This is a genomic window from Rhodopila sp. (assembly GCF_965277165.1).
GTDB lineage: Bacteria > Pseudomonadota > Alphaproteobacteria > Acetobacterales > Acetobacteraceae > Rhodopila.
This window is the reverse complement of record NZ_CBDICE010000006.1, coordinates 1,637,213-1,694,020: the sequence shown is the minus strand read 5'-3', so window position 1 is coordinate 1,694,020 and position 56,808 is coordinate 1,637,213. Positions and strand designations below refer to the sequence as shown.

Below are 56,808 nucleotides of genomic sequence, written 5' to 3'. Positions count from 1 at the left end.
GTCTGAACCGGTCGCGCCGACACCTTGCCGCCGACCCAGCCCAGCCTGATCCCGGTCTCCATCGTCACCGGCTTCCTGGGCAGCGGCAAGACCACCCTGATCAGCCGCATCCTGCGCAATCCAGCGTTCCGGCGAACCGCCGTCATCGTCAACGAATTCGGCGAGGTCGGACTGGACCACGACCTGATCGCCACCAGCGACGACTCGGTAGTGACCCTGACCACCGGCTGTCTGTGCTGCGCCGTGCAGACCGATCTCGCGCGCACCCTGATCGACCTGTCGGACCGTCGCGCCGCCGGATCGGCTAACTACGATCGCGTCCTGATCGAGACCTCGGGCCTGTCCGACCCGGTGCCGATCCTGCAGGCAATGATAACCGACCAAAACCTCGCAGCGCGCCACCTCGCCCCTGCGGTGGTGACCCTGGTCGACAGCGTGTTCGGCGAGACCACACTGCGCGAACACCAGGAGGCGCGCCACCAAATCGCCCTCGCCGACCGCCTGCTGATCAGCAAGACCGATCAACAAACGCCGGCCGAGGCCTTGCTCGCCCGACTGGCCAGACTGAACCCGAACGCGCCGCGCGCGACGACAGCGCAGGCCGATCCCGCCCTGGTGTTCGCCGCCCCCTCCATCGCCGCCCCCTCCATCGCCACCCCCTCGATCGCCACTCTGGCCGACCGCCTTGCCAACATCCCGCGCCCGAGCGGACACAACGGTATAGAAACGATTACGCTGACCCGGGACCAGCCGCTGCCGGGCCTGGCGCTGACCCTGCTGCTGCAGGCGGTGGCGGAACATTGTGGCCCGCGATTGCTGCGCCTGAAGGGCCTGGTGGCAATCGAGGAAATGCCCGGCCGCCCCACCGTTATCCACGGCGTCCGCCACGTGGTCGGCGCGACGGCGTTCCTCGACCGCTGGCCCAGCGACGACCTGCGAACCCGCATGGTATTCATCGCCAAGGGCGTGCCCCGCCATTTCGTCACGCGATTGTTGGAGGCGATCGAGGAAGAGGTGCGCGACGCCATGACCGACGCACCATCACGGTTCAGTTAACCCGACGCGGCGGAAAGCGGACGTCCCCGCCCAAACCGGCGGTTCCGCCGCTGATGCCCCGGACAAATGGCCGGCTCGCAGCCGTGGCGTCCACTACCAGTTTCCCGCCGCGGTCGAATCATGAACGTCACACCCGCACCGGGTTAATTTTCCATGTTGCACCGCAGCTTGCGTCTGGGTAGGACCTTTGGTTGATGCGCTTTATCGCCTACCTGATGCTCGTCCTTCTGGTGTCGGTGGCCCCGCCCGCCCACGCCCAGATGCCCAGCGGTCCGCCATCGGTCGGCGTGGCGCGCGCCAAGCAGACCGCGATCACCGAGACGTCGGAATTCGTCGGCCGCATCCAGGCCATCAACCGGGTCGCGCTGACCGCCCGGGTCACCGCCTTCATCGACCAGCGGTTGTTCACCGAAGGCGCCGAGGTCAATAAGGGCGACCTGCTCTACCGCCTGGAACGCGCCCCGTTCGAAGCCACTGTGCAGCAACAGGAAGCCGCCGTCGCCGACGCCAGCGCGCGACTGTCGAACGCCAACATCCAGCTGACCCGGGCACAATCGCTGCTCAACACACCGGCCGGACAACGCTCCAACGTCGATGACGCGGTGGCCAATCAGCGATCTCTGGCGGCGCAGGTGCTGTCGGCGCAGGCGCAGTTGAAAGCGGCGCAGATCAACCTCGGCTATACCGAGATCCGCGCCCCCGTCGCTGGCAAGATCAGTCGCACCAGCATCACTGTCGGCAATGTGGTCTCGCCCAGCAGCGGGCCGCTGGCCACCATCGTCAGTCAGGACCCGATGTATGTGCTGTTCCCGGTAGCGTCGCGCACCCTGACGGAACTGGAAAAGCGCTACGCCGACAAGGGCGGCATGAACGCTGTGGTGGTCAAGCTGCGGCTGCCCGACGGCTCGATCTACAGCCACGAAGGCAAGATCGATTACGTCGAGCCCTCAGTCTCGGCCACCACCGACACCATCCTGATGCGCGCCCAGATCGCCAATCCGCCGCGCCGGCCCGTCGAGGCCGGCCAGGAGGTGGAGCGGCCGCTGGTCGATGGCGCCTTCGTCACCGTTCTGGTGGAGGGCGTTCAACCGGTCATGGCGCTGGGCATCCCACGCAAGGCGGTGCTGTCGGATCAGCAGGGCGAATACGTCTATGTCGTCGGTGCCGACGACAAGGTCGAGCAGCGCCGAGTCCAGTTGGGTCAGTCGACGCCTGAAACCGCGGTGATCGCGGACGGCCTGAAGCCCGGCGAGATGGTCGTGGCCGAGGGAATCCAGCGGGTCCGTCCCGGCATCAAGGTCAGCCCCGGGCCAGCCAGCCCGCCGCCGGCCGAGGCTGCCGGCAAGTCCTGACATGACCCCCAACTTGATCCTGACACCATGATCCCCGCACCATGATCCCTGGACCATGATATCGGCGGTCTTCATCGAACGGCCAAGGCTGGCGATCGTTATCGCCATCCTGCTGACGCTGGCCGGCGTGCTATCGCTGATGCGGATCCCGGTATCGCAATTCCCCGATATCGTGCCGCCGCAGGTGACGGTAACCGCCACCTTCACCGGCGCCTCCGCCGCCGTGGTGGAAGCCACCGTGGCGCAGCCGCTGGAGGCAGCGGTCGTCGGCGTCGACAAGATGATCTACATGAAGTCCAACAGCGCGAACGACGGCACCTATTCGCTGACCGTCAGCTTCGAGCTGGGGACCAACCCCGACATCGACACCGTCAACGTCAACAACCGCGTGCAGCAGGCCTTGGCCCGCCTGCCGCCCGAGGTGCAGCGCGTCGGCCTGACGGTGCGCAAGCGCTCCTCGGCGATCCTGGAGTTCCTGCAGTTCTACAGCGAGGGCGGCAAGCAGGATCCGCTGTTCATCAGCAACTACGTCACCATCAACGTGCTCGATCGGCTGACCCGGGTGCCCGGTGTCGGCGATGCCACGCTGTTCGGCAAGCTCGACTACTCGATGCGCATCTGGTTCGACACCAACCGGTTGACCGCGTTGAACCTGGCACCGTCCGACATCATCGCGGTGATCCAGTCGCAGAACGTGCAGGCCGCGGTCGGCCGCATCGGTGCCCGCCCGACCAGCGACAAGACCCAGTTCCAGTTGAACGTGCAGACGCAAGGCCGGCTGACCACGCCCGAGCAGTTCGGCAACATCGTCATCCGCGCCAATCCCGACGGATCGGTGCTGCGCATCAAGGACGTCGCCCGAACCGAGCTGGGCGCGGCCAACAGCGACACGCTCAGCCGGCTGAACGGCAACCCGGCGATCTCGATCGGTCTGTACTTGGCACCAGGCGCCAACGCGGTGCAGACCTCGGCCCGCGTCAGCGCGGCGCTGAACGAGTTGTCCACCCGCTACCCCGCGGGGCTCAAGTCGCGAGTGTTCTACGACAGCAGTTCGTTCGTCTCCGACACCATCCATGAAGTGGTCAAGACGCTGGCGATCGCCTTCGTCCTGGTGGTCGCTGTGGTCTACATCTTCCTGGGCAGCCTGCGCGCCACCATCATCCCGATGGTGGCCATCCCGGTCAGCCTTATCGGCACCTTTGCCGTGCTGCTGGCGTTCGGATTTTCCGCCAATACGATCTCCTTGCTGGCGATGGTGCTGGGCATCGGCGTGGTGGTCGACGACGCCATCGTGGTGGTGGAAAACGTCGAACGCGTCATGGACGAGGAGCCCGACTTGTCGCCCAAGCAGGCGACCAGGAAGGCGATGACCCAGATCACCGGCCCGGTGATCGCGATCTCGTTGGTGCTGCTTTCGGTGTTCGTCCCAATCGCCTTCATTCCCGGCCTGTCTGGCACCTTGTTCCGCCAGTTCGCAGTGACCATCAGCGTCTCGATGTTGCTGTCGGCGACCATGGCGCTGACCCTGTCGCCGGCAATGTGCGCGCTGTTCCTGCGTCATGGGCCACGCCCGCGCGGGCCGATCGGCTGGATGCTGACCGGCATCGACTACGTTCGCGACGGCTACTCCGCCGTGGTGGCGCGGCTGTTGCGCCTGGCGATCCTGTCGTTGGTGGCGATCGCCGCCGCCGCCGTCGGAATCTTCCTGATGGGCCGCATAACGCCGGCCGGCTTCCTGCCCGAGGAAGACCAGGGCGCGATCTTCACCGTGGTGCAGCTTCCCGACGGCGCCTCGGTCGAGCGCACCAAGAACGTCGTCCGGCAGGTCGAGAAGCTGATCAGGCCGATGCCCCAGGTCGATGCGGTGCTCTCGATCGTCGGCTTCTCCTTGCTCGATGGCGGCAACCAGCCGAACGCGGCGTTCCTGGTGGTGCGGCTGAAGCCGTTCGACCAGCGGACCGGCGTTGCCGACGGCGCCAAGGCGGTGATCGGCAAGATCTTCGGCGCGGCACAGCAGATCCGTTCCGCCACCGTGTTCCCGTTCAACCTGCCGCCGATCATCGGCCTGTCGACCAGCGGTGGATTCGAGTACCAGTTGGAAAACCTCGAAGGCCGACCGCCCGAGGACATGGCCAGCGTGATGCATGGCATGGTCGCCGCCGCCAACCAGGACCCGCGGCTGACCCGGGTGTTCTCCACCTTCACCGCGTCAAACCCATCGATCTGGCTCGATATCGACCGCGAGAAGGCCCAAGCGCTCGGACTGTCGGTGGCCGACGTGTTCAACGCGCTGCAGACCACGCTGGGCGGCTATTACGTCAACGACTTCAACCTGTTCGGCCGAACCTGGCAGGTCAATATCGAGGGTGAGGCGCGCGATCGCAGCGATCCATCCGAGATCTACAAGATCTACGTCCGCAACAACCGCGGCGAGATGGTGCCGCTGCGCTCGGTCGCCAACATCCGCATCCAGCTCGGGCCCCAGGTCATCAGCCGCTATAACAACTACCGCAGTGTGACTATCAATGGCGGGCCCAAACCAGGCGTATCGTCGGGCGAGGCGCTGCAGGCGATGGCGCAGATTTCGCGCGCCACGCTGCCGCCGGGCTACAGCTTCGAATGGACCGGCACCGCCTACCAGGAAAAACAAGCGGCCGGGCAGACCGGATACATCCTCGCTTTGGCCGTGCTGTTCGCCTACCTGTTCCTGGTGGCGCTGTACGAAAGCTGGATGATCCCGATCCCGGTGCTGCTGTCGGTCACCGTCGGCGTGCTGGGCGCCTTCTTCGGCCTGAAGATCGCCGGACTGTCGCTCGATCTGTACGCCCAGATCGGCATGGTGGTGCTGATCGCGCTGGCGGCGAAGAACGGCATCCTGATCGTCGAGTTCGCCAAGGAACAGCGCGAAGCCGGATTGCCGATCCGCGACGCCGCCGCGCTTGGCGCGCGAATGCGAATCCGGGCCGTGCTGATGACCTCGATCGCCTTCATCTGCGGGCTGATCCCGCTGGTCTGGGCGCAGGGCGCCGCGATGCTGAGCCGGCGCGCCGTCGGCACCGCGGTGTTTGCCGGGATGATCGTGGCCAGTTCGATCGGCGTGTTCCTGATCCCGATGCTGTATGTGGTGTTCCAGACCATGCGAGAGACGGTGAAGCGCCGCTTTGCTCCTTCGTCGCGGCACCGCCACATCGAAGGTCAATAGCGATTAGTCCGGACCTGCGGTGTCGCGCACGTTCATCCCTTCCGATGGCTGATTGTGCGTGCGCCGGCGCGCCCGGCGTCAAGTCCAAGCCGCCTGCGGCGGTCAGCCGCGAAGCTGGCTTCCACCGACGCCGGCCTTGAGGTCGGTCCTCGGCCGAAGCACAACCGAGTGCGCCATCGGGTTGCCTGATCGTCGAACACTGTTCGTCAGGTCCCGACGTTTGCCCTCAACCCCGGCCGCACCAGCGAAGCGGGGCAAGGTATCGGATGTCTCGCTGGATTTAGTCTGATACCAGCGGCCCGAAGACTTGACTCATTAGTTGGCGACGGGAAGCTGGTATCCAATTGACTTCGCAGCCGCCACGGCAACCCACGCCGCGAATGCCAGTCAGCCCGTCGGGCCGCTGGCATGAGCGTCGCGCTTCAAGCGCACTTTGGCATAAGATTCTACGACACCGCACCGGGGCGATGATCCGACCCAACAGTCCACGCCGCGCTCCGCGCCATCCTGACCAGCCCCGCCAAGGCGACCAGAGCACAAAGCGTCACCGCATTGACCAAAAACACCTGCCACACCACCCTGGCACTGAACGCCCCGCCGCTTCCGGGAAGCACATAGCCGGCCAGGTACAGACCGAACTCGAACACGGTGAACGCCGCCACGAACGGCAAACTGATCGTCAGCGGAGCGGCCCGTTGCGCCGACAGCGCCCTGGACGCGCCCGCCGCCAAGCCGCAGCAGCCACCGATCGCCAGCCCCCAGGCCACGCTGTCCCAGGTCCACGGGTAGCCCAGGACCAAATAGCCGATTGCCTGGTTGGCCAGCCAAACCACACCAACCACCGCCGCCGCGTCGCGCCCATCGAGCTTCAGCGCGGCCAGCGCGGCCAGCGCGGCGAACGGCGTGACGCAGGCGAACAACGGACTGAGAAAGGTGCCGCAGGCAACGATCAGACCGATCCAGACCACCCGGTCGGCCAGATCGGGTGCACCGTCGCTGTCAGGCAAACGTCTGTTCGCTCTCTCTGGTGGCCGAACATAATCCGGTCCGCTCACCATGTTATCAATCCCGCCGTCAGTCATTCGTTCCACCAGTTATTGGTTACACCGATCCTTAATCTCGCCAATCCGGTCTCTCGCCAGTCCCCGCTCTTGCCGTACTCTGTCTCCGCGGTCATCGATCCCGCCAGCCATCGGTTTGGCCGTTCACTGGTTCCGCCAAGCCGGTTTGCGCTTTTCCGCGAACGCCTTCGGTCCTTCTACATAGTCATCGCTCTCCATGTTTTCCCGCTGCGCCGGATAGATTGTGCGCATCGCCTGTTGCAGGGTTGGTTCGTCCATGCCGTGATAGGCCGCCTGCTTCGAGGCCCGCACCGCCTTGGGCGAGCATTCCAGGATCATCGCTGCCCAACGCCTGGCGGCCTCCAGCGCCTGGCCTTCCGCCACCACCTCCGTCACGAAGCCAAGTTCGAAGCCTTCTCGCGCCGGCACCCGACGCCCGGTCAGGATCATGCCCATCGCCTGCTTCAACGGGATCGAGCGCGGCAGCCGATGCACCCCACCTGCCCCGGCGATCAATCCGACCCGCGGTTCGGGCAGCGCGAACACCGCGTTCTCGGCCGCGACGATTAGGTCGCAGGCCAGCGCGGTCTCGAACCCGCCGCCCATGGCGACCCCGTTCACCGCAGCGATCAGCGGCTTATCCAGGTCGAAACGGTTGCAGATTCCGGCAAAGCCGCGCGGCCCGTTCGGACGCCGCTTGCCGCCGGCCTGCACCTTGAGGTCGTTTCCCGCCGAGAACGCCCGCCCCCCAGCCCCGGTGACGATGCCGACCCACAAATCGTCGCGTTCGGCGAACTCGTCCCAAATCGCCGCCAGCTCGTCGTTGGCGTCGGCGTGCAGCGCGTTCAGCACCTCCGGCCGGTTCAGCGTGACGACGCGCAGGCGGCCTTCATCCTGCACCGAACAATATTGATACGCCATCAGCCGACCACCTCGTTGCGCTTCAGTTCGGCGATCCGCGCCGGATCGAGGCGCAACCACTCCGCCAGCACCTGCTCGCCGTGCTCGCCCAGCAGCGGCGCCGGCTTGACTTCGGGCGGCCGGCCGCCGAAGCGAACGGGCCATCCGCTCATGACATAGTCGCCGATTTCGGGATGCTGCATCGTCTGGCGGATGCCGCGCTGCGCGAAAGACGGGTCGTCGGCCAGTTCGCGGGTGTCCAGCACAGCGCCCGCCGGGATCGTGGCACTGCCGACCAGGTGCATCGCGGTGTGCTTGTCGTGTCGAAGCGTCCATTCCGATACGATCAGATCGACCTCGGCGCGATGTTCGGTGCGCGCCGCCGGGCTGGAGAAGCGAGCATCACCGATCAGGTCCTCACGGCCCATGACCTTCAGCAGCCGGGTCCAGTGTTCGGGGTTGGCCGCGCTGGTGTAGATATAGACGTAGTCGTTCGGCCCCCCGCCGCTGCACGGATAGACCCCGATCGGCGGATTGCCGCCACCCACGGTCTTCGAGCCGGCACGCGGCGCGGCGCGGCCGTCGGTCCGCTCCATATAGGCGAAGGCGTTGCGGATGTAGTGCAGGATGGCGTCCTGCATGGCGACCTGCAGATGCTCCCCCTGCCCGGTCCGCAGCCGGCGCACGTAGGCGCCCAGGATCGAGGCCGCCATCAACATGCCGGTGCCGGTATCGCCGATCGTCGCCCCCGGCTTGCAGGGCGGGCCGCCCTCTTCGCCGGTGATCGACATCAGCCCGCCGCAGGCCTGCGCGATCATGTCGAACGCAAGGTTGTTCTGGAACCGGCTGCCGGCGCCGAAGCCTTTCACCTGGCAGTAGATGATTGCCGGATTGATGTCCCGGATCACGTCATAGCCGAGCCCCAGGCGCTCGATCGCGCCGGGCGCGAAATTCTCGATCATGACGTCGGCGGTGGCGGCCATTTGCTTGACCAGGTCGAGTCCGTGCGGGTGCTTCAGATTGACCGCGACCGAACGCTTGTTGGCGTTGTACTGCAGGAAGTAGAACGCATCATGGGCGCCCCTGCCGCCGGACGACCGACCCGGATCGCCGACTTTCGGGTTCTCGATCTTGACCACGTCGGCCCCCATCCAGGCCAGCGCCTCGGTGCAGGACGGCCCGGCCTCGAACTGGGTCAGGTCCAGGATCTTCAGCCCTGATAGGCAGTTTTCTCCGCTCATGGCCGCTATTCCTCCAGTGTTTCCGCCACGCTACGCCCTTGCCGCGACCGGCGTCGAGAGCGGCAGCCGGTCCCCCCCGCCCGGGTGCGGGGCATTTGTCAAAGACGCTTGCCTTCCGGCCCGCGAGAAGCCAGCCTTCAGGTCATGGTGGATCCGGTGAGCCTGAACAACTATCGCGACGACACGCTGTGGGCCGTGGTCGCCTCGATCGGCCGAAAAACCCGCGTCGCCGAGGTGTTTTCCAGCCGCCTTGCGGCGCTCGCCGACAAGGCCTGGCGCGAACAGCAGGTCGATGCCTACGCCAACTTCCTGCGCAACAGCCGCCAGCCGACGCCGCTCTATCACGTCAGGCCGATCCGACGGTCGGATCTGCCACGATCGTGGCAGCCGTTGCCGGCACTGGGGTTCTTGCACGGCAAGTTGCTTTAGCAGGCTGGGGGAAGTCGGCGGAAATCGAATTTCACGCCTGCATGCCCCTGCCTCTCGCTTCTATGATCGCGTGCTGGCGGTGACCGCCTGAGCGAACTATCCCGGGTCCGATTCGGCCGAGAACGACAACACAACGCACGGGCGGACGCGATCGTGTCGTGCCGCGCGACAGCCAGCAGATGGCAGCCTGGCGCGTGACCCGCCCGCGACCGATCGGGGGGCGGTTATGGGTAGGTGATGTCGACGACTTCCAGGAACTCGGGCCCGCGCGGCGTACGCACGGACACCTCGTCGCCGCGCCGGGCCCGCAACAGAGCTAGCGCGACCGGCGAGCCGATGCTGATTTTGCCCGCGGCCATGTCGGCCTCGTCGATGCCGACGATGGTTACCGTGACTTGCTCGTCACGCTGGTTGGCGTAGGTCACGGTGGCGCCGAAGAATATCCGGTCGCGCCGGGTCTGCTGCGCCGGGTCGACCACCTCGGCATGGGCGATACGATTGATCAGAAAACGCAGGCGGCGGTCAATCTCGCGCAGCCGGCGCTTGCCTTCCTTGTAGTCGGCGTTCTCGCTGCGGTCGCCGTTGCCGGCGGCCCAGGCAACGATCTCCACCACACGGTGCCGGTCGGCGCGGGTCGCCGCCAGCTCCGCTTGCAGCCGCTGGTGACCCAACGGCGTCATGTGGAATATTCCACCGGGTAGTTGCGGTGGCGGCGCGTCATCGGGTTCATCGTCCATGCGACGGCAATCAACCGACAAACCGGGTGTCGATCAATCCTTGCGATGACCGACATCCGGCCGCATCAAGCGCCAACAGGCCTTGCATCGGACCAGCGGGTCTAATATCGCGGCGCCATGTCTGATCCCGCCGTCTCGGCTGAAGCCGAAATCCGCCGCCTGCTCGACATCATGGCCGCGTTACGCGATCCCGCGACGGGCTGCCCGTGGGACAGGACGCAAAGCTTCGAGACCATCGCGCCTTATACCATCGAGGAAGCCTATGAGGTCGCCGATGCGATCGCGCAGCGCGATTTCTCCGCGCTGCCCGACGAGCTTGGAGACCTGCTGTTCCAGGTCGTCTATCACGCTCGGATTGCCGAGGAGGCTGGGCTTTTCGGGTTCGCCGAGGTCGCGAAATCTATCAGTGACAAGATGATACGGCGCCATCCTCATGTGTTTGGCGAAGCCGCCGCGCGCGATGCCTCGGCACAGACAGCGGCCTGGGAGGTGCAGAAATCCGCCGAACGGGCGGCGCGGCGGCAATCGGGCACTCTGGCCGGCGTGCCGACCGCCCTGCCCGCCTTGACCCGAGCGCTGAAGCTGACCGCCCGGGCAGCCAGGGTTGGTTTCGATTGGCCCGACGCCGACCAAGTTCTGGCGAAACTTGACGAGGAAATTCAGGAGCTTCGCGACGAACTTTCAGACGCCGACCCAGCTCGCTTGAGCGATGAAGTGGGCGATCTGTTGTTCGTTCTGGCCAATCTGGCGCGCAAGCTCGATCTGGATCCGGAAACTTGCCTGCGTCTGGCGAACGAGAAATTCTACCGCAGGTTCAACGCCATGGAGCGTGTTTTTGAAGCCGAGGCAAAGAACCTGTCCGAGTTGTCGCTGGCGGAAATGGAGACGGGGTGGCAGACGGTAAAGGCGGCGGAGCGGCGGTGACGCCGCCCTATCTGGCCAGGTGAACGGCTGCCGCTATTATCCCCGGGTCAGCACGATGTCGAACGTCACCTGCTGCGACCCCGGCTCCTTGCCGGCGGCCGGCGACGGGTCGGTGATCAGCAGGTCCTTGCGGCTGGCGCTGTTCAGCCAACTATCGGTTTCGTTGTAGCGGTCACCCCTGAAATACATCTGAGTGACGAGTTGCTCGTATTTCGCGGTCACCGAGAAGTGGATGTGCGCCGGTCGCCACCGCCCCGGAGCCGCCGGATAGGCGGAGGGCCGGATGGTCTTGAACGTGTAACGTCCCTGCCCGTCGGTGCTGGTCACGGCAAAACCGTTGAAATTTTCGTCCAGCGCAGCCTCGGTGTTTTCGTCGTTCGGGTGCGGATAGCGTCCGGCGGCGTTGGCTTGCCAGATCTCCACCTTGGCGCCGGCCACCGGCTGGCCATTGTCCGCCAGGACCCGTCCCGAAAGATACAGAATGGTGCCCTTGGCCTGGCCGCCACCGGTCAGGTCACCGCTGTCGGTCGGCGTCAGCATGAACGGATAGAACGGCCCAAGAATCTGCGGAGGTGTGCGCGGCAGTTTGGCGGTCGTTTGGCTGGTTGCGACATCGGCCATGGTGTTTACTCCCTGAATATGGCCGATCAGCGCCCATACCGGTCGCTGTCCGGCGGTATCGGCGATATGGTGGCGCCATGCTGAGTGATGTGCAACGGCGTTTTATCGACCGCGGCCGGGTGGCGCACCTGGCGACGGCGGATCGTGCCGGCGCGCCGCATTTGGTGCCGGTGTGTTTCTGCCTGAGCGAGCTGTCGCTTTACATCACGATAGACGAGAAACCGAAACGTGGCGACATCAAGCCGAAGCGCATCCGCAACATCGAAGAAAACCCGGCGGTGGCGGTGACGGTGGACGTCTGGGACGAGGACTGGTCCCGGCTGGGCTGGATCATGCTGCGGGGGCCGGCCGAGATCCTGGCCGCGGGCGAAGAGCACGACCAGGCACAACAGCAGTTGCGCCGGCGCTACCCACAATACCGTGCGATGAAGCTTGGCCCGCTTCCGGTCATCGCGGTCCGCACCCGCCGCGTGCTGTCATGGGGCGCGCTCGGCTAGGGTATTATGGTGTCTGGTTGACCCGATAATACCCCGCTAGTCATTGTTTTAGCGAGCGATTCACGCTTTTGGTGATGCCACCAAAAGCGATCGCGCGCTAGGTCCGCGTGGGCGCCGTCCGGCGCTCGGCCCAGTTTTGCGCCGCCCGGCGCTCGGCCCAGCTTTGCGCCGCCCGGCGCTTGGCCCGGCGTTGGGTCGGGGCTCAGCGTGCGGCGGCCAGGACCCGGTCGACGAAGCCCTGCGCACTGCCCAGGTAGTTGGCCGGATCGATCAGTTTCTCGATCGCGGCGCGGTCGAGGCGGCCCGACACCGCCGGGTCTCGCGCCAGCGCATCGGCGAGCGGTAGTTTCTCGGCCAAGGCGATATCGCAGGCCCGTTTGACGATGTGATGCGCCTCGCCGCGACCGAGCACGGGGGCCAGGCCCATCATCACCGCCTCCGAAACGATCAGGCCGTGGGTCAGGTCGAGGTTGGCCCGCATCTGCGCCGCATCGACCACCATGCCCTCGGCGATCGCCCTGGTGTGCAGCAGCGCGCCGTGGGTGAGGACGAAGGCTTGCGGCAACGCCAGCGCCTCGGCCTGCCAGGGGCCGGTGGCGCGTTCATGGTCCTGCGCCATGGCACCCTGCATGACCGGGACCAGGGCCTGGACCATGCGGGCTGCGGCCAGGATGTATTCCGAGGCGATCGGATTGCGCTTCTGCGGCATGGTGGAGGACTGGCCGCGTCCGGCGACATAAGGTTCGGCGACTTCGCCCACCTCGGTCTGCGCCAGCAGGATGATATCGGTGGCGATCTTTGCCAACGAGCCGGTAACCAGGCCGAGGAAGCTGACGGTTTCCGCCGGCGCGTCGCGGCAGACGTGCCAGGGGGCGAGCGGGGCCGCCAGATCGAGTTCCTCGGCCAGCGCCTGCATCACGGCGATGCCCTGGTCCCCGAGCGAGGCCAGGGTCCCGGCGGCGCCGGCGAATTCGACCTGCTGGACGCGAATCCTGAGTTGTCGCAGCCGATCCAGATGGGTCAGGAACGGCATCGCCCAGACCGCGCATTTCAGGCCGAAGGTGACCGGAAGCCCCTGTTGCAGGTGGGTGCGCCCGGCCATCACGGTATTACGGTGTGTGTCGGCCTGGGCGATCAGCGCAGTCAGGATCGCGCCCAGGTCGGCTTCGATCAGGTCCAGGCCTTCGCGGACCTGAAGCACGGTGGCGGTGTCCATGATGTCCTGCGTGGTGGCACCCCAATGCGTCCAGGCCCCCGCCTCTCCGGCCGCCTTGGACAGTCCGGCGACCAGGCCGACGACCGGATAGCCGACGTTGCGGGCGCTGGCGGCGAGGTCCTCGGTGCGGAGGTTTTCGATGCTTGCCGCGGCGACGATCGCCTGGGCCGCGGCCTCGGGGATGATGCCGAGACGGCCTTGAACCCGGGCAAGTGCGGCCTCGACATCGAGCATGCGCTGGAAATAGCGCGACTCGTCGAACACCGCTCGCATCGCGTCGCTGCCGTAGAGCGTGCCCAGGATGGGGCTGTCGGCGGGGTTGACGGCCATGACGGCTGCTCCTGGTTACAAGGCAGCGGTTTAGCCAGAGAGCGTCGCCGGATGCAACGGGCCGGCAGCCCTGGCTTCCCTGTGCGCCGGACTCCACGCAGCAGAAGAGGTCAGAATGAAAAATTCATCGGCAGGACCGGGCCATTCGCTTGGCCGGGTTGCCCCGTTGCAGCCACGTCATGACCCGTCTTCCAGCAATTCGTCGAGTGTCGCCGAGCAGACCTCCGGCACCGCCAGAGAGACTGGCAGGGGAGGTTGTCCGTCGATCGTCTCAGGCAGCGCCCGCAGTGCCTGGCGATAGATCCGGTTCAGATCGAGGCGTTGCCGCATCGACGGCGCGAAGCCGTTTGCCGCCTGGGCGCGGAATACGCGTGCTTGGGAGCGTTAGTGCGCCACGTCACGCGACACCGTCCAGATTTCGGCCTTCGGCATATGGAGCAATGCGCGCAGCAGGAGGGACCCGACGGCGTGGTGTTTTTCCTTTCCGACGCTCTCGATTTCCTCGATGATGTTTCCCCGATCCACTTGGTCGTTGCTTCGCGTGCCGGCGGCAACTCTTCGGAGCGGGTCAGCCAGGCGTTCGGACCAGACCAATATGTCGGTGTCATCCTCGGTCATCGTAGACTCCGATTTGCCGCCAGCATCGCCGTTCCGCGCGGCGTCAGTTCGATCCGGATCGGTCGGTCGGCGCTGCGGGTCACCAGGCCCGCATCGATCGCGTCCTCCCATACCGTCAGCCGGGGACACGATGTGCGCCAGGCCTCCATCACATCAGCATAGTCGCGCGGTCGCGCCGCCAGCCAGGCCAGAAAATCCCGCGTCAGCGGAAGAAGCACATCGGACATGGCGGCCTCGCTTTCGACGACCAGGGGAAGAAGATGCCTGTCCGGCGCATCGGTTGTCCACTACACCTGGATTGCCGGGGCGCGCCGCAACGCCCAGAAGGCGATTCCGCCGGCGATGTAGAATACGATCGACAGGCTGAACGCGACCCGATAGCTGCCCGTGGTGTCGAACACGTAACCGGCCAGCCAGGACCCTCCGGCCGCGCCCAGGCCGGTGCCGATGGTGATCACGCCAAGGATCGCGCCCAGATTCGGGCCGGGAAACAAATCCGCCGTCTTGGCAGTGATCGCCGGGCCTCTTGCGCCCCAGGTCAACCCGAAGAAGCAGGCGTGCAACCAAAGCAGCAAATGCTGATCGGGCGAGGTGATGAGCAGGCCGAAAATCACCCCCAGGATCGATACACCGTAGGTGACCACCGCCGATACCTCGCGCCCGACATAGTCGGACAGCGTGCCGGTCACGATCACCCCCGGCAGCGACAGGAACGCGCCCGTCCCCAGCACTTCGGCGGCGTAGAGCTGGTTGAACCCGACATTCACCGCGAACGCCAGTTGATGCAGCGCGACCAGGAAACTGCCCAGGCCGGTGAACAGATAGACCGAGAACAGCAGCCAGAAGTGCGGCGTCCGCACCGCCTGGCGGACGGTCCAGCCGTCGGCGTCTGTAGCGCCCTGGCGACGCCCGACCCGCCCCACGCCACGAAACAGCGAGGCCAGCGGCAGCACCAGGACGGCCATGAACACGCCCTGCCACAGATAGGCGCCGCGCCAGCCGAGGTCCGAGATCATCAGCGTCGCGGCCGGCGCCGAGAACGCCCTGGCAAAGCCGTTGGCCGACTGGACGACGGACACCGCCATGCCTCGGTTGCGCACGAAGTACCGCGACAGCAGCGGCACGAACACCACCAGACCGAGGCAGTTGGCACCCAGCGTCATGACCACGCCGTACAGCACGACGATGTGCCAGAGTTGGGTCGCCCAGGAATTGGCCAGCAGTCCCGCGGTCAGCAGCGAGCCGCCGATCAGGATCAGGCGTCCCGGTCCCAGACGGTCGACCAGCCATCCCACCAGCGGTGAACTGATCCCGCTGACGATCTGCGACACCGCATAGGCGATCGAGACCTCGGCTCTGGACCATCCGAAGGCCTGGATGAAGGTCACCAGGAACACGGTATAGGCGTACATGAAGCCGGCGCCGATGGAAAAAGTGCCGAAGGCGGCGGCCAGCAACAGCCAGAGGCGGGCGTTGGAGAACGGTTTCAGATCCGACATCGGACAACCATGTCTGCCTCGGCCCCGGTTGCCCAGCCCCGCGCGGGCGCGACAAGTGTGTGGTGACAGTTTGCATCGCAGGTCCGCGATGCGGTCGGTGTCGCCTGGTCTTCGCCTGTCGTGGTGCCGTTGCCCTGCCGATGGAGACCTGGGGTTGGCCGGTTGGGATGTAGTTGCCCGACCGGGCGCGGCGATGGCACGCTGTCGCCGCCACGGAAACGGAGCACCAGGATGCCGAACCTGATACACAGCCACTCGCGGTGGGGACCAACCGACCAGATCGGCGCCGGCAATCTGCTGACCGCGGAAAAGCGGCTGGCGGCGCTTGCCTCGGTGCGGCGGGGCCAGGTGTGGGACCTGAGCCACGACATCTTCATGGGCGCGCCGTTCATGGCGCCGAACCAGACCCCGTTCCTGATGTCGATTTTCGGATCCTGGCGCGACACCATCAAGCGCCGTCGCCGGATGGGCGCGACCAACGACGCCGGGACCAATCTGGAACGCATCGAGATGACCGCCCATGTCGGCACCCATATCGATGCGCTTGGGCATTTTTCCAACGGAGAGATGCTGTACAACGGCAACCCGGCGGCCGAGGTGGTGACGGATTGGGGTCTGGACCGTTTGGGCATCGAACATGCGCCGCCGATGATTACGCGAGCGGTGCTGTTCGACGTCGCCGGCGGGTCGCATCTCGGCCCGGGACAAACTGTCTCGCCCGATGACCTGAAGCGCGCCGCCGACCACGGCGGGTTCGCGGTCGAGCCTGGCGATATCGCGCTGATCCGCACTGGCTGGGGGCGATACTTCGGCGTCGACAACGCTCGATACCTGGAAGGTGAACCGGGCTTGGACGTGCCGGCGGCGAAATGGCTGATCGATCAGGGCATCGTGGCGATCGGTGCCGACAACATGGCGGTCGAGGTGCTGCCGAACCCGGATAAGACACTGCTGATGCCGGTGCACCAGTTCGCCCTTGCGGAGTGCGGCGTGTACCTGATCGAGAACCTGGCGCTGGAGGAACTGGCGGCGGCGCGGATCCACGCCGCCTGCTTCATCCTGCTGGCGACCAAGATCCGCGGTGCGACGGGTGCGCCGGTGCGTCCGGTGGTGATCGTGTAAGAAATGATTTGCCACGCCGCGCCGGTGATCGCCACGCCGGTGATCGCTCGGGCAATGCTCGTTCAGCGCACAGGCCCTGGCGGAAGGCGAGCGCATCCGCCCGCACCGACAACGGCGCTGAAAGGAACGCGATGCTGACCATCTGGGGGCGCACCAGTTCGTTCAACGTCCAGAAAGTTCTGTGGCTGACCGGCGAACTCGGGCTCGCGCACCGGCACATACCGGCGGGAGGCGACTTCGGCCTGCTGGACACGCCCGAGTTCCTGGCGATGAACCCGCACGGACGCGTGCCCGTGATCAAGGACGACGAGGCCGTGGTGTGGGAGAGCCACGCCATCCTGCGCTATCTGGCGGCGACCTACGGCCGGGACCGGTTCTGGGCCGATGGTCCGGCGCGGCGTGCCGAAGCCGAGCGCTGGATGGATTGGTCACAGACCAGCCTGCAGCCCGACTTCCTCAACGGCGTGTTCTGGGGTTTCTACCGCACGCCCAAGCCGCTGCGGGACATGCGCGCCGTGGCGGCCAAGATCGCCGATTGCGGCCAGCACATGCGGCTGCTTGACCGGGTGCTCTCGGACCAGCCGTTCCTGGGCGGCGAGGCGCCGAACCTGGCCGATATCCCGGCCGGCACGGTGCTGTATCGCTACTTCGGCTTGGACATCGACCGGCCCGATGTGGCGAATGTGGCGGCATGGTACGCCCGCCTGCGGAAGCGCCCGGCGTATCGCGAGCACGTCATGGTCCCGTTCCAGGAGCTTGAGGGCAGGCTGGAGTACTGAAGTCGGCATCGCGGCTGACGCGGTGTCGGGCCGGGGCGCCACAGTCGGAAAGCCCCCGGTTCATGACGGTCGGCCCTTGGCGCGCCGCGCGGACCCGGCTAGCGTCCGGCGGTCCGGGCAATGCCCGGCAAGCAAAAAGTCTTGGCGGTGATGGTACGGCCGAGTCCGGGAAGGGGTAAACGATGACGTCGAAGTCTATGAAAGGATGGCTGCCGGTTCTTGCCGGCGGTCTGTTGCTGACCGTCTCGGTGGCGCATGCGGCCAGTCCGGCTCGCGGGGTGACCAACAGTGAAATCGTTATCGGACAGGCCTCTGACCTGTCGGGTGTCACCGCCGTCCAGGGGGTCAACAACACCGACGCCATCCGCATGGCTTTCGACGAAGCCAATGCCGCCGGCGGCGTCAACGGCCGCAAGATCAAGTTCATTGCCGAGGATATGCAATACACCGTACCGCGCGCGGTTCAGGCGATGAACAAGCTGCTGAACAACGACGACATCTTCCTGGCGATCGGCGACGGCGGCACGCCGATGAACGACGCCAACATGCCGGCGCAGTTCGCCAAGGACGTGCCGAACATGTTTCCGCTGACCGCCGCGCGGTCGATGTATGAGCCCTACAACCGGCTGAAATTCGCGCAATTCGCTTCGTACTACGATGAAATGCGGTCGGCGGTGAAGTATTTCGCGCAAACAAAGGGACGCAAGAAGTTCTGCGTGTCGTATCAGGATTCCGACTTCGGCAAGGACGTGCTCGCCGGCGTGGTCGCCGAGACCAAGGCGCTGGGCATGCAGGTCGTCGCCACCACGGCGCATCGCCCGACCGACACCGATTTCAACGGCGCGATGGAAAAGCTGCACGATGCCGGCTGTGACGCGATCATGATGGGCACCATCGTGCGCGACACCAACATCATCATCCAGACGGTGCGCAAGATGGGCTGGAATGTCGATCTGGTTGGCCAGTTCGCGTCCTATGACACCGCGATCGCGTCACTGCCCGGCGGCGCCACCGAGGGCTTCTACTGCATGACCCCTGCCCTGTACGCCTATCCGGACGACCCGCGTCCGGCGGTGCAGGAGTTCGCCAAGAAATACAAGGCGCGCTACGGCCGCGAGCCGAACTTCCACGGCGAAGTCGGATACACCGCCGCTCACCTGGTTCTGCTCGGACTGCAGAACGCCGGCAAAGACCTGACGGTCGACGGTTTCATCAAGGGCATGGAGAGCATCCACGACTACACGGATATCTTCGGCTCGAAGTTTTCGTTCGGGCCAGATCAGCATCATGGATCGACCCGCTCGTTCCTGACCGTGGTGAAGAACGGCCGCTGGGTGCCGGTCGAACAGGAGGCGCTGGCCTATTGATCCAGATCCGGCTCGCTGGGCCGAAGGTCCAAAGCGGCTGGATCAATCAAGCAGGCGGGTCCGCACCGCCGTCATGATGGCGGTGTGGACGTCTGCGATATTCGCTGACGCGTCCACCAGCACGCAGCGCTTCGGTTCGGCGGCGGCGATTTCGCGAAACCCTTGGCGGACCCGGGCATGAAACGCCGCATCCAGGCGTTCGTAACGGTCGGAGCCACCGCCTCGCCGGCGGATCCTTTGGCTGGCGACCGGTTCGCCGAGGTCCAGCACGATGGTCAGGTCCGGCGCCACCTCTGAGCGGTCGATCAGCAGGGTAATGAGGTCGCGCTCCGCTCCCTGGCCATAGCCCTGATAGGCCAGGGTGGAGTCGTGGAACCGGTCGCAGACCACCCACTTGCCGGCACGCAGCGCGGGCAGGATGGTATTTGCCAGATGTTCGGCCCGTGCGGCGAAATGCAGCAGCGTTTCGGCCCGCGGCACCCAATCGATCGACCCGTCCAGCAGGATGCCGCGCAGCAGTTCGGCTCCCGGCGCGCCGCCCGGTTCCCGGGTGCGGATGACCTGCATCCCCAGCGCGATCAGCGCGTCCGCCAACAAGGCGGATTGGGTCGTCTTGCCGGCACCCTCGCCGCCCTCAAGCGTGATGAAACGGCCTGCTGTCATGCGCCGACCAGGCTGTGCGCGCTCAAGTGCCGGTCACATATTTCGACAGCACCGCCATGGCGCGACCCGGCAGTCCCAGCCGAGGCACATCGTCCGCCGCCAGCAGCGGAACATCGAGATGCGGCACGCCGTCGCCGGTCAGGGTCAGTTGGCCGACCGTGTCGCCCTTGCCGACCGGGGCAGTCAGCGGCGCATCATAGCTGAGCTTGACGGAGGCCTTCTTGCGCCAGTTGCGCGGCATCGTAACGGTCAGGTCGCGACCCGCCACCACTGGTACGGCTGGCTGAGTACCGAGCCAGACCGGGACGTGTTCGATGACGTCGCCGGCACTGAACAGCATGACATCCTCGAAATTGAAAAACCCCCAGTCCATCAGACGCTCGGATTCCTCGGCGCGTTGATGCATCGATTCCAGGCCGTTCAGCACCAGGATCAGGCGGCGGCCGTTGCGCTTCGAACTGGCGACGAGGCCGTAACCGCCGGCTTCGGTATGGCCGGTCTTCAAGCCGTCCGCGGTGCCTTTCTGCACCATCGGATTGCGGTTGCCCTGCTCGATACCGTCATAGCGGAAGGTTTTCTCGGCATCGTAATGGTAGTATTCCGGGAAGTCGCGGATGATATGACCGGCGAGGGTGGCGATGTCACGGCAGCTCATGTGCTGTTCGGGGTCGGGCCAGCCGGTGCAGTTCTTGTAGAACGTATGCGTCAGCCCGAGTTGCTTGGCCTTGGCGTTCATCTGTTCGACGAATTGTTCCTCCGATCCGCCGATCGCTTCGGCCAGCACGATGGCGGCGTCGTTGCCGGATTGCACGATGACGCCGCGGATCAGGTCCTCCACCTTCACCGATCCGCCGACCGGGACGAACATTTTCGACCCTTGCATGCGCCAGGCTTTTTCGCTCACCGGCAACTCGTCGTCGAGCTTCAATCGACCTTGTTTCAGCCGCTCGTAGACCAGGTAGATGGTCATCAGCTTAGTCATCGAGGATGGCGGCATTTCCTCGTCCGCCTGCTTTTCCAGCAAGCTTGCACCGGTGTTGTAGTCCTGCATATAGGCCCATCGCGCGGTGGTATCGACCGGGCCCAGAGGCGTGTCGGCCGGACTGCCGGCGGCCGGCGCGGGATCGGCCTTGGCTCTGCGGCCGGCATGCCCGGGCGACCGTTTCGGTTGCGCCAGAACCGGTCCCGCTCCGATCAACAGGGCGGATGCCAGCAAGCCAAGACGACGGGTCAGCATCTCGACGGTACCTCCTAATCCACCACGATCCTGGCATCCGGAATGCCGGATGCCAGCGCTTGATCCAATACCGCGTCGGCACGCCCGATGTCGGGCAAGGGGCCGACATCCACCCGGAACCGGCGTGTGCGACCATCCAGCACCGAGACGATCCGAGCGCCGGCGGCGGCCATCTTGGCACGCTGCACCGCTGCGTAGTGATATTCGTCGAAGCTATCCAGCCGTACCATCAACCTCCCCGGCCGCGCCGCCGTCTGGCCGACGGTTTCGGGCAGCCGCAGTGGCGGCGCGGGGGTCTGAAACTCCGCCGCGGCAACCACCTGGGTTGCGGGCAATGCCTGCCGGTCGCTCTGGCGTACGCCGGGCGGGGGTGCCAGTTCGGCGACCTCGAACCCGCCGCGCGGGGCCGCGGTCAGCGCCAGCCTGGGGGCGCCGGGCAGTGCGTCTACCGCCGCATGGCTTTCGGTGGGCAGCACACGCAGGCGCACGCGGGTGAGACCGTTCATCGGCATTTCGAGCAGTTGGGCGGTGCGTCGGGTAATTTCGACCAGGCGGTGCGGGTCACCCGAGCCGCGGTCGTTCAGCCGGATGGTCACCTCGCGGCCGTTTTCCAGATTGGTCAGGCGCGCAATGGCCGGGAGCTGGATCGTGGGGTGGGCCGCCGCCAGCGCGGTCTGGTCGAACACCTCTCCGTCGCTGGTCAGCCGAGCGGGCCCGTCCTTCAGCACACTGGCCAGACCGGTTTCGTCAAGATCGAACGCTTCGTCCGGATAGTACCAATGATGTTGGGCCTGATATGGCTTCCCAAGCACATAGTGAGGGTCCGGATGCAACGCCGGGGGCATGCTACAGCATGACCCGGCCAGGGTTAAGGCAAGCGCGGCCACCGCGCACAGGCTCTGTGGAATAAATCGTGGCGGCCCCATCCGGTCGCTGACGGGGCCCGACGTCACGTCAACACCTGATCGCCGATCAGGCCGACAGCGATGGCGTAGAAGTCGGATGGATTGTAGCGTCGGATCGCTGTGAAATTGCCGAACACGGCGAATACCTCGCCACCCGGGCCATCCGGTGCGATCAGCCCGGCCGGGGTGTCCGACGTCGCCACCCAGCGTCCGCCGACCGGTCGGACGCCGGCCCGCGCCCATTCCGCCAACGGGCGCCTGGCATCCCGTCCGGGCGCGTCCAGGCCCGGCGGCACGCTAACCGCCTGGCCCCAGCTCTGCCCCGGACGCCAGCCCGATTGTGCCAGATAGTTGGCGATCGAGGCCAGTACATCGGGCCGGCTGGTCCAGATGTCGCGCCTGCCGTTGCCCTCGAAATCGACCGCGTAGCGCAGATAGCTGGTCGGCATGAACTGCGGCTGACCCATCGCGCCGGCATAGGATCCGGTCATTCCGTTGGGTGCGACATCGCCGTGGTCGAGGATTTTCAGCGCCGCCATCAATTCACCGCGGAAGAAGCTGGCGCGCCTGCCCTGCCAGGCCAGCGTGGCCAGCGCCTCGACCACCCGGAAATCGCCGGTGCCGGTGCCGAAACTGGATTCAAGGCCCCAAATGCCGGCAATAGGGGCGGCATTGACGCCGTAGCGCTGTTCCACGCGCTGGAACAGCATTCGGTTCGCGGCGACCGCCTGGCGGCCGGCGATAATGCGCTTTTGGGTAATAACCAAGCCGCGATAGCGCGCCCAGGTCAGCGTGAACTCGGGCTGATGTTGGTCGCGATCCAGCACTTTCTGGTTCGGCGCGACACCGGCGAAGGCGCTGTCCAGCGTGGCCGGCCGGATGCCCGCCCGGCTTGCCTCGGCCCTTACGCTGTTGAGAAAGCCGCGGAAACCATCGACGGGGTTTGCCAGGGCGGGTGCCGACGTTAGCGCGGGAACAGCGCTCGCCAGCAGAAATCGGCGGGTCGGCATGGGGCGGGTCGGCATGGGGCGGTTCCTGCCATGCCGACCCGCGCCGGAGCAATCGGATTCAGCGGATCATCGGCAGTTCAAGATAGGTATGGTGTGCCGGTGGCGAGGTCTGGGTCCACTCCAGAGTGGTGGCACCCTCGCCCCAGTAGTTGTCGGCGACGTGTTCCTTGGACGTGAACGTGCGGAAACAGACATAGAGGAACACGACCGTTGCCAGCCCGCTGATAAAGGCACCGATCGAGGACACGAAATTCCAGCCGGCGAACGCCGCCGGATAGTCGGGGTAACGCCGCGGCATGCCGGCCAGTCCGAGGAAGTGCTGCGGGAAGAAGGTCAGGTTGACGCCGATGAAGGTGAGCCAGAAATGCACCTTGCCCCAGAATTCCGGATACTGGTGGCCGGAGATCTTGCCGATCCAGAAGTAGAAGCCGGCGAAGATGCCGAACACCGCGCCCAGCGACAGCACGTAGTGGAAGTGGGCGACGACGTAATAGGTGTTGTGCAGCACCTCATCGATGCCGGCGTTAGCCAGTACCACGCCGGTCACGCCGCCGATGGTGAACACGAAGATGAAGCCGATCGCCCACAGCATCGGGGTCTTCAGCTCGATGGAACCGCCCCACATCGTTGCGATCCACGAGAACACCTTGATGCCGGTCGGCACCGCGATGATCAACGTGGCGGCCATGAAATAGGCACGTGTATCGACATCGATGCCGGAGACGAACATGTGGTGCGCCCAGACCACAAAGCCGACCACGCCGATGGCGATCATCGCGTAAACCATGCCGAGATAGCCGAAGATCGGTTTCCGGCTGAACGTCGAGACCACGTGGCTGACGATCCCGAACGCCGGCAGGATCATGATGTAGACCTCGGGGTGGCCGAAGAACCAGAACAGGTGCTGGAACAGTACCGGGTCGCCGCCGCCGGTGGGGTCGAAGAACGCGGTGCCGAAATTGCGGTCGCAGATCAGCATGGTGATGGCGCCGGCCAGCACCGGGATCGCCAGCACCAGCAGGAAGGCGGTGACCAGTTCGCTCCAGATGAACAGCGGCATCTTGTGCAGCGTCATGCCGGGGGCGCGCATGTTGAAGATGGTGACGATAAAGTTCATCGCCCCCAGCAGCGACGAAATGCCGGCGAGGTGCAGCGCGAACAACGTGCAGTCCATGCCGATGCCGGTCTCGTAGGTAGACAACGACAACGGTGGATACAGCGTCCAGCCGGTGCCGGATTCGCCCAAGAACAGGCCGATCATGATCAGCACGAACGCCGGCGGCAACAGCCAGAAGCTGATGTTGTTCAGCCGCGGAAACGCCATGTCCGGGGCACCGATCATCAGCGGAATGAACCAGTTGCCGAAGCCACCGATCAGCGCCGGCATGACCGTGAAGAAGATCATGATCAGTCCGTGCGCGGTGACGATGGTGTTCCATTCCTGGCCGGAAGTGACGATGTCGTTGTGCGGATGAATCAACTGTGCACGCATGATCATCGACAGGATGCCGCCGACCAGGCCGGCGGTGACCGCGAACATCAGGTAAAGCGAGCCGATGTCCTTGTGGTTGGTACTGAACAGCCAGCGCTCTGCGAAGCCCGGGGTGTGGCCGTGATGATCGTCGTGCTCGTGGTCGTGGGTAGTAGCTGACACGCGTTGTTCTCCGGCGGGCGTTCTTAGGGGAAACAGCCTAGTCGCGACCAAGGGTTCATACAGTCCGGATTCACCGCTGCCCGCATCTTTCCGCTGGTTTTAGGCATTGCCGGCGCAGCCAGAACGTTCTTAGCCGCCATGTTGTGGCGCGGGATGGATCGAGATGCAACAGCACAATTCGCGCCGGCGGTGCCGGAGCGGCGAGCCGGGTTGATCGGGTCGCGCTCGGCGAGCGATCGCGGCGGCGCCATCGGTGCGGCGCCATGGGAGTGGTCATAATGCCGCCACCTGAGCCCGAGCGGCCGAGCGGCAAGTCATCGCGTGCAGAGGGCTTTGTGAGCAGCGGATTGACCGCGCCCAGCGGTGTCCGGCAGACTCCACATCGGCCGGCCGCGGACCGGCGCCATGAATAGGCCACGCACGATGAAATTCGGCTTCTGCATCATGTCCGATATCGACGAGATCGGATTCTTCAGTTTCATCGAAAACCTGAACTACGATTCGGCCTGGGTCGCCGACAGCCAGATGATGTACTCCGACGTCTATGCGGTCTGCACCCTGGCGGCGCAGACGACCAAGCGGCTGCGCATCGGGCCCGGCACCGCGATCTGCGGCACCCGCATCCCGCCGGTGCACGTGGCGGCGATGGCGACGCTGAACCGGATGGCCCCCGGGCGGGTGTTCCTGGGCATCGGCACCGGCAACACCGCAATGCGGACGATGGGCCAGAAGCCGATGAAAATCGCCGCCTTCGCGGACTATCTGCGGGTGCTGACCGGCCTGCTCGATGGCAAGGTCATGGACTACGCCTTCGAGGGCCGGTCACGGCCGGTGAAAATGCTGCGCCACGACACCCGGTTCATCAACCTGCAGCCGAAAATTCCGGTCTATGTCTCGGGTTTTGGTCCGCGCGCGATGGCTTTGGCCGGCGAGTATGGGGATGGCCTGGTGTTCGCGATCCCGCCGCGCGGCGTAGCGGTCCAGGATGCGCTGGGCCATGTCCGCCAGGGCGCCGCGAGGACTGGTCGCGATATCGGGGGGTTCCGCAATGCCACCCTGACCAACGTGGCGCTGCTGCTGCCGGGGGAGGCACCGGACTCCGACCGGTTGAAGCGCTCGATCGGGCCGAACGTGATGGCGAGCGTGTATTACTTCTACGACATGGTTCAAGAGACCGGAATCGAGCCGCCGGATTTCCTGCGTCGCATCTGGAAGCCATATTGCGCCCTGGTCGAGCAGACCCCGCCCGAACATCGGCATTTCCGCACCCACGAGTTTCATTACACCGATCTGCATCCAGGCGAGGCGGAATTGATCGATGAGCAACTGATCAGGGATACCTGCCTGGTGGGAACCCCCGATGAACTGATTGAACAGATCCGCGCGCTGGAGCGCGACGGTTTGCAGGAGATGGTGTTTGCCGTTGGCAACGAAACGAAATGGCGGCTGGCCGAGGCATTCGCGCGAACGGTGATGGCGCGGCTATAGCGCCCACGTTACAGCTCCGTCATGTCAGGTCGGGTCCACTGTGGTGCCATGAGGCTGGATTTGGCGAGCCTCCACGGGCGACAATTGACGGGTGGCTGGCGCATCCGTATAAGCCGCCGCTCCCGCGGGTCGCCTGAACAGGCGCACCCGTTGGCGGGCATGAAAGGGCCACACTGGCGGGAGTTCCCCCAGCCGGCGCGGCCACAGGTTCTCGGAGAGCAGTCGTGAAGCGCACCTATCAACCGTCCAAGCTGGTCCGCAAGCGTCGGCATGGATTTCGCGCCCGGATGGAGACGGTGGGCGGTCGCAAGGTGCTGGCAAACCGCCGCGCCAAGGGCCGCAAGAAACTGTCCGCCTGACGCGCGAAGTGCTGGTGTGCTGCCATGCCAGCCCAGCATCCGCCACCAACTGGGGCAAAGCCTGGCCGGTTGAAGCGACGCCCCGAGTTCTTGCGGGTGGCGGCGTCGGGCAACAAGGCCGCTATCGGCGGAGTGGTGTTGCAAGTGCGAACCCGGCAGGATACCGACCCGGCCCGGCTGGGCTTCACCGTCAGCAAGAAGGTCGGCAACGCAGTGGTCCGCAATCGCACTCGGCGGCGCCTGAAGGAGGCCGCCCGCCTGTTGCTCGCCGTACGCCCGGTCGCGGGTGTCGACCTGGTGCTGATCGGGCGCGCCAGCACGCGCCACCGTAGTTTCGCCACCCTGCAGGCTGATATTAGACGCGCCCTGGATCGGACCGGAGCATGACACAGCCGGCCAAGGCCGCCGCGCTGCGGGCAGGTGCGGCCGCTGTCGCGATTGGGATGGTTCGGACCTATCAATGGACGCTGCGCCCGGTGATCGGATCGCACTGCCGGTTCTGGCCGAGTTGCAGCGAATATGCCGTGGAGGCATTGCGCATGCACGGCGCGGCGCGCGGAACGGCACTGGCGGCACGGCGTATCCTGCGCTGCAACCCCTGGCATGAAGGGGGCATCGATCCGGTGCCCGGGGTTGACCCGACCGTGGGCCGTTGCCAAACGGCGGTTGGCCAGAACGGGCGCGGCCCAGACGGGCTTTGCCGGAAGGGGCTTTAATGGACCAGAGACGGCTGTTCCTGGCGATCGCGGTATCGCTGGCGATTTTGCTGGGTTTCCAGATGCTGATCGCGCCGCATCTGCGCAAGCCGCTGCCCCAGCGAATCGCCCAGACCACCCAGACCACGGAGCCGACGGCGACTCCGGCCCAAGGCGCCCCCGGCGCGGTCGTGCCGCCTGCCCCGGCCGCCGAACCGAGCAACGTGCCCCGGGTCAAGATCGATGCGCCGCGGGTGCAGGGTTCGCTCAATCTGCTGGGCGCCAAGCTGGACGATCTGGTGCTGAAGGACTACCGCGAGACGATCAGTCCGGACTCGCCTCTGGTGCGGCTGCTGGAACCGCGGTCGCAGAACCATCCGTACTACATCCAGTACGGCTGGACGGGCGGCCCTGGCGCGAACATCAAGCTGCCCGGCGACACCACCGTCTGGGCCGCGTCGTCGGGGATGCTGGCACCAGGAAGGCCGGTCACCTTGTCGTGGGACAACGGCGCCGGGCTGACCTTCCAGATCGTTCTATCGATTGACGACAACTACATGTTCACGGTTGACCAGACCGTGAAGAACGCCACCGGACAGCCGGTGAAGCTGTTTCCCTGGTCGCGTATCCGCCGCGACTACAAGCCCGAGGTGGCCGGCTATTATGTTCTGTTTGAAGGCTTGCTCGGCGAGGTGGGCGGAACCTTGCAGGAAACCTCCTACGACAAGACCAAGTCCGAGGGCGAAAAGAACCACGACATCGCTTACGACTCCACCACCAACGGCGGTTGGGCCGGCATTACCGACAAATACTGGCTGACATCGCTGGTTCCCGACCAGCTCGTGCCATCGAAAGTCAATTTCCGCTACATCGGGGACCACGGCAACCATTATCAGGTCGATTACATCTCGACCGACCCGTTGACCGCGCCGGCCAACGGCGACGTCACGACGGTGAGCCACGTGTTCGCCGGCGCCAAGGTGTTCTCGATCCTGCACGACTACGAAGTCGGCCTTCACATTCCGCGTTTCGACTATGCGGTCGATTGGGGATGGTTCTGGTTCCTGACCCGCCCGATCTTCATCGCGATCGACTGGCTGAACAGCCTGATCGGCAATTTCGGCGTGGCCATCATGGTGTTCACCGTGTTCGTCAAGGCGCTTTTCTTTCCGCTGGCGAACTATTCCTACCGCTCGATGAGCAAGATGAAACTGTTGGCGCCGAAGATGACAGCTCTGCGCGAGCGGTTGAAGGATGATCCGCAAAAGATGCAGCAGGAGATGATGGGCCTGTATCGGGCGGAGAAGGTCAATCCGGCGTCCGGCTGTCTGCCGATGGTGGTGCAAATCCCGGTGTTCTTCTCGCTGTATAAAGTGATCTTCGTCACCATCGAGATGCGCCAGGCGCCGTTCTTCGGCTGGATCCACGACCTGTCGCAGATCGATCCGACCAACGTTTTCAACCTGTTTGGTCTGCTACCGTTCAACCCGGCCGCCTACGTGCCTCTGCTGCATATCGGCGCCTGGCCGCTGATCATGGGCTGCACCATGTTTGCCCAACAGAAGATGAACCCGCCGCCGCCGGATCCGATGCAGGCCAGGCTGTTTCAGTTCATGCCGATCATTTTCACCTTCATGATGGCGAAGTTCCCAGCCGGCCTGATCATCTACTGGAGCTGGAACAACACGCTGTCGGTGGCCCAGCAATGGCTGATCCAGCGCCGCACCCGGCTGGCCAAGCCATCGCTGGCCCGAACTTGATCGACCAGCAGACGCTCCAGCAGGCCGAAGCGGCGGCGCTGGAAACCGGGCGCTTGCTGTTCGCGGCCGAGTGCCGGTTCTTCTTCGGCGCCCAGAAGCTGGATCAGTTGCCACCGCCGTCGGGCACCGAGATCGCTTTCGCCGGCCGCTCGAATGTCGGCAAATCCTCGCTGCTGAACGCGCTGACCGGACGCAATTCGCTAGCCAGGACCTCGTCGGAACCGGGGCGCACGCGGCAGCTCAATTTCTTCGACTTGGGCGGCAGGCTGACCTTGGTCGATATGCCGGGGTACGGCTACGCGCGGGCCTCCAGGGACGTCAAGGCCGACTGGCAGGGCATGATGTTCGACTATCTGCGCGGCCGGCCGACGCTGCGCCGGGTGATGCTGCTGATGGATGCCCGCATCGAGTTCAAGCAAGCCGACCACGACGTGATGGAGCTGCTGGACCGCGCCGCGGTGACGTTCCAACTGATTCTGACCAAGATCGACAGCGTCAAGCCCGCCGCGCTGTTACCAAAAATCCATGCCACCCAGGCGCTGGCCCGCTCGCATGCGGCGGCCTTCCCGCGCATACTGACCACCAGCAGCGAAACCGGCGACGGCATCGAAGCGCTGAGGGCAGAACTGGCGTCGCTAGTGGGCTATTGAGCGCGGCTACGCCACTCGACGCTTGAAGCCGACGGTTCGGCGCAATCGAGGGGACATCATCATGGCAAAACGCTCCACCCCTGCTCCTGATCCCGATAGGATCTCCGAGGCGCTGGTCGATATCGCCGAAATGCTGCTGAGCGATTACTTCTTCGACCCCGACAACGAGCAGCTCTACAAGCAAAAGTTGTCGGAGGGTCGCCGCAACGGGGTCGGCACCACGGTGCTGGAACTGCAAACCATCGAGCTTGCCGACGGCGCCTGCGAGCTGCAGATCGAGGCGCTGAAAACCTGGACCCAGTTCCGTGTGACGATGTCCCATCCAGCGTTCACCGCCACGGTGGATGGGTCCTGGAGTTTCGAGATCGAGGAACTGAGGCAGACACGGGTCAGCCGGACCGGTGACCCCGAGATTATCGAGACGGCGATTGACGCGCTGATCGAGGAACTCGATGACGCCGGCATCGACGATGAGGAGTTCGCCGATCTGATGGCGGCCCTGGGCGACGACGACGACGATGTGCCGCTGATCGGTGACGACCCATCCGAACCGCCACCGGCGACAGCGCTCGACCGCAACCGGGTAAAGGCGATCGCCAAGCGCATCGCCCGCACGAAAAACGCCGACGTCAATCTGGAAGACCGTGCCTGGCTGGAGCAGACGCCGCAGGCCTTGCCGGTGGTCACCGACGCGTTGGTCAGCGCGGCGTCGGCCGCCAAGCGCGACGACGCCCTGGTGCTTGCCTACCAGTCGATGCTGGCATCGCAGCTCGAATTCGTGCGCTACCGGCAGGACCGCGGATGGAGCTGGGCCGACGACATGCTCGAGGCGTTTGGCCAGCGGTTGATCGCGTTGGGTGATCAAGCAGCGATACCGCAGGATGACTGGTTCAAGATGTGCAGCGCGCTGACCCAGGCTCGCGTGCCGGTCTCCAAGCCGCTGCAGGCGGCGCTGGCCGATGCCGGATTCAAACCCGACGAGGATCGCGGTCCGCCCGAACAGATGCTGGAGACGTTGCGCGGGTTCATGGACGAACTCTCCAAGATGGTATCCTCGCCGTTCGAGGTGATCCATTCGTTGCAGACCGCCGGGGCGATGCTGCCGACGATGCTGCGTCAGTTCATGGCCACCGAACTGGCGCTGTCGCCGCATGCCGTGCTGCGCGACGCGGTGCCGATCATGCTGCTGGACGAGGACGCCGAGGTGCGACACGGCGCCTCCGCCGCACTGGAACAGACCGCGCGGCCGGACACCATGTCGCCGGATGCATTGCGTCGGGCGATTGCCGTGCGCAACTGGATACCGGCCGCCGATCGGCCGCCGCTCGATGCGATGGTCCGCAAGGCCAGGTTGGGCGGAGTCGAGACCGGTGCGTGGCCGAGCGCGATCCCCGATCTGGAATTCTATGCCTCGACGATCGATGGGTCGGGCGCACAGAGCCTGCTGGTGGCCAGCCGGGCCGGGAAGAAGGGATTTTTCGGCGGTGTACTTGTGCGTCACGGCACCGGCGTGGTGGACACCTGGGCCGACCCCGACGTGTCGCGCGGCAAGATCGCCAAGCTGATGCGCGAGGCCCAGATGTCGGCCCCGCACGTTCGGGTTGACAAGACATTCGTCGACACCCTGGTGCAGCACGGCATCGGCACCGCGGTCGAGCGCAACGCCGTTCCCCCGGCGTTACTGCTGGACATGGCCGAGTTGCTGGGCGGGACCGAGTGGAAGGATCGCCGGCTCGATATCAGGGCCGAGGCGGACAGACTGTTCGACCTGCTGGACCCGCACGATCGCTCGCCGGCGGGGATCGCCGAAGGGTTCGCCAGCGGCGTGACGTGGATGGCCGAGGACGACGTGTTCACCAGTTGGTACGAAGATGGACCGCTTGTGCAGCAGGCGTTGGCGAAGCTGCCGCGCACCGATCAGGCCGGGATGGCCGCTGCGGTGATAACCGAGATACTGCCGGATAAGCGCACCGAATGGGCCGAACGGTTCCTGATGATGGCGCTGTGGCTGCAGGCATCAGGTGAGGCCAGGCAGCGCGGCAGGGCGCGCGATATGGTGCTGGTGGCGCATGCCCTGGTCGAGGACCAGCCGCTGGAGACGGTCCCGATCATGGCTGTCATCGCCGCGCAAACCGTTCGCGCCACGCTGCTGGGGGCGTGGTAGAAGCAGCCGGTCTGGCGCCCCCGCTTGACCCAACCGCGTCGGCCCTGGACAGTCGCTCAACACGAACGTGGTCGGCCTGACCCATCCGGCATACCTGACCCATTCGGCATAACTGCCTCGGCATGACCTGCTGGGCATGACCACGCGGGAGACACGCCATGGCGGCACGCACAGGGGCGCAATATCTGGCTGGCCTGCGGGCCCGCCAGACCGAGGTCTGGCTGCGCGGCGAACGTGTCACCGATGTCACGACCCATCCGGGTCTGGCCGGCGGCGCGCGGGCGATCGCATCGCTGTATGACCTTCAATCGGACCCCGCGCAGCGCGATGCAATGACCTTTGACTGCGCCGAGGCAGGCGATCGGATTGGGTTGTCGTTCATCATCCCCCGTACGCGCGAGGATCTTGAACGCCGGCGGGTGATGATGCTGAATTGGGCGCGCACGACCTGCGGCATGATGGGCCGCTCACCCGACTTCATGAACGTGACCTTCGCCTGCTGGGCCGGATCGGCAGACTATTTCGGCCGCGCCAAGCCGGAATACGCCGAAAACATGCGCCGATATCATCGTTATATCGCCGAGAATGACCTTGTGCTGACGCACGCGCTGATCAACCTGCAGCGCAGCCGCAATGTCAGCGGAATGTTCAACCTGCAGCAGGGCACCGCGCTTCAGGTGGTGAAGGAGACCTCGGCCGGCATCGTCGTGCGCGGCGCTCGGGTATTGGCAACGCTTGGCCCGTTGGCTGACGAGATCGCGGTGTATTCGCCGCGCGTGGCGCAGCACCTCGAGCAGTACAGCCCGTTCGCGTTGAACTTCGCCATCCCCTGCGACACGCCAGGGCTGCGCTTTCTGTGCCGCGACAGCTTCGACCAGGAAAAGTCGCATTTCGATCATCCATTGGGGTCGCGCTTCGAGGAAATGGACAGCATCGTATTCTTCGACGACGTGGTGGTGCCGTGGGAGCGGATTTTCATCAATGGCGATGTCGGGCTGCTGAACGGCACCGCGTCTATCACCCATTCCTCGGCGCATACCGCGCACCAGGGCTGTGCCAAGAACCTGGCGAAATGCGAGTTGGTGCTGGGCGTGGCGTTGCTGATCACCGAGACTTTGGGGAACGGACATCTGCCGCACGCCGAGGAGCGGATCGGCGAACTGGTGATGTATGCAGAACTGATGCGAGCCTGCATGCGCGCCGCCGAGGCGGATGCCGAGCTGGACGAATGGGGCATCATGTGCCCTGCCCCGCTGCCGGCCGAGACGACGCGCAACCTGTTCATGACCGCCTATCCGAAGATGGTGGAGATCTTGCAGCTTCTGGGGTCGTCCAGCCTGATGATCCTGCCCACCGAGGCGGATATGGCCGGCCCGCTGGCGGGGCACATCGAGCAGTATCTGGCGACCGATCATTCCACCGCGCGGGACCGGGTGAAGCTGTTCCACCTGGCATGGGATATCGCCTGCAGTTCGTTCGGCAACCGCCAGGTGCTGTATGAACGCTTCTTCGCCAGCGACCCGTTGACCCGTGCGCGGGCACTGGCGGCGATGTTTCCGAAGCAGCAGGTGACGGATCGGGTGCGAGACTTCCTGGGACGGGATTGATCGGGGGAGCGGGTAATTGTCGTAGCCGGGCTGGTCGGCAGATTCGCCGATGCGGCCTGAAAGTTTGAGGAATGTCTTCAGCGACGCAACGCTACGCCGAAATCCACTCATCCTCCCGCTGGACCACTTTCTCCAGCAGATGCAGCACGTCGCTGCCGGTCGTCGCCCGCGGGCCGGCGGAATGCGTATCCGCCAGCAGCGGCAACAGCGGGTCGGCGACCGAAGCTGATACCTGCCCGCTGCAGCCCATCGACCAATCCGGGAAGCTGCGCCGTTCGGTCGGGGTGAAGCTCAGTACCGTCAGGTCGGCGTGGCGAGGGTCGCCGCTGATGCGTTCGAACGTGCGCTCAACCACGTCCCGCGGGCCCTCCAGCACCTGGGCGAAGCCCGAAGCGGTGAATAGCAGGGCCCCGGTAATGGCCTCGACCGCGTTGTTGCGACGCGAAGCCTCGAGGATCGCGCGCACTTCCTGTTCCACTGCACCGGCTGAGCCGGCCTGATCGATAACGTTGCGGCTGCAGTAGATCAATCGATAGAGCGATCCGGTCCTGCTTTTCATCGCCTTGGCGCCCTCATTCTGTCGCAGTGTCGGAGTAACGGCTGATGAATTCGTCCACCGCGGCGGCCGCGATCGGGCGGCTCAGCAGGTAGCCTTGGATGTCGGTGCAGCCGTGCGCCCCGACCAGCGCCGCCTGATCCTCGGTCTCCACGCCCTCGGCAATCGTCGTCATGCCGAGACCGGCACCCAGCGTGGCGATTGCCTGGATCATCGCCGCCGCCTCGCGGTTGAAACCCAGCGCGGCGACGAAGCTGCGATCGATCTTGATCTTGTCGAACGGGAACGATCTCAACTGGCTGAGCGACGAATAACCGGTGCCGAAATCATCCATTGCGATGCGGATGCCGCTGGCGCGCAAACCGTGCAGGGTTTCCAGCACATGGGGATCGGTGGATAGCATCGCACCCTCGGTGATCTCCAACTCCAGCCGTTGCGGGGGCAACCCGGAGGAATGCAATGCCGATCGCACGGCGGCAGCCAACCGCCCGCTATCTCCGAGTTGGCGTGGCGAGACGTTGACCGCGACCGAGATCGCGGCGGGCCACCTTGTCGCCTCCTGGCAGGCGGTCTTGAGAACCCATTCGCCCAAGGCGACGATGCAACCGATCTCCTCGGCCACGGGGATGAATGTGGACGGCGACACTTGACCGAGCGTCGGATGCGACCAACGCAGCAAAGCCTCGAAACCGGTCACCCGCTGGGTGCTAACGTTCAATTGCGGCTGGTAAACCAGCGACAATTCGTCCATCGTCAACGCCTTGCGCAGGGCGGTCTCCAGTTCCCGCCGCGCCTGCGCCTGCGCTGCCATCGCCGGGTCGAATAGCCGCCAGGTGCCACCGCCGGCGGATTTTGCGTCATACAGCGCCAACTCGGCGTAGCGCATCAGGTCGTCGGCCGATGCTTCACCGGCTACGAACCCGGCGATGCCGATGCTGGCCCCGATATTGGCGACGTGGCCTTCGACCAGAAACGGACGCGACAGCACCTCGACCATGCGGGCCGCCAGCGGTTCCGCGCGCTCGTCGCTGGCGATCAGGATGACAAACTCGTCCCCGCCCAGCCGCGCCAACAGGTCGTCGGCGCGGATTTCCTGGCGCAGCCGTTTGGCCGCCAGGCACAGCAGCGCATCGCCGATCGGATGTCCCAGCGTGTCGTTGATCGCCTTGAACCGATCGAGATCGATCGTCAGCACGGTGTGCCCATTGGGGTGCCCACCGTCGGAGCAGTCGGTCTCGGCCAGATCCCGCAACACCTGGTTGAAGTGCCGGCGATTGTGCAGTCCGGTCAACGGATCGAGCCAGGCGACACCGCCATCGGCCGCTCCGTTCGGTCCGGCGGTGACCGCCAATCGGCCATCGTCGATGACCAGCATCCAGCGGCCCGAACCGATCGGGCGTAGCTGGATCACCAGGCGATGGTCGCGGCGCAGGGATATCCGCAAGCAGCTTTCCGGTTCGGCGCGATCGCCGGCAATGACGCGGGCCGCGGCGAATGTGGTGATGCCATCGCGCTGGCGAGCGGTCAGGTTGCGCACGCCGGCCAGAATTTCGCCGAGTGGCGGCATGCCCGCGGCCATCAGCGGTGGCACACCGAACAGCCCGGCAATCTGCTCATTCCAGAACAACAGCCGGAGTTCGGCGTCGATCACCGCGACACCCAGCGGCAGCAGCCCGAGAACCTTGTCCGCCAGCCGGCGGTCGGCCCTGGCTCGGGCGACGGAAAGCCCCTGATTCGGCCTGAACGCGGGCCTGCCGCCGGCGACGCGGTCCAGCGGCGGGCCTGCCTGAGCTTCTTGCACCCACCAACTCCTGCTTAACAACGCCGCGACGGCCGCGACCTGGATGGAGGCTATCCCGCCAGCCTTACCGAACCGTTAACGCGACTGTCCCGGCGGGCGAATTTGTCGCCCCCGCAGCGCCCGGTTGGTCCGCTTGACCGATCACGCCGTGCCGCCCTAAAGCCGCTTGATGAGCGAAACACCCACCGAAGTCGGCGCGATCACCGCATCGGCTGAACGACACATCGCCGCGGTCACCGCGGTCGATATCGCCGCGGCAACGGAACAGGCGCATGTGCTTGCCAAGGCGCTGCCGTTCCTGCGCCGCTACGCCGGGGCGACCGTGGTGGTGAAATACGGCGGTCATGCGATGGGCGAGGAGCACCTGGCGAAGCAGTTCGGCAGCGATATCGCGCTGCTGAAGCAGGTCGGCATCAATCCCGTGGTGGTGCATGGCGGCGGTCCGCAGATCAACATGATGTTGAAACGACTGGCCATCCAGTCCACCTTTATCGACGGGCTGCGGGTGACCGACGCGGCGATGGTGGAAGTGGTGGAGATGGTGCTCGCCGGCACGGTCAACAAATACGTCGCCGGGCTGATCACTCAGGCGGGCGCGCTCGCGGTCGGCGTCTGCGGCAAGGACGGCGGGATGATCCGGGCTCGCAAGCTGCAACGCAGCACCCTGGACCCGGACAGCCGGATCGAGCGCGTGCTGGACCTGGGCTTCGTCGGCGAACCGGTCGCGGTCGATGCGCGGGTGATCCACGCGCTGACCGGTGGCGGGCTGGTGCCGGTAATCGCCCCGGTCGGTATCGGCGCCGACGGACAGACCTACAACATCAATGCCGACACCGTCGCGGCGGCGGTGGCCGGGGCGCTGAATGCGACACGTCTGCTGATGCTCACCGACGTGGCCGGGGTGCTTGACCGGAACAAAAACCTGATCCCCTCGCTCAGCCTTGCCCAGGTTGAGCAGCGGATTGCCGACGGCACGATCACCGGGGGCATGATCCCGAAGGTGGAGAATTGCGTCGAAGCGGTGCGCCAGGGCGTCAAGGGCGCGGTCATCCTGGACGGCCGAGTCCCGCACGCCTGTCTGCTGGAACTGTTTACCGAGGCTGGGCCGGGCACGCTGATCAAGCGTTAGTCTGCGTCGGCTACTCGGCGAGCCGGCGCGGCTTCCAGGCTTGCTGCCGGCGCTCCGGCAGGTCGAGAAACGTCAGGTGCCAGTGCATCTCACTTTCCGACAACGGGAAATCACCGTCCGCCGTAGCCCGAAGCACCTGGTCCGGCGGCAGTTGCGCCAGCGCCACCTGCAGAACGGTCGCGGTTTGCACTTTCAGTCCGGCTTTCCACGCCAGGCTGACGATTCCTTTCGCGCTGCGCAAGGCACAGGCGCGATCGATCACCGCGGCCGGGACCTCGGCCCTGGCCGCGAGCATCGCCGCCACCTCGGCGGTTGCATTACGGCCCAGCGCCGACAGGATCGTCTCATCATTGACCCGGCGGGCCGCGTGCAAGTCCCGCACCTTTGCCTGGACCAAGGCCCGGGCTTCGTCCGCCGCGATTTCCGAAGTTGCCCGAGGCCGCGGCGGTTTCAGCACCGAACGCAGCGACTGGGCGATCTTTGGATCAAGGTCGGCGCGGGCAGACAGGGTTTCCAGCAGATGGCCGGACACGATCTCGGCCAGCATGCGCTGGGCGCGTTGCGACAGATACGGCCGGCGAACCAGCGGCCCTTGCCAGTCGGTCTGTTCCTCGGACTGCGCCGCCAACGAGTCCAGGGTGGCCTCGCGGATCTGCGCGGTCGGATTGGCCAGCAGCGCGCCGATCGCGGCGACATCGGCGCTGTCGACGATGGCATCGGACACCGTCTCGGCGATCTCCGGGCGTCGCGCCACCGCCATCACGGTCGAAGCCGGCGGTCGCGTCGCGATCAGCGCCACCAAATCTTCATCGGTCAGCATCGGCGAGAACCGAATCACCGGCTCACACACCATCACCGCCGGGTCGTGCGCCAGCCGCAGGACGATGTCGCGGGGTCCGTCGGGCAGGTCCTTGACCGCCTCGGCGAGGCTGATCCGTACCCGCAGCGCCGCGTCCGCTACCATCGCCGTCAGATTGGCAACCGCGTCGCGCTGCACGCGCTGGCGGTCGGCGTCGCTCAGGTTCGGGGTCAACTTCGACAACTTGCGGCTCAGGATGGTGCGCACCCGAGCGTCGGTATCCTCGGCCAGAATGGCGCTGACACAAGCCGGCAGCGCGGGATTCAACGCCAGGCTCGCCCTTACCGTCACCGACGGGTCGTTGGCCAGCATCCGCAGCACGTCGGGACTGGTGCTGGCCGAGACGCTCTGGCGGACGCGGGTGGCCTCATCCGCGCTCATCAGTCGCCTTCCAGCAGCGACACGCGCCAGTGGCGGCGGCCGCTGCGCTTTACATCGTACATTGCCATATCGGCGCGGCGGGTGAGTTCCTCGATCGACTCGTGGCTGCCGGCCCGGCGGGTGGCAATTCCGACCGAGACTCCCAGCTTGGGGAACGCCTCGGGCAGCAGCGCCTGCAGCTCCTGCGGCGCAGTCTTGCACAGGTAGTCGGCGCGTTCGGCCGCCGTCATGTGATCGGCACCGCTCAACCACACCGCGAATTCGTCGCCGCCCAGCCGAGTGACCAGGTCGAACGGCCGCACCAGCTTGCGCAGAACCTCGGCCAGTTGAACCAGGACCTCGTCGCCGACCCCGTGGCCCAGGCGGTCGTTGACCAGCTTGAACGCGTCCATGTCGACGAACATCAGTGTTCCCGGCTCGGCCTGCCGATCCAGCCTGGCGATCTGGCGGCGCATTTCCTCGAGGAAGGCGCGGCGATTGAGCAGTCCGGTCAGCGGATCGGTCCGCGCCTGCAGGGTCATCTCCCGCTGCAGCGCCTCATGCTCCAGCACCATGCGGACGATGCAGACCGCCGCTCCGGCCAGCGCGATATCCTCCTGATCCCACGGACACGACCCGGCGGCGCGCCAGACCGCCAGCCCGGCCGGCAGATCGGAGCGGATATCGCAGCCGATCGCCAGCACGCTGCGCCCATCGGGGGCGGTGACGCAGCTTGCCTTGCTACCGCCGCTGGCAACGACGTTGGAGGCAACCTGCAGCACATCGGCGGCGCCGGCGCCGCACTCATGCAATAAGCCGATCTCGGAACCCTCGCAGACAGCACCGATGGCCGCGGCGCCTTCGGCGCCCAATGCGTGCACCAGCGCCCCCAAACCGGCGTCCATCATGGCGTCGACTTCGGTTTCTCGCTTCACCTGCATCAGGATGTAGTGCAGCACCTGCCCGCGCCGCAGCCGACCGGCGATCTGCATCGACCCGACATCGGCGTCGGTCATGTCGACGCCGACACCGCGGGCGCCGACGACTTGACCGGCGGCGTCGTAAAGCGGCACCGCCGAGAGGGTCAGCAGGGCTTGTCTGCCGTCGGCACAGCACAGCCAGGCACGGTGGTGGCGGATTTCGACTAATGGGCGGAACGGGTTGATTGTGGCGACCGTTGCATCATCGTCGATCAGGCGTTCGGCGGATTGGCCAATCAGCGAACTCGACGGCCATCCCAGCACGGTGTCGGGGGCGAGGAACACGAAGCGACCCTGGGCATCGGTTTCAAACGCCAGATCGGTCGCCAGACTGACCAGATGCTGCCAGCGCTGGCGGCTTTCCATCAGCGCGTCGCGTACCGGGTCGTGCGTGGCCTTCTGCGGTGAGGCCGTCGCCGGCGGATCGAGAAGCATTTCAGACATGCACGGCGCACCCCGAAGAGGCAGGCCGTGATCTAACAATGAAATGATTAACGAAAGGTTGCCGGCGGGAATTTTGTGCCGTCAGCCGAACAGACCCGACAGCGTGTCGGGTCGGATCGGACGTTCACCGACCCGATTCACATACCGGCCGGCTGTTCAGCCAAGCGACATGCGAGTGCGACCGGCGCGGCGCGGACATCGTTCTCAACCCGGCTAGAGCGCGATCGCGGCTTGGGCGGAACGTTCGTCGTCCGAAGGACACGCTGTCCGCCCGAGGCACGTGAATCGCTCAACAAACAAAGAGTCGGACCAAATCGCAACCGAGGATCGTTTCGTAGTTTGTCAGGCACAATCCCGCAGCGAGGAAACGGCATGGTCGGCGGACTCGATCGGATAGCGTTGGGTGTCTCCGATCAGCACCTCGATAACGGCTTGCCCGGGCTTGATCGGCAACACGGCGTCTCCCGCGGTCCAGCGCCAGATCGCGACGGAGTCGCCTTCGGCCGCCCACCACCCGTCGGTCAGCCTGGGATCGTCCATCGCGATCGTCTCGTGATGCTGGCCGCTTTTGACCATCACCTGGCGCACCATTACGCCCAAGGAACGGCGATCTTCGATCCATGGCCGCAGGACCGACGGTTTCGCGGTCCGCGAGGACAGCCGCACGTCTGCCGTGGTGGCGGGAAGCATGAACGTGTAGCGCCCATCGATCCGACTGAGCGGGGCGATCCGCTTGCCGCCGGCGACGAGGCAAAGTTCCGGGTCGTCTGTCGTCTCGACCGACGCCGCGATCAGTCCGCGTGCCTCGGCTCGCTGCGCGATCGATCGCCAGATCGGCTCCACGCGCGCGGCGTCGCAGACCAGCGGAACGCACGACGCGGCTTCACGCCGGGCCTGGCCGCCCGGTCCGTCGAAGTCCGCGTGCATCAGCAAAGGCAGTCCGGCGTTCTGAAACGAAGCTCGGTTTCCGGTATCGAGGTAGCTTTCGGTCGCCAGCCCCTCGGCCAGCAGCACGTCGTGCGCATCGAGTTCGACATGGAAGTATGTCACCGTCTCGACCTCGTGCGCTTCGACGATCGTGGTGCCGTTGCGCAGCAGTCGGGCGGGTATCAGCTTGCCGTCGATGAAGATCGCATGATCGGGTGAGACCAGCAGGTCATGACGCGGTGCGCCTTCGGCGACGGCATGGGCCTTGATCCGGATCGGGCGAACCGAGTCGGGATCGATATGACGCCGCACCTCGAGGTGGCGCCAGCCGATCCATTTCACCGGGCGCGTCATGCCAGTGGCGAGCAGCACGGTATCGCCTTGTTTCAGATCTTCCACCGCCACGGGTCCGGTCGATGTATCGATCCGGCTGCCGGCCGCGAAGCAGGTCGCCATAATGTCGTTGCCGGCGAAGCTGAAACTCTGGTTCTGGGCAATGACCACATTGAGTATTTCGGCGCTGCCGTCGGCAAGGTTGACGGTCAACTGGTCATGCGAGGGATTGTAGTTGACCGACGAAATCGGCGCCGAGACGTCGATCGTATCGCCGCTGGCAAACAGCGTGATCGGATCCAGGCTGCTGTTGGCCACGCCGGGATCGAAGATCAGCACCGAGTTGGTATCGCCGGGGCTGAATGCGATGACCCCCGAATGACCGCTGATATTGCTGCCGAGCTCGATGGTGCCGCCGTCGCCGATATTCAATGCGGTCGGCGCGGTGGCTATGACGCCATCCAGGGTCAGGAGACTGCCCCCAGAGGCGTCAAAGTTCACCCCGGTTATCCCGGGGCTCTCAGTAACGGAATCGAACGTTACCGTCTGCCCTGAAGCCTCACTGATGGTGGCGCCGCCGGTCACCGATACCGGACTGTAACTGCCCGAGGCGACGGTCGTATTCCCATTGATAATCAGTTCGGCCATGCTGTACCCCCTGAGTTAATACTCGGCCAATTAGACGACGAACCTACCAGCGCTCACCCGGCGAACTTGCCGGCACCAGCCGACAGCGTCATCGTTGCCGTAAACGAAACATTCGCCCGTTGCGGACAGTTTAAGGCCAACTTCACCGCGGACGGAGCAGCGGTCGACTTCGGTGGGTCCGCGATCATCAAAGTGCTCATAAGTTCAAGTCCCTGTCGGCAACTTCGCAAAACTTATTAAGCTGCCGCAACTTGAAGTCAACTAATTATTAATAGCGTAGCCGGGGCTCTTGACGGGGTTGATGTGTGCATCGTTTGACTAATGGTATTTGACTTTCGTTGCTGGTTTTTCAACGTTCTTTGGTCAGTCATTGGTGTCAAAACACTCATTTTCCTTCAGTCCATGATCGAAAGCCCTATTTTTTACGCATGGCGTAGCTTTTATTTGACGATCTTGCCGATGACGTCGGAGTTTCGTATTGATAACGTTATACTCAACCGTGAGGTGTTGTTGCAGCCTGAACGATTTCCGATTTTTTGTTTTGATACATTAACATTGTGCCATTGGAGTCAATTCGATGCCGGCTTCACCCGCTTCACGGCCTTCCGGCGGATTCGGCACGTTCGGCCGACGGGTGCTTCCGCCGCCGGCCTGGAGATATCTTACCGCGAAGACGGCGGCAGACCCCGGCGCGGCAGCCAGGCCACAAACCGCTTGGCGTTGTCGATCGCCTCCTGCTCGACCGCATTGCTGTGGCGCACGTAGTGTTGGGCAAACCCGTCAATGCCCCAGCGCTGATACTGCATTACGTGGGTCAATTCATGCGCCCACACCTTCAAATCGTTCTCGGCGGCACGCTCGTTCTTGAACAAGATGACCTCACCCAACGTGATCGCTGTGGCATCGCCGTAGGAGAACGCCAGCGCTGGCATGGTCAAGGCGTGCGACCCCACGGCGGAAAATCGGCAGGTCCGCAGCAGCGCCGAGGGGAAATATCCCAGCAACGCGCGGTAAATCCCGGCCGGGATGGGCCGTACCCCATCGGCGATCGCCTGCTGGCGTGCATCGCCGATCAGGCCCCCGAGCGTACCGGCGGCGTAATCGAGTAGAGCAGGGGCAATGGCCGGCTGGGCCCGCGCCGGCAGGATCCAGGCGAGACCGGCTAACATGACAGGCCCCGGCGCCGGCAACGGATGGCAGAGCACATAGAGGAAATGTCACCACATGAAGACGTCGAAACCCTGCCGGAATTGTGGCGGAATCAGGAAGATTTCGACTACACCCGCTCGCTGATGACGATGGCGGCGCGGCATCCGGCCTTGATGACACGCGACAACAGCCGATACCCCGGCGCCTGCTCGGCGCCCTGCTGCAGCCCGATGTCGCGGTGTTCCAACTCGTCGGCGCGAAATTTTTCCACCGTTTGGCGCAGCGCCGATTGTTCCGAACCCAGGTCTTCGAGTTCGTCCAGTGTCCCCAACTGCGCCGTGTAGTGGTCGTCGATGGCTTCCTCAACCGCCACGGTGCAGGCCATGGCGGCGCGTTCGCCAAGCGCGGCCGTCATCGCGCCCAGGGCAAAACCGGCGAGGTGCCAAAACGGCAGCATCGCCGTCGGGCGCACCCGGCGATCGGCGATCATGTCGTTGAAGGTGCGCAGATGAAGCTGCTCCTGTGCCTGCATCTGCCGGATCAAGTCGCCCTTGCCGCCACGTCCCAGTATCGCCAGTTGGCCGGCGTAGATCCGCGTGGCGCCGTATTCACCGGCATGATCCACCCGGATCATCCGCGCCGCCATCTGCTCAGGCGTCGGGTCGCCTGGAAGTCCGATGCTCATCGCCTGCTCCTGCTGCGTGAGAGCAAGATGGCCAGCAGCGCCGAGAATGCCAGGGCAAACACCAGGTTCATCGCCGCCATCGAAATCGGCACGCCCGGGATCAGAAAGCTTGGGTCATCGCAGGGCTTGGACGGGCGTGCCGGCATCGAGGCCAGGCGCTCGGCGATCGAACCGCCGCTGAGGTGCGGGGCGGCGCATTCCGGCAGCGGACTGGGCCACCATTGCAATTCGACCCCGACATGTACCGCCGCGATGCCCGCGTCTGCCAGCAGCGCGAACACCGCGACCACCAAGAGCAACCGCGCCGGCCCGCGCGGAAGGACTGCCGCAAGCAGCCCCAACACGATCACGATCCGGTAAGGCCAGCGTTCGAGCAAACAAAGCGCGCAGGGTACCAAGCCATCCCACACTTCCGACGCATGGGCGACGGCGAGCGCCGCAGCCGCGCCCAGGACAGCGACAACGGCAACGGTTCGCGGTGGGAGACGAGGCCGCATGGTCCCGGTGTGCCCCGCCTGATCCGGCGATGCAAGTTGCCGCTCCGCGTCGGGGCGATGCAAGTTGCCGCTCCGCGTCGGCCGGATTAGCTTGACCACCCAAACGGGGAGAACTGTCGTGCAGCGAATCGTCTGGGGACGAAACACGTCCAGCAATGTGATGAAGGTTCTGTGGGGGCTGGGCGAGCTTGGTCTTGCGTTCGAGCGGATCGACGTCGGCGGTGCGTTCGGCAAGACCGACACGACGCAATATCGCGCGATGAACCCGACCGGGCTAGTGCCGACGCTGCAGGAGGGCGATTTCACCTTGTGGGAGAGCAACGTCGTCCTGCGCTATCTCGGCCAGACACACGCGTCGGGTACGCCGCTGTGGCCGACCGAACCGCGTCTGCGCGCCAATATCGACCGCTGGATGGACGCTCAGCACAACGTGTTGGGCCGACCGATGACGGCGGTGTTCTGGGGTCTGGTTCGCACCCCGGCGGACAAGCGAGACCTGAAAGCGATGGCTACGGCGATCGGCGAAGCTGCCCACGCGTGGCGCATGATCGACGCCATGCTGGACCGTCACGACCATATCGCCGGCGCCGATTTCACTCTGTGCGACATCCCCTGGGGGGTGCATGCGCATCGCTGGTTCGGCATGGACTACCACGGACTGACCCGCCCGGAGATGCCGGCCCTGCGCGCCTGGTACGACCGCTTGAGCCGCCGGCCGGCGTTCCAACAATATGTCGCCGCAACACCGATTGTCTGACCTCCGACCCTGGGCGACCCGCCAAGCGCTGACGAACGCGTAGGCCGAGATGATCGCTGGGCCGGATCGGCATTTGCCGCGCCCGAGCCGAGACAGCGACGGAAACCGCACAAAGGAACTCGGTTTGAGCACCCCGCACTCCACCGCCAGCCTGCAGCCCGGGACCACGCGCCTGCCATTGCCGGCGGCGGTGGATCGGCACCGCATCGTCTGGCCGTACGCGATCACCGTCGTCATCTATCACCTGCTCGCCCTGCTGGCGCTGCTGCCCGGGTTATTCAGTTGGACCGGTGTGGCACTGGCCGTCCTTGGCCTCTATGTCTTCGGGACCCTTGGCATCAACCTCTGCTTTCACCGATTGCTGACGCATCGCGGCCTGAACTGCCCAAAATGGCTGGAGCACGGTTTTGCCGTCCTGGGCGTGTGCTGCATGCAGGATACTCCGGCACGCTGGGTGGCGGTGCACCGCCGACATCATGAGCAGGCCGATCGGCGGGACGATCCGCACAGCCCGCTGGTCGCTTTTTTCTGGGGCCACGTGGGTTGGATGCTGGTGCACAACCGCGACCTGGTCCGCCTCGGCATCTATGACCGTTACGCGAAGGATATCCTGCGCGATCCGTTCTACCGGCGGATGGAACGCACGGCACTGTATCCGCTGATCATGATTGGGTCTTGGGCGGTGTTCTTCCTGGGCGGCCTGGCGATTGGGCTGGCAGGTGGCGATGGGGCGGCCCGGGCGGCACAATTCGGCGCCAGCCTGCTGATCTGGGGCGTGTTCGTGCGCACCGTCGTGGTCTGGCACATAACCTGGTCGGTCAACTCAGCATCGCATCTGTGGGGCTATCGCAACTATGAAACAGGCGAGCATAGCCGCAACAACTGGTTTGTCGCGCTGATCTCGAACGGCGAGGGCTGGCATAACAACCACCACGCCGATCCTCGTTCGGCTCGGCATGGCCATCGGCGGGGGGAGATCGATGTCACTTTCCTGACCATTCGGGTGTTGCAGTCGATCGGGCTGGCATCGGACGTGGCAACGATGGACAAGCGGACAATGGGGGCGCCCCCGATCGAGCAACCGGCCGATCCGTAACTCCTTTTTCAACAGCGTGATTCATGCTTTTGGTGATTCCACCGAAAGCGATCGCAGTCTAGCCGTCGCCCGCCGGCTGGATGTCCACCATCAGTTCGTTGCCAAGCCGCTCCAGCCCCGCCCGCATCGCATCGACTGCCGCCTCGCTTGGCGCGCGCAGCAGCGCCGTCACCCGGAACAACGGCTCGCCGCTGAACGATCCACTGACCACGCCGGTGGTCAACTCCTCGATATTGACCCCGCCTCCGGCCAGGATCTGGGCGATGTCGCGCACGATGCCGGGGCGATCGTTGCCCACCACCTCCAGCGCCAGACGCGGCCCCATTGTGGCCGCGGCCACCGGGTTGGCCGCGACGTTGGCCGGGGCGCGCCCGGTATCGCCGCCGGCGGCGTCCCCCGGCACAGTTTGCGCGACAATCCGCAGGCCCTGGCTTTCAAGCCGGCGCAGATCATCCAGCAGCGCCTCGGGTGCCTGCACCAGCACGATGCCGACGAACTGACCGGCCAGCCTGGCCATGCGGCTTTCCAGCCAACTGCCGCCATGCGCGGCGACTGCCTCGGACAGTGCGCGGACCAGGCCGGGGCGATCCGGACCAACGACAGTCAAGATCAATGTGGCCATGTTGGATGCGTCCGTCATTGAAGGAACCTGGGGCGAGGCCGACATAACGGCTCACGGCCGCTCCGGCCAGCCCGGAACGCATCATCGGGTTCCAACGTTGTTGCAATCCCAGCCGTGGCGTGGTTCTAACCCGCCGTTTCCGTGGAGAATGCGTCCCGATGTCGAACTTCGTCTCCGGCCGCCACTTCCTGCAGACCCCCGGGCCGAGCAATCTGCCGGACCGGGTGCTGCAGGCGATGGATCGCAATGCGATCAACCATCGAGGCCCGGAATTCGGCGCGCTTGGGCGCGACATCGTCGCCAAGCTGCGCGGCCTGTTGCAGACCAGGGCGGCGACCATCGGCATCTTCCCGGCCTCGGGCACCGGCGCCTGGGAGGCGGCCCTGGCCAACACGCTGAGCCTGGGCGATCGCATCCTGATCAGCCGCACCGGCCAATTCTCCCATCTGTGGGAGCAGATGGCGCTTCGCTTCGGTCTCGACGTCGTCAGCCTGGAGACCGATTGGCGGCGTGGCGCCGATCCGCTCGCTATCGGTAAAATCCTGCAGCAGGACAGCGAACGGCGCATCAAGGCGGTCTGCACGGTGCATAGCGAGACCTCCACAAGCTGCATGACCGACATCGCCGCGGTGCGGCAGGCGATCAGCCGGGCCGATCATCCGGCGCTGCTGATGGTGGATGCGATATCCTCATTGGGCTGCGCCGACTACCAGCATGACGGCTGGGCGGTCGATGTCACGATCGCCGGGTCGCAGAAGGGCCTGATGGTGCCGCCGGGCCTGTCGTTCACCGCGATCAGCGACAAGGCCCTGGCCGCGGCGAGGGCCGGCGGGTCGCGACGCAGTTATTGGGATTGGGAACCGCTGGTGACCGCCAACCGGACCGGCTTCTTCCCCTATACGCCGGCGATCAGCCTGCTCTACGCGCTGACCGAAGCACTGGATATGCTGGCCGAGGAAGGCCTGCCGGCGGTGTTCGCCCGCCACGATCGCTATGCCCAGGCGACCCGTCTGGCCGCCGCCGCCTGGGGTCTGGAATTGCAATGCGCCGACCCGGCCGCCTACGCCCCGGGGGTGACGGCGATCCGCACGCCACAAGGTCATAGCGCCGACAACCTGCGCAACATGATTCTTGATCGGTTCAACATGAGCCTCGGCAACGGCCTCGGCCGCATCGAGGACCGGGTGTTCCGCATCGGCCACATGGGCGACCTGGGCGTGTTATCCTTGACCGGCGCACTGACCGGGGTGGAGATGGGGCTGCGCGCGGCCGGCGTGCCGCATCGGGCCGGCGGGGTGCAGGCGGCGATGGAGTTTCTTGCCTCGGCGAACGGTTGAGCCCTAACGCCGCGGTGTGCGGGGCCGCCCCGCCCCGGCGATGAACCCGCGGCCCGAGTAGGGTGGCTCCGGTCGATGACGCGGGTGCTTGAAGTCTTCGTGGTGTTCCTGCGTCTTGGCTGCACCAGCTTCGGCGGCCCGATTGCCCATCTCGGCTATTTTCGGGCCGAATTGGTGACGAAACGCCGGTGGTTGACCGAGGCAAGCTTCGCCGACATCGTGGCGATGTGCCAGTTCATGCCGGGACCGGCGTCGTCGCAAACCGGCATGGCCATCGGGCTGATCCGGGGCGGTCCGGTCGGAATGTTGGCCGCCTGGTTCGGGTTCACCCTGCCGTCCGCCGTGGCGATGACGCTGTTCGGCTATGGCGTCGGCGAAATCGGCAACCTGGCGCAGGCCGGTTGGCTGCGCGGGCTGAAACTGGTGGCGGTGGCGGTTGTTGCACAGGCGGTTTGGGGCATGGCGCGCAGCCTGGCACCTGATCGCGCCCGCGCCAGCGTGGCTGTCGCCGCTTGCCTGATATGCTTGGCGATCCCATCGTCGTTCGGCCAGATCGCGGCGATCGTGCTGGGTGCCGTCATCGGCGCAGCCCTGCCAGGTAAACCGCCGGGTATCGAACAGCCGGTGCGCCTTGGGGTCCGCATTCCGAAGGCAATTGCGGTGTCACTGCTGCTGGCGTTCCTGGTGCTGTTGCTCGGCCTGCCGTTGCTGGCGGAAGACACGGGCAGCCAGGGTCTGAGGCTGGTCGATGCGTTCTACCGCGCCGGATCGCTGGTGTTCGGCGGCGGCCATGTCGTGCTGCCGCTGCTGCAGGCAACGGTGGTTCGGCCTGGCTGGGTCGGGCAGGATGTGTTTCTCGCCGGGTATGGCGCTACCCAGGCGGTGCCGGGCCCGGTGTTCAGCTTCGCCGCGTTCCTCGGCGCGGTGGAGACCCCGGGTCCAAACGGCTGGGCTGGGGCGTTGATCGCGACGATGTCGATCTTCGCCTCATCGTTCCTGCTGGTCGGCGGCTTGCTGCCGTTCTGGGATACGCTGCGCCACCGGGCCGGGGTCCGGGCGGCGCTGCGCGGCGTCAACGCCGCCGTCGTCGGCGTCTTGCTGGCCGCATTGTTCACCCCGATCTGGACCGGGGCGGTGCATACATCGGCTGATTTCGGACTTGGTCTGGTGGCGTTCCTGCTGTTGACGCTTTGGGCGGTGCCGCCCTGGCTGGTGGTGCCGCTGGGGGCGCTCGGCGGCTGGGGTCTGGGATTGATGGGTCAGACTTGAACCGGATCAACCAGGCAGCCGCCGCTGCGGCCGCCGCTTGTCCCACAGGCGCAGGCCGCGCACCGCGAGATCGGCAACCGCGGGCAGCAGCCGGGGCTGCATCAGTCCAGGGTCGAAGGCGCTCATGCGGCGGGCGTTCTCGCGATAGCAATCCTCGACAAACCGCCGAAAGCTGAAGCCGTCGAGGAACATGTTGGCCTGCGTGATGGCAAAGTCGTGGCCGTCGTTCGGCTGCTGGCCGCGTCGCACCATGCCCAACAGCCGTCGCCCGGCGCGGCCGTAGAACCAGGCCGATTTCAGCGCCCGGGTCAGCGCGACGTGGCCGCGACGCTTTTCCCGCCAGGCCATGTAGTTGATGAAGAAAACGATATGGCGGGTTTCTTCATACATCAGCACATCGAAGATCTCGAACATGGCTTCCGGCAGGAAGCCCGACTGCCGGGCCGTCTTGAAGGCGCCGAAGCCCAGGAAGGCGTCGAGGCATTCGCCAAACCCGAAATCGATGAAAGCGGTTTCGAGATCGGCAGGGAATGCCTCCAGCGGCTGTTCTGTCGCGTCGAGAGCGTAACGGTCAATCAGCACGCGGATCAGCTTGGCGTGGCGGGTTTCCTCGACGCCCTGCAGGGCGACCGCCTCGCGCACCACGGGGTCGCTTACGTGGGGCGTAAATGCATCGACGATCGCCCCGGCGCGGCGCTCGGTGTGGTAGACCTCCTGCCAGAACGGCACGCCGCGAAGACGCGCCAATTCCGCCTCGTCGAGTTCCGGCCATGCCAGCGCCGCCGGATCGAACACCGTATGGGTATCGATGAACTGGCGGCAGAATAGGTCCTTATGGGCGTCCGACCCGGCCTCAATCTTCATACCTTAGCCTCGCTGCCGCATATTGTCGTTCATCGTCCGATGGCACCAAATGCAAGGCTTGGCGTCAAACGCGCCGGTCTGGGCGCGCACCGACCGTGCTGAAGGCTATACACGAAGGGCGATGCGCCATGTAGCGGGGGGGGAACCATTGGCCCAGGGCGATGTCCTGATCTCCGGCGCGGGTCCGACCGGGCTTGCGCTGGCTCTGTGGCTTACCACGCAGGGAGTCAAAGTCCGCATCATCGACAAAACCGAAGCTCCAGGCACCACGTCGCGTGCGGTCGCGATTCAGGCGCGCACCTTGGAGCTTTACCGTCAATTGGACCTGACGCGGGACGTCCTGGCGCAAGGACATCATATCCCGGCGATCAATCTCTGGGTTCAGGGCAGAAAGCAAGCACACGTCTCGTTCGAGAACTTTGCCGCCGATCTCACCCCCTACGGGCCGCTTACCTATGCCCAGGATCAGCACGAGCGGCTTCTCGTCCAACGGCTTGAAGCCCTCGGTGTCAGCGTCGAGCGACAAACCGAGCTTCTCGGCTTCAGCGATGCGGGGCATCAGATCAGTGCCACGCTGCGGCGCCCGGATGGGCAACAGGAAACCTGCGAGGCGGCATATCTCGCAGGCTGCGACGGCGCCCGTTCGCTTGTTCGGCAGTCAATCGGGACCGGTTTTCCCGGGGGCACCTATGACCAGGTGTTTTATGTGGCTGACGTAACGGCTACCGGCCCGGCATTCGATGGCGAACTCCATGTCGATCTCGACGAAGCCGACTTCCTGGCGATCTTCCCACTGTCGGGTCAAGGTCACGCGCGGTTGATCGGCACGGTGCGCGATCAGCGCGCGGACCATCCCGAACACCTGAAATTCGAGGATGTCAGCCAGCGCGCCATCCAGAACATGAAGGTCGACGTGCGGCAGGTCAGTTGGTTTTCGACCTATCGGGTGCATCACCGGGTGACCGAGCATTTCCGCAAGGGTCGCTGCTTTCTGCTGGGCGACGCCGCCCATGTGCACAGTCCGGCCGGCGGTCAGGGAATGAACACCGGCCTAGGTGATGCCATCAATCTTGCCTGGAAGCTAAAGGCGGCGCTGACCGGACAGGCGTCCGATGCGCTGCTGGACACTTATCAGACGGAGCGTCGCAGCTTCGCACTCAAGTTGGTTGCCACCACCGACCGGGTATTCAGTTTCGCAACCGCCGAGGGGCGCGTGGCGGACTTCATCCGCACCCGGGTGGCACCGGTGATCGTGCACACGCTATTCCGGTTCGAAGCTGCCCGGGACTACGTCTTCAGCGCGGTATCACAGATTGCCGTCGCTTATCATGACAGCGCCATCAGCGCCGGACGAGCCGGAAGCGTTCGGGGCGGCGACCGACTGCCCTGGGCACCGGTGCCGAATGCCGACAATTTCGACACGTTCGTCACCATCGGCTGGCAAATTCATGTCTATGGCGTTGCCACCCCGACGCTTATCGATTGGTGTCGGCGGAGAGATGTCCTGCTGCACGTGTTCGCTTGGCAGGACGCATACGCCACCGCCGGGCTTGCGCGGGATGCGGTCTATCTGCTTCGTCCCGATACCTACGTAGCGTTGGCAACCACCGCGCAGACCCCCGAACAACTGGACGCCTATTTCGCCAATCATGGGATGTCACTGGTTCGATAGGCTATTTCAGTGCGCCAACCGGCAAGCTCCGCCGATCACTCGGGCCGACGCTTCGACGCGACCGGCTGGGGCGCAAACGCCGCACCGGGGGGCAGGTCCGCCAGCTCGCGCGTCGGTTCCTCGTAGGGCACTGCGTCGATCATGGCCGACTGCGCCGGCGGCGCGGCTTGTCCCGACCGGCCGGCGAGCAGCTTGCGCCAGACGTAATACAGGAACCCCCCGGCCCCGGCCGGCATCAGGAACATGACCGCGATCAGGATCACCCCGTAAACCGCGCCCGGCGCCGCCTTCGACACCAGATCGGAGAGATTCGGCACGAACTCGATAAACGCCGCGCCGATCAGCGTGCCGCCAATCGAAGATACACCACCGACGATCAACCCCACGAACAGAAAAATCGACACCACCACGCCGAAACTGTCAGGCGCGACGAATTGCACCGCGATCGCGCTGAGCGATCCAGCCAGACCGGTGTACATCGCGCTGAGAGCGAAAGTACGGGTCTTCACGATCGGCAGGTTGATGCCCATTGCCTCGGCCGCCATCGCGTGGTCGCGAATCGCCATCATCGCCCGCCCGACGCGGCCGCGGACAATGTTCCAGGCCATCACATAAAGCAGCACCGCGACTGCCGCGGTAAACAGATACAGCCACTGGTCTGGCGACAACGGCAACCCGAACGGTGCATCGGGTTTGTCGATCACCAGACCCTGCACCCCGCCGGTCCAATCCTCGAACAGCTTGTATTTCAGGATTTGCGGGATCGCGGTGGCCAGCGCAAAGGTGGTCAGCGCCAGGTACAGGCCGCCCAGGCGCAACGCAGGCAGGCCCAGAAGGAACCCCACCACGGCGCACACCACCGCCGAGACCGGCAGCGTGGCCCAGTACGGTACGTTCCACGTTGCCATCAGAATCGCCGTGGTATAGGCGCCGATCGCATAGAACGCGCCATGCCCCAGTGATATCTGGCCGTTGAACCCGGTCAGCAGCGCCAGGCCGAGGATGGCGATGGCATAGGTCACCACCATCGTCAGTTGGAACAGATGGTAGTTGGTGAAGCTCAGCAAGGGCACCAGCACCCCGAGCAAAACCAGGACGGCGACGATCCAGAAGCCCCGCATGGTCATACCCGACTGTACACGCGGCGCCCCATCAGGCCGGTCGGCTTGACCGTCAATACCGCCACGATGATGACCAGCGCCAGCGTCAGTTTCAGCTCGGTTCCCACCAGGTAGGCACCGCCGAGGTTCTCGATCACGCCGACCGCGAAGCCGCCCAGCACCGCCCCCAGCGGACTGTCGATCCCCCCCAGCAGCGCGCCGGCAAACGCATAGAGCAGGATGCCGGACATCATGTTGGGATCGAGGAACACTACCGGTGCCACCATGCAACCGGCCACCGCGCCAATCGCCGCCGCCAGGCCCCAGCCCAGCGCCAGCATCCAGCCGACGCGCACGCCCACCAGGCGGGCGGATGTCGGATTGAACGCCGCCGCCCGCATCGCCAGCCCCAGCCTGGTGTGGCGGAAGAAGAGATAGACCGCGATCAATACCAGCAGCGTGACGCAAGTGGAGCCGAGTTCGTGGCCCGACAGGTATCCGCCCAGCATCGGGTGGTCGGGGAACGGCGAGGGAAACCGCTTGATCGTATAGTCGAAGATCCAGCCGCTCATCGCGTTGATGACCAGCAGCAGTCCGATGAACACGCCGACCGAGGCCAGCACCGGGGCATCCGCCAACGGCCGCATCAGGATACGCTCGATCGCCACGCCGATGACGAAGGACAACGCGACGGCCAAAACAAACGCTATCCAGTAGGGGAAGCCGGCATTGATGAAGGTCAGCGCTATGTAAGTCGAGAACGTCGCCATCTCGCCTTGGGCGAAGTTCACGTGGTGGGTAGCCTGGTAGATCATCACCAGCGCCAGCGCCACGCTGGCGTAGATACCGCCGGTGGCGATGCCCGACATGATCTGGTGAATGACGCCTGCGAGCATCCTGCCTCCCTAATACCCGAGGTACGAGCGGCGGATGCCCTCGTCCTGGCTGATTTCGGCCGCCGGCCCCGCCATCACGATGCGGCCGGTCTCCAGCACGTAGGCATGTTCGGCGAATTCCAGCGCCAACGCCGCGTTCTGCTCGACCAGCAGGATGCTGACGCCGGCATCCTGCTTGATGCGCTCCAGAATGCGGAAAATTTCCTGCACGATCAACGGCGCCAGGCCGAACGACGGTTCGTCCAGCAGTAGCAGGCGGGGCCGCAGCAAAAGTGCGCGCACGATCGCCAGCATCTGCTGCTCGCCGCCGGAAAGGGTACCCGCTTGCTGCTTGTAGCGCTCCTTGAGGCGCGGGAAGTATTCGAACATGTGGTCGAAATCTTCAGTCGTCTGCCGCGCCGGACGGCTGTAGGCGCCCAGACGCATGTTCTCCTCGACGGTCAGTTCCATGAACGTGCCGCGACCCTCGGGGACATGAGCCACGCCGAGGCGGACGATATCCTCGGTGGCCATGCCATCGATGCGCCTGCCGTCGAGCGTGAGATTGCCCCAGGTCCGAACCAGGCCGCAGATCGCTCGCAATGTGGTGGTCTTGCCGGCGCCGTTGGCGCCCAGCAGCGCGGTGACGCCGCCTTTGGCGACGGCGAAGTCGGTACCATGAAGCACCCGGGTTTCACCATAGGCGGCATGGAGGCCGGAGGCCTCGAGCAGGTTGGTCACGCCCGCGTCCGGCCGGTCGCGCCGGGGTGTGCAGCCGCGGCTGCACCCGAGGCACACGTCCGGCCGTTGATTTCGTTGTCCTCGCAGCCCCCCATAAGCCGCCATTCCCTTGGTTATTGGCATTTCCAGGCGGAACGGAAACTGACGAAGCGGACCGGTCGAGTCAACGGTGCAAATCAGGCCATTTTGCCCATCCGTCGGCGGCAGGCCGCGGTCCCTCGGTGGGCGTTTCCCGACCCCTTGGTTGCCGTCGGCAACCAAATCGCAATCCAGCGCCAAGTCACAAGCCAGCCTCAAATCGCCAACTAGCGAAGGCGTGACCACCAGCACGGTAGCAGCACAGCGCCTGATCCCTATCGTAGGGGCCTAAGCGACGACGTAAGGAAGCTTTCGATGCGCGTCACGCCGGACACCCCGCCGGACAGCCATGGACCGTCGCGTCATCGATCGACACTCGCTCGGTTTACCCGTCCGGCCGTGGTTCTGGCACCGCTGTTTCTAGGCGCCTGCCAGGCGGCGGTGCTCGACCCGCAGGGGCCGGTGGGCATGGCCGACAGGACCATCATGATCGATTCCCTGGCGATCATGCTGGCCATCGTCCTGCCGACGCTGGCGGCGACCTTTGGCGTGGCGTGGTGGTTCCGCGCCTCCAACACCCGATCCACCTACCTGCCGGAGTTCGAGTATTCCGGCCGCATCGAACTGATCGTCTGGGGAATCCCGCTGCTGGTCATCATGCTGCTGGGTGGGGTTGCCTGGATCGGTGCGCACGAACTCGATCCGGCGCAACCGCTGGCGTCGAAATCGCCGCCGCTTCAGGTCCAGGTCGTCTCGATGGATTGGAAGTGGCTGTTCATCTACCCCGACCAGCGCATCGCCAGCGTCAACCAGCTTGTGGTCCCGGCCGGCGTGCCGGTTCATTTCGTGCTGACCTCGGCCAGTGTGATGACCGCGTTCTTCATCCCCCAACTTGGCAGCATGATCTACACGATGAACGGCATGACGACGAATTTGAACCTGGAGGCCGACAAGCCGGGCACGTTCCACGGTCTGGCCAGCCATTTCAGCGGTGACGGCTTCTCCGATATGCACTTCGACGTGCGCTCGGTGCCGGCGGAGCAGTTCTCCGCCTGGGTCGATGCAACGCGCAAAACCGGTCCGACCCTGGATTCCGCGTCCTACACCGCGCTTGCCAAGCAAAGCACGAATGTTGCGCCGTTTACCTACCGGGCGGCCGATCCTGGACTGTTCCAACGCGTGGCGACGCAGCAACTCCCGCCAGGACCGGGTCCGCAAATGGGTTCACCCAGCCTCAATGTGTCGCCACGGTCGGAGAAGTGAACATGCTGGGCAAGCTCAGTTGGGCGGCGATCCCGCTGGACCAGCCAATTCCGCTGTTCGCGGCCGCCCTGGTCGGCGTTGTGCTTTTCTGCGTGCTCGCATTGGTCGTGCTGAAGGGGTGGCTGCCCTATCTGTGGCGGGAATGGATCACCAGCGTCGATCACAAGCGTATCGGCGTCATGTACGTCTTCCTCGCGATGGTGATGCTGCTGCGCGGTTTCACCGACGCCATCATGATGCGCTCGCAACAGGCGCTGGCCTTCCGCTCGCCTGGGTATTTGCCGCCCGAGCACTACGACCAGATCTTTTCCGCGCACGGCACGCTGATGATCTTCTTCGTCGCGATGCCGTTCGTCATTGGGCTGATGAACTTCGTCGTCCCGTTGCAGCTTGGGGTGCGCGACGTGGCGTTCCCGACGCTCAACTCGGTCGGCTTCTGGCTGACTGCTACGGGTGCGCTGCTGATCAACCTTTCGCTGGTGATTGGCGAATTCGCGCGCACCGGATGGCTGCCGTACCCGCCGCTGTCCGAGATCGCCTACTCGCCCGGCGTGGGTGTCGATTACTACCTATGGTCGCTGGAAATCTCGGGCATCGGCACGTTGCTGTCCGGGGTCAATCTGGTGACCACGCTGCTGAAGATGCACGCCCCCGGCATGAAGTATATGCGGATGCCGATGTTCTGCTGGACGGCGCTGGCGTCCAATCTGCTGATCGTCGCGGCGTTCCCGATCCTGACCGCGACGTTGTCGATGCTGCTGCTCGACCGCTACCTCGGCTTCCACTTCTTCACCAACGAAGCCGGTGGCAACGTGATGATGTTCATGAACCTGATCTGGGCATGGGGACACCCCGAGGTCTACATCCTGATCCTGCCGGCGTTCGGCGTGTTCTCCGAAGTGATCGCGACATTTTCGCGCAAGCCGCTGTTCGGCTACCGGTCGATGGTGATGGCCACGATGGCGATCTGCGTGCTCGCCTTTACCGTCTGGCTGCACCACTTCTTCACCATGGGCGCCGGCGGTGATGTCAACGCGATCTTCGGCATTGCCTCGATGATCATCGCGGTGCCGACAGGGGTGAAAGTGTTCAACTGGATATTCACCATGTATGGCGGCCGGGTGGTGTACTCCGTCCCGATCCTGTGGTCGCTCGGCTTCATGGTCACCTTCGTGATCGGCGGCATGACCGGCGTTCTGCTGGCCGTGCCGCCGGCCGACTTCATGCTGCACAACAGCCTTTTCCTGGTCGCCCACTTCCATAACGTGATCATCGGGGGCGTGCTGTTCGGGTCGTTCGCCGGCTACAACTATTGGTTTCCGAAAGCCTTCGGCTTTCGCCTGCATGACGGGTTGGGCAAAGCCGCGTTCTGGTTCTGGCTGGTCGGCTTTTACGTGGCCTTCATGCCGCTGTATGTGCTTGGCCTGGAAGGGATGACCCGTCGCATGCAGCACTACGATGTCGCCGAATGGCATCCCTGGCTGATCATCGCGGCCGGCGGCGCCGCGCTGATCCTGTGCGGCATCATCCTGCAGATCGCCCAGATCGTGGTCAGCATCCGCCACCGCGACGAACTGCGCGACCTGACCGGAGACCCGTGGAACGGGCGTTCGCTGGAGTGGT

At 65.1% G+C, this 56,808-nt stretch carries 54 protein-coding genes (2 of these 54 only partly in view); 26 read left to right on the top strand and 28 right to left on the bottom strand.

Features of this window, described 5'->3' with window-relative positions; translation table 11 throughout:
- The 4 genes from ACQY4Y_RS19910 to ACQY4Y_RS19895 all read left to right on the top strand — a co-directional run.
- Positions 1-6, top strand: partial view of an ABC transporter ATP-binding protein gene (locus ACQY4Y_RS19910; RefSeq protein ID WP_428492324.1) — the 3' portion only. 1,098 nt of this gene lie to the left of the window's left edge; the window shows 6 of its 1,104 coding nt (coding positions 1,099-1,104); its start codon lies off the left edge, out of view; the stop codon is at positions 4-6.
- A gap of 18 nt (positions 7-24) precedes the next feature.
- Positions 25-1,056: a CobW family GTP-binding protein gene (locus ACQY4Y_RS19905; RefSeq protein WP_428492323.1), complete on the top strand. Its 1,032-nt coding sequence runs from the start codon at positions 25-27 to the stop codon at positions 1,054-1,056.
- A gap of 194 nt (positions 1,057-1,250) precedes the next feature.
- A complete protein-coding gene (locus ACQY4Y_RS19900) occupies positions 1,251-2,408 on the top strand; it encodes an efflux RND transporter periplasmic adaptor subunit (protein WP_428492322.1) in 1,158 nt (385 codons plus the stop codon).
- 55 nt (positions 2,409-2,463) lie between these two features.
- Positions 2,464-5,610, top strand: a complete 3,147-nt coding sequence (locus ACQY4Y_RS19895) for an efflux RND transporter permease subunit (RefSeq protein WP_428492321.1) — start codon at positions 2,464-2,466, stop codon at positions 5,608-5,610.
- 446 nt (positions 5,611-6,056) lie between these two features.
- On the opposite strand, the gene ACQY4Y_RS19890 is transcribed toward ACQY4Y_RS19895, so the two are convergent.
- The 3 genes from ACQY4Y_RS19890 to ACQY4Y_RS19880 all read right to left on the bottom strand — a co-directional run bounded on the left by ACQY4Y_RS19890 (position 6,057) and on the right by ACQY4Y_RS19880 (position 8,812).
- Entirely contained in the window at positions 6,057-6,617 is a 561-nt protein-coding gene (locus ACQY4Y_RS19890; RefSeq protein WP_428492320.1) for a hypothetical protein, read from the bottom strand.
- Between the two features lie 198 nt (positions 6,618-6,815).
- Positions 6,816-7,592: an enoyl-CoA hydratase-related protein gene (locus ACQY4Y_RS19885; RefSeq protein ID WP_428492319.1), complete on the bottom strand. Its 777-nt coding sequence runs from the start codon at positions 7,590-7,592 to the stop codon at positions 6,816-6,818.
- Entirely contained in the window at positions 7,592-8,812 is a 1,221-nt protein-coding gene (locus tag ACQY4Y_RS19880) for a CaiB/BaiF CoA transferase family protein (protein ID WP_428492318.1), read from the bottom strand. Before ACQY4Y_RS19880 ends, ACQY4Y_RS19885 begins: the two co-directional genes overlap by 1 nt.
- A 144-nt stretch (positions 8,813-8,956) precedes the next feature.
- On the opposite strand from ACQY4Y_RS19880, the gene ACQY4Y_RS19875 reads away from it, so the two are divergent.
- Positions 8,957-9,241, top strand: coding sequence for a hypothetical protein (locus tag ACQY4Y_RS19875; RefSeq protein ID WP_428492317.1), 285 nt, complete (start codon positions 8,957-8,959; stop codon positions 9,239-9,241).
- Between the two features lie 224 nt (positions 9,242-9,465).
- Here the strand turns inward: ACQY4Y_RS19875 and greB are convergent, their stop codons facing one another.
- Entirely contained in the window at positions 9,466-9,978 is a 513-nt protein-coding gene (greB, locus tag ACQY4Y_RS19870; protein WP_428492316.1) for a transcription elongation factor GreB, read from the bottom strand.
- Positions 9,979-10,095: 117 nt separating this feature from the next.
- Here greB and mazG point away from each other — a divergent pair, with 117 nt between their 5' ends.
- Positions 10,096-10,902, top strand: a complete 807-nt coding sequence (gene mazG, locus ACQY4Y_RS19865) for a nucleoside triphosphate pyrophosphohydrolase (protein WP_428492315.1) — start codon at positions 10,096-10,098, stop codon at positions 10,900-10,902.
- 36 nt (positions 10,903-10,938) lie between these two features.
- Here the strand turns inward: mazG and ACQY4Y_RS19860 are convergent, their stop codons facing one another.
- Positions 10,939-11,523 (bottom strand): hypothetical protein, encoded by a 585-nt coding sequence (locus ACQY4Y_RS19860; RefSeq protein WP_428492314.1) that lies wholly within the window; start codon positions 11,521-11,523, stop codon positions 10,939-10,941.
- 77 nt (positions 11,524-11,600) lie between these two features.
- Between ACQY4Y_RS19860 and ACQY4Y_RS19855 the strand changes: the two genes are divergently transcribed.
- Positions 11,601-12,020 (top strand): TIGR03668 family PPOX class F420-dependent oxidoreductase, encoded by a 420-nt coding sequence (locus ACQY4Y_RS19855; protein WP_428492313.1) that lies wholly within the window; start codon positions 11,601-11,603, stop codon positions 12,018-12,020.
- Between the two features lie 202 nt (positions 12,021-12,222).
- Here the strand turns inward: ACQY4Y_RS19855 and ACQY4Y_RS19850 are convergent, their stop codons facing one another.
- From ACQY4Y_RS19850 to ACQY4Y_RS19830, 5 genes are all read right to left on the bottom strand, one after another.
- Positions 12,223-13,566 (bottom strand): class-II fumarase/aspartase family protein, encoded by a 1,344-nt coding sequence (locus tag ACQY4Y_RS19850; RefSeq protein WP_428492312.1) that lies wholly within the window; start codon positions 13,564-13,566, stop codon positions 12,223-12,225.
- Between the two features lie 177 nt (positions 13,567-13,743).
- Positions 13,744-13,896 carry a hypothetical protein gene (locus ACQY4Y_RS19845; protein WP_428492311.1) on the bottom strand — a complete coding sequence of 51 codons (153 nt, stop codon included), beginning with the start codon at positions 13,894-13,896 and terminating at the stop codon, positions 13,744-13,746.
- 54 nt (positions 13,897-13,950) lie between these two features.
- Positions 13,951-14,184: a DUF29 family protein gene (locus ACQY4Y_RS19840; RefSeq protein WP_428492310.1), complete on the bottom strand. Its 234-nt coding sequence runs from the start codon at positions 14,182-14,184 to the stop codon at positions 13,951-13,953.
- On the bottom strand, positions 14,181-14,411 hold the full coding sequence (locus tag ACQY4Y_RS19835; RefSeq protein WP_428492309.1) for a hypothetical protein: 231 nt from the start codon (positions 14,409-14,411) through the stop codon (positions 14,181-14,183). The genes ACQY4Y_RS19840 and ACQY4Y_RS19835 overlap by 4 nt, the downstream gene beginning before the upstream one ends.
- 60 nt (positions 14,412-14,471) lie before the next feature.
- Entirely contained in the window at positions 14,472-15,683 is a 1,212-nt protein-coding gene (locus ACQY4Y_RS19830; protein ID WP_428492308.1) for an MFS transporter, read from the bottom strand.
- A 231-nt stretch (positions 15,684-15,914) separates the two neighbouring features.
- Between ACQY4Y_RS19830 and ACQY4Y_RS19825 the strand changes: the two genes are divergently transcribed.
- The 3 genes from ACQY4Y_RS19825 to ACQY4Y_RS19815 all read left to right on the top strand — a co-directional run bounded on the left by ACQY4Y_RS19825 (position 15,915) and on the right by ACQY4Y_RS19815 (position 18,951).
- On the top strand, positions 15,915-16,805 hold the full coding sequence (locus ACQY4Y_RS19825) for a cyclase family protein (RefSeq protein ID WP_428492307.1): 891 nt from the start codon (positions 15,915-15,917) through the stop codon (positions 16,803-16,805).
- A gap of 131 nt (positions 16,806-16,936) precedes the next feature.
- The gene (locus ACQY4Y_RS19820) at positions 16,937-17,584 is read left to right on the top strand and encodes a glutathione S-transferase family protein (protein ID WP_428492306.1); all 648 of its coding nucleotides are present in this window, start codon (positions 16,937-16,939) and stop codon (positions 17,582-17,584) included.
- A gap of 182 nt (positions 17,585-17,766) precedes the next feature.
- On the top strand, positions 17,767-18,951 hold the full coding sequence (locus ACQY4Y_RS19815; protein ID WP_428492305.1) for an ABC transporter substrate-binding protein: 1,185 nt from the start codon (positions 17,767-17,769) through the stop codon (positions 18,949-18,951).
- Positions 18,952-18,993: 42 nt separating this feature from the next.
- On the opposite strand, the gene tmk is transcribed toward ACQY4Y_RS19815, so the two are convergent.
- From tmk to ctaD, 5 genes are all read right to left on the bottom strand, one after another.
- A complete protein-coding gene (gene tmk, locus ACQY4Y_RS19810; protein ID WP_428492304.1) occupies positions 18,994-19,614 on the bottom strand; it encodes a dTMP kinase in 621 nt (206 codons plus the stop codon).
- Positions 19,615-19,636: 22 nt separating this feature from the next.
- Positions 19,637-20,851, bottom strand: coding sequence for a D-alanyl-D-alanine carboxypeptidase family protein (locus ACQY4Y_RS19805; RefSeq protein ID WP_428492303.1), 1,215 nt, complete (start codon positions 20,849-20,851; stop codon positions 19,637-19,639).
- A gap of 14 nt (positions 20,852-20,865) precedes the next feature.
- Positions 20,866-21,663, bottom strand: a complete 798-nt coding sequence (locus tag ACQY4Y_RS19800) for an RlpA-like double-psi beta-barrel domain-containing protein (RefSeq protein WP_428492302.1) — start codon at positions 21,661-21,663, stop codon at positions 20,866-20,868.
- A 137-nt stretch (positions 21,664-21,800) separates the two neighbouring features.
- Positions 21,801-22,781 carry a lytic murein transglycosylase gene (locus ACQY4Y_RS19795; RefSeq protein WP_428492301.1) on the bottom strand — a complete coding sequence of 327 codons (981 nt, stop codon included), beginning with the start codon at positions 22,779-22,781 and terminating at the stop codon, positions 21,801-21,803.
- 43 nt (positions 22,782-22,824) lie between these two features.
- Positions 22,825-24,420 carry a cytochrome c oxidase subunit I gene (gene ctaD, locus ACQY4Y_RS19790; protein ID WP_428492300.1) on the bottom strand — a complete coding sequence of 532 codons (1,596 nt, stop codon included), beginning with the start codon at positions 24,418-24,420 and terminating at the stop codon, positions 22,825-22,827.
- Between the two features lie 405 nt (positions 24,421-24,825).
- Here ctaD and ACQY4Y_RS19785 point away from each other — a divergent pair, with 405 nt between their 5' ends.
- From ACQY4Y_RS19785 to hpaB, 8 genes are all read left to right on the top strand, one after another.
- The gene (locus tag ACQY4Y_RS19785; RefSeq protein WP_428492299.1) at positions 24,826-25,908 is read left to right on the top strand and encodes an LLM class flavin-dependent oxidoreductase; all 1,083 of its coding nucleotides are present in this window, start codon (positions 24,826-24,828) and stop codon (positions 25,906-25,908) included.
- Between the two features lie 224 nt (positions 25,909-26,132).
- Positions 26,133-26,267, top strand: a complete 135-nt coding sequence (rpmH, locus tag ACQY4Y_RS19780) for a 50S ribosomal protein L34 (RefSeq protein WP_160937070.1) — start codon at positions 26,133-26,135, stop codon at positions 26,265-26,267.
- A 24-nt stretch (positions 26,268-26,291) separates the two neighbouring features.
- The gene (rnpA, locus tag ACQY4Y_RS19775) at positions 26,292-26,654 is read left to right on the top strand and encodes a ribonuclease P protein component (protein WP_428492298.1); all 363 of its coding nucleotides are present in this window, start codon (positions 26,292-26,294) and stop codon (positions 26,652-26,654) included.
- The gene (gene yidD / locus ACQY4Y_RS19770; protein ID WP_428492297.1) at positions 26,651-26,983 is read left to right on the top strand and encodes a membrane protein insertion efficiency factor YidD; all 333 of its coding nucleotides are present in this window, start codon (positions 26,651-26,653) and stop codon (positions 26,981-26,983) included. Before rnpA ends, yidD begins: the two co-directional genes overlap by 4 nt.
- Positions 26,983-28,722 carry a membrane protein insertase YidC gene (yidC, locus tag ACQY4Y_RS19765; RefSeq protein ID WP_428492296.1) on the top strand — a complete coding sequence of 580 codons (1,740 nt, stop codon included), beginning with the start codon at positions 26,983-26,985 and terminating at the stop codon, positions 28,720-28,722. The genes yidD and yidC overlap by 1 nt, the downstream gene beginning before the upstream one ends.
- Positions 28,668-29,372: a ribosome biogenesis GTP-binding protein YihA/YsxC gene (yihA, locus tag ACQY4Y_RS19760; protein WP_428492295.1), complete on the top strand. Its 705-nt coding sequence runs from the start codon at positions 28,668-28,670 to the stop codon at positions 29,370-29,372. Before yidC ends, yihA begins: the two co-directional genes overlap by 55 nt.
- 61 nt (positions 29,373-29,433) lie before the next feature.
- On the top strand, positions 29,434-31,536 hold the full coding sequence (locus ACQY4Y_RS19755; protein ID WP_428492294.1) for a hypothetical protein: 2,103 nt from the start codon (positions 29,434-29,436) through the stop codon (positions 31,534-31,536).
- A 158-nt stretch (positions 31,537-31,694) separates the two neighbouring features.
- On the top strand, positions 31,695-33,143 hold the full coding sequence (gene hpaB, locus ACQY4Y_RS19750) for a 4-hydroxyphenylacetate 3-monooxygenase, oxygenase component (protein ID WP_428492293.1): 1,449 nt from the start codon (positions 31,695-31,697) through the stop codon (positions 33,141-33,143).
- 91 nt (positions 33,144-33,234) lie between these two features.
- Here the strand turns inward: hpaB and ACQY4Y_RS19745 are convergent, their stop codons facing one another.
- Both ACQY4Y_RS19745 and ACQY4Y_RS19740 read right to left on the bottom strand, forming a co-directional pair.
- Positions 33,235-33,702: a BLUF domain-containing protein gene (locus tag ACQY4Y_RS19745; RefSeq protein ID WP_428492292.1), complete on the bottom strand. Its 468-nt coding sequence runs from the start codon at positions 33,700-33,702 to the stop codon at positions 33,235-33,237.
- Between the two features lie 13 nt (positions 33,703-33,715).
- Complete coding sequence (locus tag ACQY4Y_RS19740) at positions 33,716-35,500, bottom strand: putative bifunctional diguanylate cyclase/phosphodiesterase (RefSeq protein WP_428492291.1); 1,785 nt, start codon at positions 35,498-35,500, stop codon at positions 33,716-33,718.
- A 169-nt stretch (positions 35,501-35,669) separates the two neighbouring features.
- Here ACQY4Y_RS19740 and argB point away from each other — a divergent pair, with 169 nt between their 5' ends.
- Entirely contained in the window at positions 35,670-36,629 is a 960-nt protein-coding gene (argB, locus tag ACQY4Y_RS19735) for an acetylglutamate kinase (protein WP_428492290.1), read from the top strand.
- 10 nt (positions 36,630-36,639) lie between these two features.
- Here argB and ACQY4Y_RS19730 read toward each other — a convergent pair whose 3' ends face one another.
- The 6 genes from ACQY4Y_RS19730 to ACQY4Y_RS19705 form a co-directional block, all read right to left on the bottom strand.
- Positions 36,640-37,869, bottom strand: a complete 1,230-nt coding sequence (locus tag ACQY4Y_RS19730; RefSeq protein ID WP_428492289.1) for a DUF2336 domain-containing protein — start codon at positions 37,867-37,869, stop codon at positions 36,640-36,642.
- Positions 37,869-39,272: a diguanylate cyclase gene (locus tag ACQY4Y_RS19725; protein ID WP_428492288.1), complete on the bottom strand. Its 1,404-nt coding sequence runs from the start codon at positions 39,270-39,272 to the stop codon at positions 37,869-37,871. The genes ACQY4Y_RS19730 and ACQY4Y_RS19725 overlap by 1 nt, the downstream gene beginning before the upstream one ends.
- 342 nt (positions 39,273-39,614) lie before the next feature.
- Entirely contained in the window at positions 39,615-41,180 is a 1,566-nt protein-coding gene (locus ACQY4Y_RS19720) for a Hint domain-containing protein (protein WP_428492287.1), read from the bottom strand.
- Positions 41,181-41,842: 662 nt separating this feature from the next.
- Complete coding sequence (locus ACQY4Y_RS19715; RefSeq protein ID WP_428492286.1) at positions 41,843-42,349, bottom strand: eCIS core domain-containing protein; 507 nt, start codon at positions 42,347-42,349, stop codon at positions 41,843-41,845.
- 107 nt (positions 42,350-42,456) lie between these two features.
- Entirely contained in the window at positions 42,457-43,014 is a 558-nt protein-coding gene (locus tag ACQY4Y_RS19710; RefSeq protein WP_428492285.1) for a demethoxyubiquinone hydroxylase family protein, read from the bottom strand.
- Entirely contained in the window at positions 43,011-43,574 is a 564-nt protein-coding gene (locus tag ACQY4Y_RS19705; protein ID WP_428492284.1) for a disulfide bond formation protein B, read from the bottom strand. Before ACQY4Y_RS19705 ends, ACQY4Y_RS19710 begins: the two co-directional genes overlap by 4 nt.
- A gap of 55 nt (positions 43,575-43,629) precedes the next feature.
- Between ACQY4Y_RS19705 and ACQY4Y_RS19700 the strand changes: the two genes are divergently transcribed.
- The gene (locus tag ACQY4Y_RS19700) at positions 43,630-44,268 is read left to right on the top strand and encodes a glutathione S-transferase family protein (protein WP_428492283.1); all 639 of its coding nucleotides are present in this window, start codon (positions 43,630-43,632) and stop codon (positions 44,266-44,268) included.
- Between the two features lie 124 nt (positions 44,269-44,392).
- Complete coding sequence (locus tag ACQY4Y_RS19695) at positions 44,393-45,364, top strand: acyl-CoA desaturase (RefSeq protein ID WP_428492282.1); 972 nt, start codon at positions 44,393-44,395, stop codon at positions 45,362-45,364.
- Between the two features lie 58 nt (positions 45,365-45,422).
- Here ACQY4Y_RS19695 and ACQY4Y_RS19690 read toward each other — a convergent pair whose 3' ends face one another.
- Positions 45,423-45,986 (bottom strand): glycine cleavage system protein R, encoded by a 564-nt coding sequence (locus ACQY4Y_RS19690; RefSeq protein WP_428492281.1) that lies wholly within the window; start codon positions 45,984-45,986, stop codon positions 45,423-45,425.
- Positions 45,987-46,144: 158 nt separating this feature from the next.
- Here ACQY4Y_RS19690 and ACQY4Y_RS19685 point away from each other — a divergent pair, with 158 nt between their 5' ends.
- Positions 46,145-47,323 carry a pyridoxal-phosphate-dependent aminotransferase family protein gene (locus tag ACQY4Y_RS19685; RefSeq protein WP_428492280.1) on the top strand — a complete coding sequence of 393 codons (1,179 nt, stop codon included), beginning with the start codon at positions 46,145-46,147 and terminating at the stop codon, positions 47,321-47,323.
- 75 nt (positions 47,324-47,398) lie between these two features.
- Positions 47,399-48,592, top strand: coding sequence for a chromate efflux transporter (gene chrA, locus ACQY4Y_RS19680; protein WP_428492279.1), 1,194 nt, complete (start codon positions 47,399-47,401; stop codon positions 48,590-48,592).
- A gap of 6 nt (positions 48,593-48,598) precedes the next feature.
- Here chrA and ACQY4Y_RS19675 read toward each other — a convergent pair whose 3' ends face one another.
- On the bottom strand, positions 48,599-49,456 hold the full coding sequence (locus tag ACQY4Y_RS19675) for a hypothetical protein (protein ID WP_428492278.1): 858 nt from the start codon (positions 49,454-49,456) through the stop codon (positions 48,599-48,601).
- Between the two features lie 121 nt (positions 49,457-49,577).
- Between ACQY4Y_RS19675 and ACQY4Y_RS19670 the strand changes: the two genes are divergently transcribed.
- Entirely contained in the window at positions 49,578-51,128 is a 1,551-nt protein-coding gene (locus ACQY4Y_RS19670; RefSeq protein ID WP_428492277.1) for an FAD-dependent monooxygenase, read from the top strand.
- A gap of 35 nt (positions 51,129-51,163) precedes the next feature.
- On the opposite strand, the gene ACQY4Y_RS19665 is transcribed toward ACQY4Y_RS19670, so the two are convergent.
- From ACQY4Y_RS19665 to ACQY4Y_RS19655, 3 genes are read right to left on the bottom strand one after another with little or no spacing between them, the layout of a single operon-like run.
- Complete coding sequence (locus tag ACQY4Y_RS19665; protein WP_428492276.1) at positions 51,164-52,249, bottom strand: branched-chain amino acid ABC transporter permease; 1,086 nt, start codon at positions 52,247-52,249, stop codon at positions 51,164-51,166.
- A gap of 2 nt (positions 52,250-52,251) precedes the next feature.
- Entirely contained in the window at positions 52,252-53,124 is an 873-nt protein-coding gene (locus tag ACQY4Y_RS19660; protein ID WP_428492275.1) for a branched-chain amino acid ABC transporter permease, read from the bottom strand.
- 9 nt (positions 53,125-53,133) lie between these two features.
- Positions 53,134-53,844: an ABC transporter ATP-binding protein gene (locus ACQY4Y_RS19655; protein WP_428492274.1), complete on the bottom strand. Its 711-nt coding sequence runs from the start codon at positions 53,842-53,844 to the stop codon at positions 53,134-53,136.
- 393 nt (positions 53,845-54,237) lie between these two features.
- Between ACQY4Y_RS19655 and cyoA the strand changes: the two genes are divergently transcribed.
- Both cyoA and cyoB read left to right on the top strand, forming a co-directional pair.
- A complete protein-coding gene (gene cyoA / locus ACQY4Y_RS19650) occupies positions 54,238-55,185 on the top strand; it encodes a ubiquinol oxidase subunit II (RefSeq protein WP_428492273.1) in 948 nt (315 codons plus the stop codon).
- 2 nt (positions 55,186-55,187) lie between these two features.
- Positions 55,188-56,808 carry the 5' portion of a cytochrome o ubiquinol oxidase subunit I gene (gene cyoB / locus ACQY4Y_RS19645; RefSeq protein WP_428492272.1) on the top strand. Its footprint extends 383 nt past the window's final position, so only the first 1,621 of its 2,004 coding nucleotides appear in the window; the start codon lies at positions 55,188-55,190; its stop codon lies off the right edge, out of view.

Bases quoted from the DNA above. Each gene is read 5' to 3' on its own strand.
- ACQY4Y_RS19845 (WP_428492311.1), bottom strand. From the start codon at position 13,896: ATGCGGCAACGCCTCGATCTGAACCGGATCTATCGCCAGGCACTGCGG.
- ACQY4Y_RS19805 (WP_428492303.1), bottom strand. From the start codon at position 20,851: ATGCTGACCCGTCGTCTTGGCTTGCTGGCATCCGCCCTGTTGATCGGA.
- ACQY4Y_RS19850 (WP_428492312.1), bottom strand. From the start codon at position 13,566: ATGGCCGTCAACCCCGCCGACAGCCCCATCCTGGGCACGCTCTACGGC.
- hpaB (WP_428492293.1), top strand. From the start codon at position 31,695: ATGGCGGCACGCACAGGGGCGCAATATCTGGCTGGCCTGCGGGCCCGC.
- cyoA (WP_428492273.1), top strand. From the start codon at position 54,238: ATGCGCGTCACGCCGGACACCCCGCCGGACAGCCATGGACCGTCGCGT.
- ACQY4Y_RS19825 (WP_428492307.1), top strand. From the start codon at position 15,915: ATGCCGAACCTGATACACAGCCACTCGCGGTGGGGACCAACCGACCAG.
- ACQY4Y_RS19785 (WP_428492299.1), top strand. From the start codon at position 24,826: ATGAATAGGCCACGCACGATGAAATTCGGCTTCTGCATCATGTCCGAT.
- ACQY4Y_RS19815 (WP_428492305.1), top strand. From the start codon at position 17,767: ATGACGTCGAAGTCTATGAAAGGATGGCTGCCGGTTCTTGCCGGCGGT.
- yihA (WP_428492295.1), top strand. From the start codon at position 28,668: ATGGCTGATCCAGCGCCGCACCCGGCTGGCCAAGCCATCGCTGGCCCG.
- ACQY4Y_RS19840 (WP_428492310.1), bottom strand. From the start codon at position 14,184: ATGACCGAGGATGACACCGACATATTGGTCTGGTCCGAACGCCTGGCT.
- ACQY4Y_RS19830 (WP_428492308.1), bottom strand. From the start codon at position 15,683: ATGTCGGATCTGAAACCGTTCTCCAACGCCCGCCTCTGGCTGTTGCTG.
- ACQY4Y_RS19820 (WP_428492306.1), top strand. From the start codon at position 16,937: ATGCTGACCATCTGGGGGCGCACCAGTTCGTTCAACGTCCAGAAAGTT.
- ACQY4Y_RS19885 (WP_428492319.1), bottom strand. From the start codon at position 7,592: ATGGCGTATCAATATTGTTCGGTGCAGGATGAAGGCCGCCTGCGCGTC.
- ACQY4Y_RS19895 (WP_428492321.1), top strand. From the start codon at position 2,464: ATGATATCGGCGGTCTTCATCGAACGGCCAAGGCTGGCGATCGTTATC.
- ACQY4Y_RS19745 (WP_428492292.1), bottom strand. From the start codon at position 33,702: ATGAAAAGCAGGACCGGATCGCTCTATCGATTGATCTACTGCAGCCGC.
- tmk (WP_428492304.1), bottom strand. From the start codon at position 19,614: ATGACAGCAGGCCGTTTCATCACGCTTGAGGGCGGCGAGGGTGCCGGC.
- argB (WP_428492290.1), top strand. From the start codon at position 35,670: ATGAGCGAAACACCCACCGAAGTCGGCGCGATCACCGCATCGGCTGAA.
- ACQY4Y_RS19875 (WP_428492317.1), top strand. From the start codon at position 8,957: ATGGTGGATCCGGTGAGCCTGAACAACTATCGCGACGACACGCTGTGG.
- ACQY4Y_RS19880 (WP_428492318.1), bottom strand. From the start codon at position 8,812: ATGAGCGGAGAAAACTGCCTATCAGGGCTGAAGATCCTGGACCTGACC.
- ACQY4Y_RS19675 (WP_428492278.1), bottom strand. From the start codon at position 49,456: ATGAAGATTGAGGCCGGGTCGGACGCCCATAAGGACCTATTCTGCCGC.
- ACQY4Y_RS19660 (WP_428492275.1), bottom strand. From the start codon at position 53,124: ATGCTCGCAGGCGTCATTCACCAGATCATGTCGGGCATCGCCACCGGC.
- ACQY4Y_RS19795 (WP_428492301.1), bottom strand. From the start codon at position 22,781: ATGCCGACCCGCCCCATGCCGACCCGCCGATTTCTGCTGGCGAGCGCT.
- yidC (WP_428492296.1), top strand. From the start codon at position 26,983: ATGGACCAGAGACGGCTGTTCCTGGCGATCGCGGTATCGCTGGCGATT.
- ACQY4Y_RS19685 (WP_428492280.1), top strand. From the start codon at position 46,145: ATGTCGAACTTCGTCTCCGGCCGCCACTTCCTGCAGACCCCCGGGCCG.
- ACQY4Y_RS19670 (WP_428492277.1), top strand. From the start codon at position 49,578: ATGCGCCATGTAGCGGGGGGGGAACCATTGGCCCAGGGCGATGTCCTG.
- ACQY4Y_RS19720 (WP_428492287.1), bottom strand. From the start codon at position 41,180: ATGGCCGAACTGATTATCAATGGGAATACGACCGTCGCCTCGGGCAGT.
- greB (WP_428492316.1), bottom strand. From the start codon at position 9,978: ATGGACGATGAACCCGATGACGCGCCGCCACCGCAACTACCCGGTGGA.
- yidD (WP_428492297.1), top strand. From the start codon at position 26,651: ATGACACAGCCGGCCAAGGCCGCCGCGCTGCGGGCAGGTGCGGCCGCT.
- ACQY4Y_RS19855 (WP_428492313.1), top strand. From the start codon at position 11,601: ATGCTGAGTGATGTGCAACGGCGTTTTATCGACCGCGGCCGGGTGGCG.
- rnpA (WP_428492298.1), top strand. From the start codon at position 26,292: ATGCCAGCCCAGCATCCGCCACCAACTGGGGCAAAGCCTGGCCGGTTG.
- ACQY4Y_RS19835 (WP_428492309.1), bottom strand. From the start codon at position 14,411: ATGTCCGATGTGCTTCTTCCGCTGACGCGGGATTTTCTGGCCTGGCTG.
- ACQY4Y_RS19755 (WP_428492294.1), top strand. From the start codon at position 29,434: ATGGCAAAACGCTCCACCCCTGCTCCTGATCCCGATAGGATCTCCGAG.
- ACQY4Y_RS19690 (WP_428492281.1), bottom strand. From the start codon at position 45,986: ATGGCCACATTGATCTTGACTGTCGTTGGTCCGGATCGCCCCGGCCTG.
- chrA (WP_428492279.1), top strand. From the start codon at position 47,399: ATGACGCGGGTGCTTGAAGTCTTCGTGGTGTTCCTGCGTCTTGGCTGC.
- ACQY4Y_RS19725 (WP_428492288.1), bottom strand. From the start codon at position 39,272: ATGTCTGAAATGCTTCTCGATCCGCCGGCGACGGCCTCACCGCAGAAG.
- ACQY4Y_RS19900 (WP_428492322.1), top strand. From the start codon at position 1,251: ATGCGCTTTATCGCCTACCTGATGCTCGTCCTTCTGGTGTCGGTGGCC.
- ACQY4Y_RS19715 (WP_428492286.1), bottom strand. From the start codon at position 42,349: ATGTTAGCCGGTCTCGCCTGGATCCTGCCGGCGCGGGCCCAGCCGGCC.
- ACQY4Y_RS19860 (WP_428492314.1), bottom strand. From the start codon at position 11,523: ATGGCCGATGTCGCAACCAGCCAAACGACCGCCAAACTGCCGCGCACA.
- mazG (WP_428492315.1), top strand. From the start codon at position 10,096: ATGTCTGATCCCGCCGTCTCGGCTGAAGCCGAAATCCGCCGCCTGCTC.
- ACQY4Y_RS19665 (WP_428492276.1), bottom strand. From the start codon at position 52,249: ATGCGGGGCTTCTGGATCGTCGCCGTCCTGGTTTTGCTCGGGGTGCTG.
- ACQY4Y_RS19730 (WP_428492289.1), bottom strand. From the start codon at position 37,869: ATGAGCGCGGATGAGGCCACCCGCGTCCGCCAGAGCGTCTCGGCCAGC.
- ACQY4Y_RS19710 (WP_428492285.1), bottom strand. From the start codon at position 43,014: ATGAGCATCGGACTTCCAGGCGACCCGACGCCTGAGCAGATGGCGGCG.